The sequence below is a fragment of the Brucella ciceri genome, assembly GCF_041930145.1.
Taxonomy (GTDB): Bacteria; Pseudomonadota; Alphaproteobacteria; order Rhizobiales; family Rhizobiaceae; genus Brucella; species Brucella intermedia.
This window is the reverse complement of the sequence record NZ_JBHEEV010000010.1, coordinates 1-56,346: the sequence shown is the minus strand read 5'-3', so window position 1 is coordinate 56,346 and position 56,346 is coordinate 1. Positions and strand designations below refer to the sequence as shown.

The window sequence follows — 56,346 nt, the reverse complement described above, 5'->3', positions numbered from 1 at the left end:
TGCGCGCCGTCATGGCCGAGATTGCTGGTGCCCTCAATCATCCCATGCCGATATAACGGCTATCGTATTAGTAAGCGTGGGGTTCGAAGCCGATTCCGAGTAGATTCTGCAACAGGACGGTCAGGAACAGCGAACCGAAGAAGATGCAGGCGAAGAACGGTGCTGCATAGGCATGCGGGCGCTGCAGCGCGATGAAAGTCAGCCGGTAGCTCAGCACGACGGATATGCCGAACATGATGAAGGCGAACAATGTCGCCACGTCGGTGCGTCCTGGGAAGAAAAGTTGCAGCAGCGTGATCGGCGCGAAGATCCACGAAATCAGCGCGCTGCCCCAATTGGTGGCAATCACGAATGCAGCATACCGCTTGGCGATGCCGATGCGCTTGGCGATAAGCCCGATGACGACGAGCGGGACGATCCATGCCGCTATGTCGACGAAGGCGGCGCGGGTGACGATGGCGAAGCGCAGGCCCGCCTCCTCGCGTCCTGCCGTCAGGTTCGCTGCATAAGCGACCCAGCCTGCGAACATCGGCGGCAGCGCAATGGCTATCGCATAGAAGGACGACCAGAAGCCCTCGGCGGAAATGTCGAGATGATCCAGTCCGTCCTTGCGCCCGAGCATCATTTTCCAGACGCCCCAGAAATATCTGAAAATATCGTCCAGGCTTGGCATGAGATTCCCAATTTTTCGCATAATCCGGGCGGACACGTCATGCGACTGTCCGGGGCTATGCTCTACCCAAAGAAATCGGCAATGAAGCGTTCATAAATCTGTGTCAGGCCTTCGAGGTCGGCAAGGGCCACGCGCTCGTCGACCATGTGCATGGTCTGCCCCACGAGGCCGAACTCGACCACCGGGCAGTAATCCTTGATGAAACGCGCATCGGACGTGCCGCCGGAAGTCGATAGTTCCGGGCGCTTGCCGGTGACGGCCTCCACCGATGCGGTCAGCGTGCCGATCAGCTTTTCGTCGCGGGTCAGGAACACATGGCTCGGATGCTCGCGCCAGGTCAGCTCATAATTGATCGGCGTTTCACGGCCCGGGCGCAGGCGATTGTCGCGGGCGGCCTTTTCGAGGCGCGCCACGATTTCCGCTTGCAGGCTCTCCGCGGTCCATGTGTCGTTGAAGCGGATGTTGAACGAGGCGGTTGCCTTGTTCGCAATGACATTGGTGGCCGTGTTGCCCACATCGATGGTGGTGACTTCCAGATTGCTGGCCTGGAAATCGGCAGTGCCTGCGTCGAAAGCCGGGTAAAGCAGGCTGTCGACCAGCGTTGTGATGCCGCGCACCGGATTTTCGGCCAGATGCGGATAGGCCGCATGACCTTGCACGCCGTGGACGGTGATGGTGCCTGACAGCGACCCGCGCCGCCCGATCTTGATCATGTCGCCGAGCGCATTGGGATTGGTCGGCTCGCCGACGATTGATGCATCCCAGCTTTCGCCGCGCTGCTTGGCCCAGTCGAGGAGCTTGACCGTGCCATTGATGGCCGGGCCTTCCTCGTCGCCGGTGATGAGGAAGGAAACGCTGCCCTTGAGGCTTCCGTGCTTTTCGATGTGGCGGGCAACGGCTGCGACGAAGCAGGCGACGCCGCCCTTCATGTCCACCGCGCCGCGACCGTACATCACGCCGTCTTCGATGGCGGCGGAGAAGGGCGGGTGTTTCCAGTCGCCTTCATTGCCGGGCGGCACGACGTCGGTATGGCCCGCGAACATCAGGTGCGGGCCGTTGCCCGACTTGCGCGCATAGAGGTTTTCGATGTCGGGCGTGCCTTCATCGCGGAAGACGGGCCGCTCCACCGAAAACCCCATCGGCTTCAGCATCGCTTCCAGTGCCGTCAGCGCGCCGCCTTCGGCGGGCGTCACGGATGGGCAGCGGATGAGGGCGGCGAGGTTTTCGGCGGGATTGACGGCTAAGCTCATGTGATCGGGACTTTTTGAAAAGGGAATCGTCTGATGGCGAGATTATCGCGCATCCCGAAAAGTGCGAAGCGGTTTTCGGACCAGGATGCGCGAGAAAACAAAGTGGCATCCCGAAAAGTGCGAAGCGGTTTTCGGACCAGGATGCGCGAGAAAACAAAGTCGCATCCCGAAAAGTGCGAAGCGGTTTTCGGATCAAGATGCGTGTGAAGGGCGGCGGTTGTGCATGGGGGATGTTTCGCCTTTCACTTGTTTTTCTCAACCGGTTTCAATTTGGGAACGAAATTTCCTTGACCGGAGGGCCCCTGTCATCGTTAGTTAAAAATAAGTTGATAACGAGACCCGCAAAGGGCCGGTCAACGGGGACTCTTTTAAAAATGGGAAACTGCGCATGCGTTTTGTCACTTCTGCGATAGCAGGCATGATGGTGCTCTTCGGGGCGGCGGCGATACCGGCCAAGGCCGCGCAATGGAGTGAAGCAGGCGGGCTTACAAGCATTCCTTACGGGCACAAGGATTATTGTGATCGCAACAAGCGCGATTGCGGCGCGCATCGCGTCCTGCCGCCGATGAAGCTGACCCCGCAGCGCATGAAGCTGCTGCAATCGGTCAGCAGCTCCGTCAATCACCGTATCAAGCCGGTCTCCGATCAGGAGAATTACGGCAAGCGCGACTACTGGACGCTTCCCGTCAACGGCAAGGGCGATTGCGAAGACTATGTGCTGATGAAGCGGGCGCAGCTCATGGCGCGGGGCATCAGTCCCTCATTGCTGCTCATCACCATGGTGCAGGGCAGCGAGCCGCATGTCATCCTGACTGCCCGCACGGATCACGGCGATTATATCCTCGACAATCTGCGCGACGAGGTGCTGCCCGTCGAGAAGACGTCCTACCGCTATATCAAGATGCAGTCGCCAGCCAATTCCGGCCAGTGGGTTTCCATCGCCGGGCGGTCGGTCGCCGTCGCGAACAACTGACCGGGCGTACGGCGTTCAACGCCGAACGCTGCGAGGCCGTTTGAATATCATCAAGCCGCATTTCGATGCGGCTTTTTGTTTTCACGGGTTGCGCGATCAAGGGGGTGAAGCGTGAAAATCGTCCCATTGTTCACTCTCATTGGACAATATATCCGGACAGACTGTTCGCGCTTCTTGAACAAAGACACCTTTGTAACAGTCGTGTGATTGCTGGTATATCAATTAATTTATTGTTTTTATTTGATTTTTCAAATCAGTTTGGCTCAAATTCAAAAAATTGGACGCACAAATGTGTGATCAAGAAAACATTTTCGTGACTGGAACTTTTGCTCACTGTCACCCATTTCAGCTGCATCGGAACGACGAACAAACGCCGCTCCACTTTCCAAGGAGATAGGAAAATGAAGAAGATTGTTCTTGCTGCCGCTGCTCTTGCTCTTACCGCCGGTGCCGCCTTCGCAGAAAACCCGCATGTTGGCGAACCTGCCGATCTTTATGCAAACGACCGCACCCCGGTCGCTGCCCAGAAGCTCGACTACACGGCTCCTGCCTCGATCAACAAGGCAACGGTCTATCAGGATGGTTCGGCTCACCGCTTCGGTGATGCATCGCCTTCCTCTTACCAGAACTAAGAGTCCTTCCGGACTTTTGGTCTTTCCGGTCCTGACGGGCCGGGCATGAATACCCACATTGCATGTCATCCCGAAGGTGTCGGGGCATTTCCTCCCAGATGTGCCTGACACCGTAGGGCGGGCCACGAAGGCCCAGCCAACCGGCGGATTGCCATTAGACAACCGCCAGATAACCGCCAGTTACCTACCAAGTAACCGAATGTCCCCCCTGAGCCCGAACACGAGCCCGAAATTGAGGTTCGACCGGTGAAAGCCGATGTCGGGGACGCTATGGAAAAGGAATAGAGATATGAAAAAGTTTGCTCTTGCCGCCCTTGCTGTCGCTCTCAGCGCCGGTGCCGCCTATGCCGAAAACCCGTTTGTCGGCCAGCCTGCTGAAATGGCTGCCCAGGACAAGGCCTTCGTGCTTCCCGGCGAAACCCCGGTCGCTTCGACCCGCAGCAACATCGACTATACGGCTCCGGCTGCCATTCGCCAGTCTGCGCCGGTCAGCCAGGATGGTTCGGCTCACCGCTTCGGCGACGCTTCCCCGTCCAGCTACCAGAACTAATCGGTTCTGATAGTTGAGACTCCCGGTCGTCCTGCGTGGCTCTGCGTTCGTCCCCCTCACGCATCAGCCATGCAGGGCAACCGGAAAGCTTTAAAACTATCTCCCCGGAGGATGGCGTCAGTGTCTCCCCGGACTGCCCGGATCAGAGGCATTGCGCCATCCGAAGGGGCGACCAGTTATGAAAAAGGCGACGCCAGCGGCGTCGCCTTTTTCCTTGATATGCCTGCGTCTCAAAGCGCATCCCGAAAAGCGTGGACCGATTTCGGCGATCCACCAAACAGACGCGTTCTAGTCCCGCAGCAATTCGTTGATCGAGGTCTTGGAGCGGGTCTTTTCATCGACGCGCTTGACGATGACGGCGCAATAGAGGCTCGGGCCCCAGTTTTCGCCGGGAACGTTCTTGCCCGGCATGGTGCCGGCGACGACGACGGAATAGGGCGGCACTTCGCCGTAGAAGACTTCGCCCGTCGCGCGGTCCACGATCTTGGTGGATTTGCCGATGAAGACGCCCATGCCGAGCACGGAACCTTCACGCACGATGCAGCCTTCAACGACTTCCGAGCGGGCGCCGATGAAACAATTGTCCTCGATGATGGTTGGGCCGGCCTGCATCGGCTCCAGCACGCCGCCGATACCGACGCCGCCGGAAAGATGAACATTCTTGCCGATCTGTGCGCAGGAACCGACCGTCGCCCAGGTGTCGACCATCGTTCCTTCATCGACATAGGCGCCGAGATTGACGAAGGACGGCATCAGGATAGCATTCGGCGCGATATAGGCCGAGTGGCGCACGACGCAGTTCGGCACGGCGCGGAAGCCCGCCTTTTCGAATTCATTGGCTGTCCATCCGTCGAACTTGGAGGGAACCTTGTCCCACCATGACGACTGGCCGGGGCCGCCCTTGATGACTTCCATCGGGTTGAGGCGGAAAGAGAGCAGAACCGCTTTCTTCAGCCATTGGTTGACATGCCAGTTGCCGTCCGCCTGTTTTTCTGCGACACGGGCTTCACCGCGGTCGAGCAGAATGAGCGATTGTTCGACGGCATCGCGCACTTCGCCGCGCGTTGCCGTATTGATGCCGTCGCGCTCGTCGAAAGCCTTGTCGATTGTCTTCTCAAGGGAGGCGAGGTCTGGCTTGGTCATAAGGTGCGGTCTCCATGAATGGGGCGGCGGAAGGCAGGCGGGAAAGGTCCAGCCCGTTTGCTGGGAAATTGATTAAGCGATGGCGCCATATGGGTCAATCGCGTTCGTGATCCGATTGCGGCGCCACGTTTGAGACAGATTAAGCAATTAGCGCCAGAATGAATGTTCAATTCTTTGCATGGCGGAATGAAGGAGCAGGTGAGTAGCATGAACCCGATGGAGAAGTCCGGCTGGACGCCGTTCCCCAATTCAGAGGAAGCTGTCAAGCAGGCGCGAACCGTACCGCAGACGCCGCAGACCGAAGCTTCGGCCTATCGCCTTGCATTCACGGACGACGAGTTCATGACCCGGCGCGACCTGCGCCCGGTGCGTCTGCAGCTGGAATTGCTGAAGCCGGAAATGATTCTGGCCGACCGGGGCATCAAGTCCACCGTGGTCATGTTCGGCGGCGCGCGCATTCCCGAACCCGGCGGCGAGGCCTGGGCGGCCAAGAACGAGGTCCAGAAGAAGAACCTCGAAGCCAACGCGCAATATTACGAGGAAGCGCGCAAATTCGCGCGGCTTTGCTCGGAATATTCCGCCACCACCTATTATCGCGAGTTCATCGTGGTGACGGGCGGCGGCCCGGGCGTCATGGAAGCGGGCAATCGCGGTGCCGCCGATGTCGGCGCGCCGACCATCGGGCTCAACATCGTGCTGCCACATGAACAGGCGCCAAACGCCTATGTCACGCCCGACCTCTGCTTCAATTTCCATTATTTCGCGATCCGCAAGATGCACTTCCTCATGCGCGCCAAGGCGATCTGCGTCTTCCCCGGCGGTTTCGGCACGATGGACGAGCTTTTCGAGGCGATGACGCTGATCCAGACCAACCGGATGGAGCGCCTGCCGCTGATCCTGTTCGGCAAGGAGTTTTGGACCAAGGCGATCAATATCGAGTTTCTGGCCGAGCAGGGCACGATTTCGCCCGCCGATATCGAACTGCTCAATTTCGTGGAAACCGCCGACGAAGCCTGGGGGCAGATCAGGGATTTCTACAAGCTCTGATCGTCCCGGATATTCTGTGCGATGCGCTCGGCCAGAGCGGTTCCGGTTAAAACGGAGTCATTGGGACCGCTCTGTCTCTTTGTTTGTACGCGCATCTATTCGGGCGTTTCTTTTTGCAGCTCATCTTCTGCTCGATAGGGACGAGGACGGTGAACGAGCGTCACCAGCACCACCGAGATGATCATCAGCAGATACCACGAGCCGAGCTTGCTCATCGATACGAACTCCCAGCCGTCGCGCTGGTTGGGGTAAAGCCAGGCCCTCGACCAAGTGCCGATGTTTTCGGCGATCCAGATGAAGAGCGAGGTCAGCAGGAAGGCGATCAGCAGCGGCATCTTGTGCCGGAAGCGGAAGACGCGGTAATGCATGGAGGTACGCCAGAAAAGCGCGAAGGTCGCGGCAAACAGCAGCCAGCGCATGTCCTGGATAAAGTGGTGGGCGAAGAAATTGATGTAGATCGCCGCAGCCAGAACTACGGTCATCCAGAGCGGTGGATAGTGGTTCAGCCTGATATCGAAAATGCGGTTGATGCGGGCCATATAGGAGCCGACAGCCGCATACATGAAGCCGGAAAAGAGCGGCACGCCGCCGATGCGGAAGAAGTTTTCCTCCGGATAGACCCATGAACCGGCATGGGTCTTGAACACCTCCATCGCAGTCCCGACCACATGGAAGATGAGGATGACCTTGGCTTCCTCCCACGCTTCCAGCTTGAAGACCAGCATGGCGAGCTGGATCGCAAGCGCGGCGAGGAACAGGAAATCATAGCGGGTAACGAACCCCGCTCCGCCATCCGGCCAGAACCAGCGGGTGATGATGATGAGCGCCAGCATGGCGCCGCCGAAAAGGCAGGCCCATGCCTGTTTCAGCCCGAAAACCAGAAATTCGATCAGGGCGTCGGAGACGGGATGGCGGGGCAGGGCATCGAGAACACGATGCGCTGCCGCGTCCAGCCATTTTTCAAGGCCGGTGAAATGCCTATCTTGGCGCAACAATTTCTTCCAGAAACCGGGTCAGGTTGTCGGTCACATAGTCCACCTGATCGGTGAACTCGGGATCGCTTTCCCATATTTCGGAAAAAGTAGGCTCAAAATTATTCGGCACGACCAGCACGGTTTTCATGCCAAGCGCTTTGGGGACGACCAGATTGCGCGCCAGATCCTCGAACATCACGGCCTTGCCCGCATCGATGCCGAAGGAGCCGAGGAAACGGTCATAGGTGACCCGTTCCGGTTTCGGCGTCAGCCCTGCCGCCACGATGTCGAAGATATCGTCGAAATCATCGAGGATTCCGAGCTGGCGCGCCGCGCGTTCGGCATGGCCGCGATCCCCATTGGTGAAGATGAAGCGACGGCCCGGCAGCGCCTTGATGGCCTCGCCCAGAGCCGGATCGGGCTTCAGCCACGTATAGTCGATATCATGAACCTTTTGCAGAAAGTCGTCCGGGTCGATCTGATGGCACTCCATCAGGCCTTTCAGCGTGGTGCCGTATTCCAGATAGAACTGCTTTTGAATCTTGCGCGCCTCGTCGCGCGGCAGGTTGAGCAGCGCCTCGACATAGCTCGTCATCTTCACGTCGATCTGCGAAAACAGATTGGCGGCGTGCGGGTAGAGCGTATTGTCGAGGTCGAACACCCAGTCCGTGACGTGGGCGAAGGCAGCTCTGTCCGGAATATCGGTCATGGTTTTTTCCTTACGGCACGATCAACGCGCATCTTACCCGAAAACCGTTTCACACTTTTCGGGATGCGCTCGACGGCACGATCAACGTGCTTCTTTTTTAAGGCACGATCAGCGTGCCGGCACCGTGCTCGGTGAAAAGCTCAAGCAGCACGGAATGCGGGGTCTTGCCGTTAAGGATGACGACGCCTTCCACGCCGCGGCGGATGGCGTCGATGCAGGTTTCCACCTTGGGGATCATGCCGCCGGAAATCGTGCCGTCCTTGATGAGCGCCTGCGCATCGGCAACCGACAGTTCCTTGATGAGGTTCTTGTCCTTGTCCAGCACGCCCGGCACATCGGTCAGGAACAGGAGGCGCGTTGCGGCCAGCGCACCGGCAATCGCGCCCGCAAAAGTGTCGGCATTGATGTTGTAGGTGTGGCCGTCGCGGCCCGGCGCCACCGGCGCAATGACCGGGATCATCTCGGAGCGGGCCAGAAGGTCGAGCAGGGTGCGGTCCACTTCCGCCGGTTCGCCGACGAAGCCAAGGTCCAGCACTTTCTCGATATTGGAATCCGGGTCGATGACGGTCTTGTGCGCCTTCCGCGCAAAGACCATGTTGCCGTCCTTGCCGCAAAGCCCGATGGCCCATTCGCCTTCGGCATTGATGAGCGCGACGATCTCCTTGTTGATGGAACCGGCCAGAACCATTTCCACGATCTCGACGGTCTTTTCATCGGTGACGCGCAGGCCGCCTTCGAAGCGGGATTCGATGCCGAGCTTGGTCAGCATGGCCTGAATCTGCGGGCCGCCGCCATGTACGACGATCGGGTTTACACCCGACTGCTTCAAAAGCGCGATATCCCGTGCGAAAGCCTTGCCCAGCTCCGGATTGCCCATGGCGTGGCCGCCATATTTCACGACGACATGCTTGTTCTCGTAGCGCTGCATATAGGGCAGGGCTGCGGACAGGAGTTGCGCTTGCATTTCGGGATTTTCAAGTGTCGTCATCGCGGGCTCCATGGCAGGCGACAGGGCAGGGAGAAACAGGTTTTTCTAGACTGGTTTTGTGGCAATTGGAATCGGCTGCAGCGTATTTTTCGCTTCACCCTTCGCGATTATTTGAATTTGCAGCCGGAAACCTGTCGAATAGAAAGCCTGACGGGATTTTTCGAGCCGAATGATTTTTTGAGCCGAATGATTTTATGAGAACGTTTTCATGCGCAAGATTTTCCTTACCGCCTTCGCATTCCTGATTGGTGCAACCGCGTCCCATGCCGCGCCCCCGCAAACCACCGAGACGATCATCCTTGTCCGCCATGGCGAGAAGCCGGAAGGCGGCATGGGGCAGTTGAGCTGCCGGGGCCTTAACCGTTCCCTGAAACTGCCCGCCGTCATTGCAAAGGATTTTGGCAAGCCGGACGCCATTTTCGCGCCAGATCCCGCAAAGGAGAAGATGGATGGCGGCGTTTCCTACGCCTATATCCGCCCGCTGGCGACGGTGGAGCCGACGGCGATCCGCTTCGGAATGCCGGTCGATACGCGCTTCGGTTATGGCGAGATCGAAAAGCTGCAAGCCGCACTTGAACAGCCGCAATATGCCAGTGCCACGATACTGATCGGCTGGGAGCACAAGCAGCTCTACAAGCTGGCCCGGAATCTTCTGCAGGAGAATGGCGGAGATAAAGCTGCGGTGCCCAAATGGCGTGGCGATGATTTCGACAGCATCTATGTGCTGCATATCCAGCGCAGCGAGGGGCATTCAAGCGCCCGTTTCGAGCGCCTCAATGAAGGGCTGGACGGGCAGCCTGCAAGCTGCCCGCTTTAAAGGATTTACGGGGCGTTAAAAGAGGGAATATGGGCTCTTTTTATTGTTGATGTTTAACAAATTACATTATAAATGTTGGCTACGCATACCTGAAATATGTATAGTCTCCGATTATTTTTCTGCCGTCATTCTTGTATACGGTGTAATTTATATAATAGTACGACAAAGACCTTCTTTGAATATCATTCGATATTATTGCATAAGTGTCTATTTTTATTTTAGAGCTCCCGTCTATTGTCCAGTCCGACGCAGCTAGTTCGTATGATTTGCTAGATCCGTAGTCGTTGTTTGTGTTCAATACAATATAATCGTCACTAGACATATCAATGTACGGAGGTATGCTTATATATAAAGAATAGTTTCCTAAATATGCTTTTGATGTAGTTGAGTTAGAAAGAAGCTGAGAAAGATCTTTATTTAGTATTTCTACGGGTAATCCACTAATTATATTTGGTATGTCGATCTCGGTGGTCGTGGATTTGTACAGCGCGCCCCCATCATTTGCACCGGTATTTATGGTATACCATAGGGCGATTTTTTTACCGGCGTGAGGAAAAAGATCCTTTGATGGGATAAGTATGCTCTTGTATGAATTCTGAGGGGACACTGAAGAGTTGCGATAATTGATCCGGGTTTGGTGTACATATTCACCGTCGCCAACAACAGCATATAAATAAAGTATATCATTTTCGGTCAATTCCTCGACATATTGCAGGACAACAGCGGAAGAAACCGGGGGAAGGTTCTGCGGAGGCTCCGTCATGTATGTCAGGCCTGACGATAAGTGCGGTGGCGTCAAGTCGAGCGTTATATCCGAAAAGAACTTGAGGCCTGATTCCTCCGATATGTTCGATACCGAAGGGTAGCCTTCAACGCTTCCTGTCGGCACGGCATAGGAAATCGGAATTGTGGCGCCCGGCCTCATGTCCTGACCTGCGAGTTGTTCCTTTTTTAATAAGAAGATAATGCTGGTCCCGACATCGTTCTCTGAGACTTCATATGATTCAGAGGTGGAAATGCCGACGTTCAAATATACACGGTCTCCCTTTCTCATGTTTTGATATGGTGGTATGGTAACAAGAACGACAAAATCTTCTTCCTCAACCCCTATTTTCTCAGGAGAAAGTGTTGGGCTCTTTAAATTTTGATTAGGTGTCGCGTTCCTGGTCAAAGAGTCATCGGACCGATAAATTGACGGCGTTACGTGAATCTTTTTCATTATGATCCCTCTTTAAAAATGCGTTATTTAATTTTAGATAATTTATACTGAGGTTGTTTAGAATTAACTTTCGAAAATTCTGAATAAGCGCCATCAACGCTCTCATTACGACCTCTGCCCCCAACATCCCTTAGGGCAGAGCGTTCTAAATCCATGTAGGAATAAACTCGAAAGTCATCGGGGCACTAGCGATCGGGGTTCACGGAAGAGACTTTGAGATACGATACCTGCGATATATTCGATATGGCAGGATAACCTTCGACACTTTCCACCGGCACGATATATGAAACTGGAATTGTGGTGTTTGGTTTCATATCCTGGTCGGAGAATTCTTCCCTCTTTAGCAAGTGGGTAATATTGTTCCCGACATCGTTTTCTGTAACTTCGTAAGGCTCGGAGGTAAAGAGGCCGACATCCAGATATATATGATCTCCGGCTTTCATGTTTGGGTATGGCGGGACGGTAACTGCAACGACAGCATCTTCATCTTCCACTTCTATTGTATCAGGAGATAGTGTCGGGCTTTTTAGATTTACATTAGGCTTCGTATTCATGTTTTACCTTCCAAAAAGAAGTATTCCATCTTGTTTCTTTTGCGTATAAGAATGCTATATCTGTTTTATACGTATTTCTTTTGATTTGTATTTCTCTCTGAAGAGAGTGGTATTCTTGATGGGAGCCATCAATGGCTTTCGCTATTGCCTCTGCCCCAAATATTCCGTGAGCCAAGGCGTTCAAGATACCGTGTGAAGACAAGGGATCGAAGGTCATCGCGGCGTCACCGATTGCCGTCCATCCCTCTCCCCCTGTCGTTGTTAGGATCGATCCGCTGGCATCAATGCCCCGCGGGCGCTCCCAAGTCTGATCGAAACTGCAATACCGTTTCAGATGCAGCGCATCCCGCATCGCTTCAGCGAACATGGCCGGGCTCCGAAGCAGGAAACGGGCATGTTCGGCGCTGGTCTGCATGGCTGCAACCCGTCGCCCGTCCGGCAGGGCAGCAGTGTACCACCATCCTTCGGAAACTGCTTCCACAAGGGTGCGGGATTCCCTGGACCGGTTTTTCCCCCAGCTGTAAACCGCAACAAGGGGACTATCCTTTATGCGTCTTATTCCAAGACTGCGGGATAGGATGCTATGGCGTCCGCTGGCATCGATCAGCCATCGAGTACGAAACGTCGCCTGGGCAAGTTGAACGGACCACAGTTCTGGGTCCGCTCGGTTGATGCGCCGGATGTGACCGGAGAAAAAAGTTGCACCGGCGGCCTGAGCGGCTTGTTGCAGGCATTTGTCGAATGCAACCCGGTCGATATGCCAGCCGTTCCCGTATGAACTGAAAAGAAAATCATTCGAAACGAGTTCCCGGGATCCCCAAGCCGACAGGTCCCCGGGGTTTTCAAGTGGATGGCTATGCTGCACCCATTCGAAAAGGCCTTTTCTTTTCAGCAGATGGATTGCCTGGCCGGGCAGGCTTTCACCGATCCGGTATAGTGACCTGCTCGGCGGCCGATCCACCACCAGTACGTGGAGACCGGCTTTTGCGAGCGTGAAGGCAGCGGCAGAACCCGCCGTACCGCCTCCGATCACGAGGCAGTCGTATATCATTCCGCGATATGCTCAACATAGATATTGTGTGGGACATTTTCCAAATCGGTGGGCCCTTCTTTTAGAAGAACAATGCCCAATTTATCGAAGTTATGTATCATATATTGCATCTGCTGTTCCGCCTCGCCCGGTTCGCGGCTGTCGGAATTGGAGGATAAGGACCGCCACCACTTTCTCCGATTTTCAAAGGCCGCAATTCGGTCGGCGGGGCTCTGGGGGCCGATCACTGTCAAGTAATCCTGAAATGTCAGCACATGGTTTGGCACGCGGGCCGGCCAGTACGCGGGCGTGTACTCGCCGTAGTTGGCAGGATTCTGTGCGTCGTAGCCTGCCCGACAGCGGGCGGTATCTCCATGCCAAGGAAGCGCCATCCAGCGGGTCAGGCCACCGGGGGGTTGGGCACCCAGTCCTCTGTCCGGCGTATGCGCGGCCATGTACTCAAATTGTTCGTGTTGCTCGGGCACGTCAATTTCATCTGCATTTGCCTCTCTTATCCTGAAAGGGCCCCGATAAATACTGGCTTGGCGGACTGGCCATGTCAGCTCGCAACCAGGGTGGAATGCGTCGGCAAGACAGAAGTGAAGGGCGGCTTTGTCCAGCATCGCAGGCTGGTCATTGATCGGTACATCGTCAAAGGATGCATGAATCGGAGACGGAGATCCGGTTACAAAATCGCCATCAGCCCATTTCTTGAGCCAGGAATAGCGAATATAGGAAAGGGAGAAGACGTCTTGCGGATTATTGACATTCAATAGATGTTGAGTTGCATCATCCTCGATCTCGCCAAAGGAGTCGCCATAAAGCAATGGCCATTGGTGCGGATCGCATTTGTCCTCATACGGGCTGTGAAACTTGCTGAATATTTCCTGCCGCTTTTCCTTATGGGGATCTAATCCGGAAGTTTTGGGCGTCTTAAGCTTGTCAATGAGGTTCTGGTCCGTGAAATCATATTCTTTTCCCGGTCCGAAAAGTTCATGAAAGCCCTTGTTCACCCAAGACAAGTTGGAGAGCCGCTGCAAGCATGGAAGTATGTGCTCCATGAAAGAAACTTCCTTGGGCATCGGCAACATGCCAGCCTCTGTATGCACCTCTTCGAGTAGTTCATAAAGTGTCCTGAAACCTATAATGTCAGGAGCGTAATTGGGCGGTGCGCTAAACACCCACGCAGAGTCCGCATCATAGGTCTTGCCGTTAATTGTCACCTCGGCATGCACGGGGCCGTCTGCGATGTCGTCGTACCAGCCTACAGCATTGTTGAAGTAACCTTCGTTACCATCAAGAACAGGATTGTTCGGATATGGTGAATCCGCCAGTCCCTTACCTCCCAGGACCAGAAGCCGGCCTTCGCTGTCTGTCCGCAATTCTCCCAAACTCACTTCTTCCGTCAGGAACTTTCCTGTCATCGGCGCAGATCGTTGGGATTTGCCGGTAATGGTCATCGGTTCGGGAGTGATCGCAAGGGAAGCCCTGTCCTCGACTTTCGGATTCCTGACGCCGGAGGGTTTGTGCTCCTCCGAGGCGAAAAACGCCGTGTCCCAGGCATGGTCGGCGGTGAACCATTGCGCCTTCCTGTTGGCCAGGGTTACCTTCCATGTGACGTTGACGCCGTTGCCGGGCAGGATTTCCTTGACGACGTCTCCTTTGGCATTGAAACCATATAGCCTGAAGCGGGCAGCCTGCCGCTTTATCCTGCCGCTTTCATCCCGTATTTTCTTGAGGGGCATGGGAGGAGGCGTATCGGTTTCCGGACCGATATACATATCGGTATAGTCGTCCTCGCCGCGAATCCACGAGCCATCCTTAAGCTCACTGTTGCCAACCCGTGCGACGCCGATGCCAGGATGAATGGCCACGCGGACGATTTCCGTATCCGGCTGTACATTGGAACTCACGTCTGACCACGGGGTGTCATGCTCCGGCGCATCATAGGCAGCATCGTTGAATGCCGGGGGGCGGGGGCTAACGGGTTCACCAACGGATTGCCCGTTCAGGTCACGCCTGCTTTTGGCGGCGATTTCATAGGAGATTCTTCGTGCCAGCGCGATCTCTCCATAAGGAACGTTGTCCGGCAGGGTGCGCCAAGGATTGAAGGCAAGAGATTCGATGTAGTCATCCTGGCCTCGTTGGGCCATATCCTGCTGCAGAATTTCCAGCGTGCCGATCTTATAGATATTCTTGCTGTCATTCGTTTTGAAAGGCTCCGTCTCAGGACCATCCGGATTATTCGGATCCATCCAGTTATCAGAGGCGTTTTCCACAGATTGGTAAGGTGAGGTGTGGAGGTGGATATAAAAATCGAAAATATAAGGAGCCGTTTTTAGATTATCGATCAGATCCGCCCGCAAGAATCCGGGATCGGTTTTGTCCTTGGTGGGCAATGTTGTCTGATTGGCGCGGGGAGAGAGAATGTATTTGCAATAACTTGTAAAGCCATTGCTTTCCGGAATGCCCAGGATGAAAGGCACACAACTCCAGTAAGTCTCGGTCAGGGCGCTCGAAGGATCCGAAGCTATCATGCCATTGATGATTTCGTTGAGCGCCTCGTTTTCCGGTCTATTTCGGAAATCCTTCAGGGTGCCGCTGGCTTTTGCTGCCATATATCCGGCCATCTGCTTCGCATCGCTGGCGAAGAATACCTGGTAGTTCTGGAGCGGAAAATCGACGGTAGTACGCTGACTGGGGCTGTCCTGCGATGGAGGATAGTCGAGCACATTCAATCCAGGAACATTGAATAGTTTTATACTGCATCCAATGGTGCTGTTTCGGTCGCTTTCGCCGAAATTGATGTCACTTCCAAACCGAACCCATGCGTCATATTGGGCTTCCTGTGCGAAAAGACCTTTCTTGAGAAGCGCAACATGCTGATCGTTTGGATCAAGCGCGTCATGCGAGATCGTAAACTTCGCACAAACTCCCCCATGAGTCTTTATGAAAGCTCCGCGCCTGCCGGGGGTTTGACCATTTTGAAAATTTTTATATTGTTTATTATAAATAAATCCATCTACAATGGTCTTCATATCCGCCGTGAGGTCGTTATCCATTGTATATGTTTGATTTTTGTAGTCGTATTTATAGCGAGCCATAGATTCAAACCCTTATTACGATGAATCATGGCAATATATTTGTTTCAAATATTCCTTTGGAGCTGTCGATACTGACAGCATCTCTATGGGAGTGCGTTATTGCGAAAGACGGCGCTGCTCTGACGGTGCGTAGATTTCTACTCCTTCGTCACGAGCGCGATTGCCGCTCGCAGTTCGTCGAGACCCACACCCTTTTCCGACGAGGTGGCGATGATCCCGGGGAAGCAGGCCGCGCGCTTGTAGGTGAGCTTGTGCGTTTCTTCCAGCAGGCGCGGCACGCCAGCAGGCTTGATCTTGTCGATCTTGGTAAGCACGATCTGGTAGGAAACCGCCGCCTTGTCGAGAAGGTCGAGCACTTCCGCATCGTTCTTCTTGATGCCATGGCGGGCGTCGATCAGCACATAGACGCGCTTCAGCGTGGTGCGTCCGCGCAGGTAATCGAACACAAGGCGCGTCCAGGCATCGACCTGCGCTTTCGGCGCTTCGGCGAAACCGTAACCCGGCATGTCGACCAGGGCCAGCGGCGGCAGGTCGCCATTCTCGCCGGAATAGCCGTCCGGCACGAAATAGTTCAGTTCCTGCGTGCGGCCCGGCGTGTTGGATGTGCGCGCAAGGCCCTTCTTGTTGACGAGCGCATTGATCAGCGACGACTTGCCGACATTGGAGCGGCCCGCAAAGGCGATCTCCACCGGGCCTTCCGGCGGCAGGAATTTCATCGACGGTACGCCACGAATGAAAATCCATGATTTCTTGAAAAGCAGGCGTCCTTCCTCGACAAGTGCCGCCTGGGCTTCCCGGACTGCATCCGCCGCTGCCTGAGCGGCCCTGATCGCCGCCTGCTTCTTATCCTGCTCGCTCAATGGTTCTGTCCCGGTCGGTGTGTTCTCTTGCGTACACGCATCAATGTTATGGGCCGCATTGTCAACATGAGGGTACAAAAACCCCGCCGAAGCGGGGTTCTTTCAAGTCTATTTCTTCGCCTCTTTCGGCTTTCGCTTGAAGAGGCTCTTGAGATTGTCGAAGAGCTCGATCTTCACGCCCTGGCGCTTCATGATGATGCCCTGCTGGGTGATGGAGAGCAGGTTGTTCCATGCCCAGTAGATCACCAGACCAGCCGGGAACGAAGCCAGCATGAAGGTGAAGATCACCGGCATCCAGGTGAAGATGGCAGCCTGCGTCGGGTCCGGAGGCGTCGGGTTCATGCGCATCTGCAGGAACATGGTGATGCCCATCAGAAGCGGCCAGACGCCGATCATCAGGAAGTGCGGCACGGCGAAAGGCAGCAGGCCGAACAGGTTGAAGAGCGAGGTCGGATCGGGCGCTGCAAGGTCCTGGATCCAGCCGAAGAACGGCGCGTGGCGCATTTCGATGGTGACATAGAGCACCTTGTAAAGCGCGAAGAACACCGGAATCTGCACCAGCACCGGCCAGCAACCGGCCAGAGGATTGATCTTCTCTTCCTTGTAGAGCTTCATCATCTCCTGCTGCTGCCGCATCTTGTCATCCGCATATTTCTCGCGGATTTCAGTGAGCTTCGGCTGCACCAGCTTCATGCGTGCCATCGACTTGTACGACTTGTTGGCAAGCGGGAAGAACAGGCCCTTCAGCAGAACGGTGACGACCAGAATGGCGACGCCGAAATTGCCGGAGAACTTGTAGATCCAGTCGATGAGATAGAACATCGGCTTAGTGATGAAGTAGAACCAGCCCCAGTCGATCAGCAGTTCAAACTGCTTGATGCCAAGCGTTTCCTCGTAGTTCTTGATGAGGGAAACCACTTTCGCGCCTGCGAAGACATGGTTCTTCACCGTCTGGGTCTGGCCCGGCGCAATGGTCATCGGCGCACCGAGGAAATCGGCCTGATAGCGCGGACGGTCATTGGTGAAATGCGAGAAACGGCCAGTGAACTTTTCGTCCTGCGGCGGAATGAGCGTCGCCGCCCAGTACTTGTCGGTGATGCCGAGCCAGCCGCCCTGGACATCCTTGAACGAGATGTCCTTGTTGTCCTCGATCTTGGAATATTTGATTTCCTGCAGGCCGTCCTGACCCATGACGCCGATCAGGCCCTCATGCAGCACATAGGTGGCGCTGGCATGTTCGGGCTGGTTGAAGCGGGTCACGCGGCCATAGGAGGCAAGCGAGATCGGCGCACCGGAATTGTTCACGATCGTATCCTCGACCGAGAACATGTAGGATTCGTCGACCGAGATGATGCGCTTGAAGGTGATGTTCTTCTCGTTGGTATAGGTCAGCGTAACGGGCGTCGTCTGCGTCAGCCTGTTGTTGCCTTCCACGGTCCAGACCGTGTTCGGTCCGGGAACGGGACCGGTGGTCTCGTTGCCGGTGAAGCCCAGTTCGACGAAATAGCCCTGCTGCAGCGGCGACGGCGCGAGCAGTTCGATGTTCGGCGAATTGTTGTCGACGGTCTCGTGATAGTTCTTCAGGAAGATGTCGTCGAGGCGGGCGCCGGTCAGGTTGATCGAACCGCGCAGCGAAGGCGTGTCGATTTCGATGCGCTGCGTCTGGGCAACGGCTGCCTCGCGGGTCAGCGTGCCGCCGCCGGCTGCGACATCGCTGTGACCGGGAACGTTCCCGGAGGCGGCGGGCATCTGCGGCGTGTCGCCGTTCTGACCACCTTGCGCCTGCTGCTGCGTCGCCTGTTGTTTTTGCTGCTGCTGCTCCTCAATGCGTGCCTGCTCCCGCTGGGCTTCCGATTTCGGACCCAGATAAAACACTTGCCACAGCGTCAGCACGAGGATGGACAGGGCAATGGTGATGAAGAAATTACGATTATTTTCCATTGACGGGTCCTGATTCCGGTCTTTCCGTTCGGCGTTTCCCATCGCCCCGCCGTTCACCCTTCGCCTTGATGCGGCGGGAGAGTTCTTCGGTCAGTCGCGAAAAGGGCGCAGTGAGGGCTTGCTCGCGCGCTACGATCACATAGTCGGTCGAAGGCGCCATGTCACGCCCTGCGTGACAACGAACCGCTTCTCTGAGCCTGCGGCGGATGCGGTTTCTTATCACGGCGTTGCCGTTCTTCTTCGTTACGGTGAAACCTGCACGGGGTTTGTCGCCGATCCTGGCGGCTTGCGATTCCTCTTCGGTCCGTTCCCGGACTTCAAGAAGAAACAGTGGACCACGTCGCTTTTCACCATTCCTCAAAGCCAAAAACTCCGCTCTCTTGCGAAGGCGGAGTATTTGTTTCGGCTTGTTCATTTCTTTAGTCACCGCGCGACAGCGCGGGAAAAGATTAAGCGGAAAGCCGCTTACGGCCGCGCGAACGGCGAGCGGCGAGAACCTTGCGGCCGCCGGTGGTTGCCATGCGTGCACGGAAACCGTGACGACGCTTGCGGACGATCTTGGATGGCTGGTAAGTGCGCTTCATTTATTTAATACCGCGGTGTGCGGCCCTTCTTGATTCTGTTTTTCCGTTGAACATGACCTTGTCCGAAACCGTTATTCACTTTCGGGGTCATGCTCTATTGAACAGGAGCTGGTTCTTTCCCTTGCGATGGACAGCACAAAACCATCCGTAAAACCGCGCGGGCGAACGTGACGCGGCTTATAGGGTGAGGGCGGGAAAGAGTCAATGCCGTCATCATGGGCCGTCATCATGGGCTGTCATCATGGGCTGTCATCATGGGCTGTCATGGGCTGTCATCGGCCGCCATCGCCATATGATCACAGCTGCGCTTCAATCGCCGCCTTGTCGATGACCGAACAGACCCGTCTTATCAGCGTATTCTCGAACTCGTAGAAAACATTTTCGGCGAACCGCACCCGCCTGCCGTTGACCGGCAACCCGAACAGCATCCCCTTTGGCGTGCAGTCGAATTGCAGGCGGCTGGCGATGCGGGGCGGCTCGCTGACAAGAAACTCTATGTTGAAGCGCAGGTCGGGGATGGCCTCGAAATCCTGTTCCAGCATCCTGCGATAGCCATCAAGGCCCAATGCCCTGCCATTGTGCACAGCCTCTTCATGCACATAAAGTCCGAGGTCGTCCCAGTCCTGCCGGTTCAGGCATGCGATATAGTCGCGGTAAATCTCGGCGAGCGGTTGCGCCATGCTTTCCTCCTCCTGGAGAGCGGTTCGGTCAAAACGAGCTTGCCGGAGCCGCGCCGGCTATTTCGTCGCATTATACTGCGCATCGCAGCCGGATAGAAACCAGTCGAATGAACGGATTTCCCCGCGTGGGCGCTCCACGCTTTTGCGGGAAATGCTGTTTTCACTGAAATAGCATCATTCAGGCTGGCATTGGCATTGCCAAAGCGGATCAGGGCTTTAATAAGGATACGCAACATTTTCACATGCGGGCCATGCCCGCGGAAGAGCAGTATCGAGAGGAGTCCACCATGAGCATCCGTCGCATCGGAGTCGGCCCGCGCATGAGCCAGGCCGTCATTCACGGCAACACCGTTTATCTCGCCGGTCAGGTGGGAAATCCTGGCGCCAGCGTCACAGACCAGACCAAGGCCGTTCTGGCCGAGGTGGACCGTCTTCTCAAGGAAGCGGGCTCCGACAAGACCAAGATCCTTCAGGCCATCATCTGGCTCGCCGACATGAAGGACTTTGCCGAAATGAACGCCGTCTGGGATGCATGGGTCGATCCGGCTCACACGCCTGCACGCGCCACCGGCGAGGCAGCGCTGGCAACGCCTGACTACAAGGTCGAGATCATCATCACCGCCGCGGTGTAATCTGGCCCATAAAAGATTACCCCGTCGAAGTTACGGCTTCGGCGGGGTTTTCATGAGCGGTTCCCGTCGGCAGTGCCGACCAAACCCTTCGCACTTTTGCCGGAAATGCCCTATTCGCGTATGCGCTCCGAAAAGCCGTCGCGTCCGCCTGCCAGCGCCCTTGCATCGATCGATGCGCGCTGGCGCAGTTCCTCCAGCGTGCCGCCATTCTCCAGCCAGCCGTGATCGTACAGATAGCCGGGCAGGAAGCCTGACAGAAGAATGCGGTAATCGAAGGGGAAGTTCGGGTCCAGCACCCGCGCCATGTGGAAGATGATCGTGGTGCAGTTCGCGGTCAGCGTATTGTAGAATTTCGGCTGCTCGGCCAGTTGATTGCCCAGCGTGACATAGGAGAGGAAGAGTTCGCGCGCGCCTGCGGGCGGCAGATTGACGCGATAGCGATAGACATTTTCCTTGCGGACATTGGTGCGCAGATAAATGATATCGCGTTCTTCCGCCGCGATCATCGCCAGCTCGAACTGGCGGAAGAACCCGGCAATGGCGGAAAAGACCTCGTGATGCTCGCGGCGGATTTCGCCTGAAAACACCACATGACGGCCATCCTCGAAGCCGAACGACAGAAGTGTGTGGGCGATAGCCGGGCTCGACCAGTAGGAAAGAAAGACGTCGACCGATGTGATCTTGCTGAGGTCGTAGGTTTCTTCCTTCCAGTTGGGCGTGAAATCCTCCGTCGTCCGCCAGATGAAATCGCGGACATTGGAAAGGGTGACGAGATCGCCATTGACCTGCCCGGTCACCGTGCGGGCAACATCGGGCGCCCAGATGCGGTTGAGGGACGGGCGCACCGTGGACCAGGCCGCCAGCATCGCCAGCGCAAGAAGGCAGAAGAAGAGCCGCCTGCGCCAGCAGCTGTAATGTCTTTCGCCTATAATCACCGCAAGGGCGATCAGAAGCCAGATGGCGATGACGGAGCCGCGCATGGCATCGCCGAAGGGCAGCTGGAACCACATGGCGAAGCTGGCCCAGATCGCAAAGACAAGGGTGAATAGAATGAAGACGAATTTGCCTGCGATGCGGACGGGAGCCGATTTCAGGAGAGAAGACATATGCATTCCGTATTCGTCAGTTGCCGCCGCCGGGAACTATTCCGTGTGCGGAAATCGCGGCGATACTGACATGATTTGCATCGTCATGTCATGGGGGTAAGTGTGGGAACACGAAATTTAGATTCTATATTAGAATTCTTGCAAAAAGGCTCTCGCTGGCGGCTTATTTCTTTGCCGCGATTGCTTCGCCGCGCGGGCGGGAAACAGGCTTGCGGTTGCGGGCGTGCGGACGCACCAGACGCCACAGCAGCAGCGCGCCGACGATCCCGGCATAGATGACCGGTTCGGCAGGCCAGCTTTTCACCGACATGATGAAATGGATCGCGCCGCCCGCGATTGCCAGATAGACCAGCTTGTGCAGGCTGTTCCAGCGCCGCCCGAGCTTGCGGATCGACCAGTTGTTGGAGGTAAGCGCCAGCGGCACCAGCAGAACAAGGCTGATCATGCCGATGGTGATGAAGGGCCGCCGCACGATATCGGTGACGATGGCGGAAATATTCAGGCCCTGATCCAGCAGCATGTAGGTGGCGAAGTGCATCAGCGCATAATAGAAGGCGAGGAGACCGAGCGCCCGGCGGTAGCGCAGCAGCGCAATGCCGGTCAGGTCGCGGATCGGCGTGACCATGAGGGTGAGAATGAGGAAGCGCAGCGCCCACAGGCCGAGCGTGTGTTCAAAGGTCTTGACCGGATCGGCGCCGAGATTGCCGCTTGCGCCCAGATAGAAGGTCCAGACAGCCGGGACGAGACCGACCGCGTAAAGCAGCCAGATTTTCCATTCACCGGGCCGGATTGTTTTCTTCCGCTCTGTCCGGGTCGCTGCCGCCATGTCAGTAATTCACCTTCAGGTCCATGCCCGCATAAAGCGATGCGACTTCCTCGCCATAGCCGTTGAACGGCAATGTCGGGCGTCGGCCCGAGCCCAGAAAGCCGCCTTCGCCGATGCGCCGCTCGGTCGCCTGGCTCCAGCGCGGATGGTCGACCTCCGGGTTCACATTGGCGTAGAAACCATATTCGTTGGCGGCCTGCTGCTGCCACGAGGTTGGCGGCTGCTTTTCGACGAAGCTGATTTTGGTGATCGCCTTGATCCCCTTGAAGCCGTATTTCCACGGCACGACCAGCCGGATCGGCGCGCCGTTCGCATTGGGCAATGTCTCGCCGTAAAGGCCGACCGAGAGGATGGTCAGCGGATGCATGGCCTCGTCAAGGCGCAGGCCCTCGATATAGGGCCAGTCGAGAACCTGAAAGAGGCCGGTCTGGCCCGGCATTTCCTCCGGTCGCACGAGGCCGGTAAAGGCGATGTATTTGGCCGAACCGAGCGGCTCCACCTGCGCCAGCAGGCTTGCGAGCGGAAATCCGATCCACGGAATGACCATCGACCACGCCTCGACGCAGCGCATCCGATAGATGCGCTCTTCAAGCGGCATCCGGGCAATCAGATCCTGAATGTCGAATTCCTTCGGCTGCTTGACGAGGCCGTCGACGGTGAGCTTCCAGGGCAGCGGCTTGTAATTGCCGGAATTGGCGGAAGGGTCGCTCTTGTCCGTGCCGAACTCGTAGAAATTATTGTAGGTCGTGACGGCATCCTGCGGCGTCAGCTTCTCGTCCACCTTATAGGCGGAAGCCTTGGCCTTCAGCGGTTCGGCAAAAGCCGAAGAGGCAATGCCAGCGGCGGCGAGGGCGCCGGCGCCAACCATGAACGAGCGGCGGTTGAGATAGAGGCTTTTGGGCGTCACCGCATCATAAGTGAGGCGGGCGGATGAAAAACGCCCCGGTTTGAAGCTGCTCATTGTCGTTCCCACTTCCAAAATAATTGACCCTCAAGTTGCAGACATGATTCCACGTAAAGGCGTCAAAAGCATGGATAATCTGCGGCCAGTGCGGTGGTCACGCATTGTTGAAGCCGCGTGAATGCGTAACAGAATGTAACACGATGTAACTTTTCGTGCATTCTGCCATATTCTCGCTAAAACTCTGCTGTTAACCGCATTACATTAGCGCAACCGAACGAGCGACTTCGGACTAAATTCGCTATCGCCGGCAGGGGTGGGGACGCACCCGGGAAGAGCTGCCTTCAAACCTTCGTTAACGTCTCATTGGCTATGTTGAGATCATGGTAAAGAAGATGTTTATGGCCGCTTTGGCGGCAGCTGCATTCACGGTGGCGGCTGGCTCGGCTCTGGCTGAGGGACAGCCCGTTTCGACCAACGGTCAGGGCAAGGCCCTGAGCGCCATCGCCGCATCGATGAAAGAAGAGCAGGGCGCTCCCAAGCTGGGTGAAGGGGTGACAATGCGCGAGAAGAAGATGGATACGGAAACGACGCCGGAACAGAATTTTTCGCGCAGCAGGCAGTTCATCCATCGCTTCTACAAGCCGGAAAACGCCTCCAGTGAACTGGTGATCCTGCTGCACGGTTCGGGCGGAAATGAAACCAGCCTCGTGCCGATGGCATCCAAAATCTGGCCGCGGGCCACGCTGCTCGGCATTCGTGGCCGCGTGATGCAGGATGGCGGCACGCGCTGGTACAAGCGCATCACGCCCGTAAAGTTCGACCAGAAGGATATCAAGCTCGAAGCCAATGCCTTCGTGACCTTCCTCACGCGACTGGCCGACGACAAGGAACTCGACCTCACCCACGCAACCTTCGTGGGCTATTCGAACGGCGCCAATCTTCTGGCGGCGACGATGATGCTCCACCCCGATCTGGTGAAGCGGGCTGTCCTCATGCGTTCGATGCCGGTTCTGGACAATGCGCCCGCCGCCAATCTGAGCAAGGCGCGCGTTCTGACCATCACGGGCGAGGATGACAAGCTTTATTCGCCCTTTGCGCCAGCGCTTTCAGCGCTTCTGCGCTCCGGCGGCGCGCGCGTCGACGCCCGCACCATCGATGCGGATCATATGCTGGGCGAAAAGGATGTCGCGGCCATCAGCCAATGGGTCGCGTCGCTCGGACCGGATGGCGCACCGGCGGTCTCGATGAAAAGGCAGTAAGGCAATAAGGCAATAGGGCAGTATGTTAAGGGAGTAGGGGAATAAGGGAGTAGGGGAGTATGTTTTTAGGTTGCGGACGATCGCAACGCACATAGCCTTCTCTGCCCTACTGCCCTACTGCCCTAATCGGCTATCGAAACCACGCCGCAATCCCCGGCCTCCGAGCCGAAGACGAGGCGGTGGCCCTGTTCATCCCAGCCCATGCTGGTGATTGCGCCCTTGCCGGGGCGGCGCAGGAGGACTTCCTTGCTGTCGGCGAAACGTGCGATCAGGATCATGCCGTCATTATAGCCAATGGCCGCAATGTCCTCGACCGGGTGGCAGGCAACCGATGTCACCATGCTGTCGCCGCGAAGGCCAAGCTCCAGGGGAGCCTTGCCCATCGGGCCGTCCTTGCCCGCAAAAGGCCAGACGATTGCCGCGGGCGCGCCGGAAGTGGCGAGCCACTTGGCCTTGGCGCTCCAAGACCAGTCCTTCACCTTGGCCGGATAGCCGGTCATGCGCATGTGCTTGGTATCTTCGAGACGCCAGCCATGCAGCGCATTTTCCTGCATCGAGGTGATGAGGAAGCGGCCATCGGGCGAGAAGATCACCCCGATATGCGCGCCTTTCCATTCCAGTTCGACGGGCTTTGCCGCCGTGCCGGTCCAGATCAGCGTTGCGCCGTTATAGCGTGCAATCGCCAGCCGCTGGCCCTTCGGCGCAAAGGCGATGGCTTCGACGCTGCGTTCCTGCGCAAATTCCTGCACCTTGCCGTCGGACGTGCGCACCCACGCAGTGCGGCCAGACGCAAAACCGACAGTTCCGCCGGGGCCTGCTGCGACAGCGGTCATCCATTTGCGCGGAACCTTTGCAAGTTCGCTCACCGTTCCATCGACGTCGGTGCGGCACACGCGACCGTCTTCGCCGCCGGTGATGAGCGATTTTCCATCAACGGAAACGGTCGCGCTCAACAGCCCGTCATGGGCGGCAAAGGTCCTGCTTCCATTGTTAAGCTGATGGATCGCGCCATCGGCCATGGCGAAGAAGGGAATGCCGCCGACAAAGCGCGCATAAAGACAATGACCTTCAAGGTCGAGCGGAGCTACTGTAGGCATCGGCTTCCGGTATTGTTTATTGATGAGGGCATTTCCAGCAAAGCTTTGGAGCGGTTACTGGAAATGCGCAAGAGGAAACAGGGGGCGCTCCCGGTTCAGTCCGAACCGGAGGCTTATTTCGCCTGGCTATTCTCGAAACCGGCCTTCAGGGCGGCGGGGTCGAGTTCGCGTCCGATGAAGACGAGGCGGCTTTCCCGCTTTTCGTCTTCCTTCCAGGCGCGCTGGTGATCGCCTTCGATGATCATGTGCACGCCCTGCACCACATAGCGGTCCGGGTCGTCCTTGAAAGCGATGATGCCCTTGAGGCGCAGGATGTTCGGTCCCTGCGTCTGGGTGATGTTCTGTATCCACGGGAAGAATTTCGCCGGGTCGATTTCACCTGCCCTCAGCGATACCGACTTCACCGTCACATCATGGATCGGCGAGGCGTGATCGTGGTGGTGATGATGGTCATGATCGCAATCAGGGCCGCACACATGGTCGTGGTCGTGGTGATGATCATGGTCGTGATCATGCGCATGGTGATGGTGTCCATGGTGGTCATGATCATGGTGATCGTGATCGCAATCCGGTCCGCATACGTGGTCGGGATGGTCGTGGTCGAGGAAGTGCGGATCGTTGTCCAGAACGCGCTTGAGGTCGAAGGCGCCGCGATCCAGCACGCGGTCGAGCGGGATGGAGGCGCGCTCGGTGCGGTGGATGATGGCGTGCGGGTTGATGGCGCGCACGGTCGCCTCGATGGCGGCCAGTTCCTGCGGCGTGACAAGGTCGGTCTTGTTGATGAGCACCACGTCGGCAAAGGCGATCTGGTCTTCCGCCTCGCGGCTGTCCTTCAGACGCAGCGGCAGGTGCTTGGCATCGACAAGGGCGACAACCGCGTCGAGGCCGGTCTTGGCGCGCACATCGTCATCCATGAAGAAGGTCTGCGCGACCGGAACCGGGTCGGCAAGGCCGGTGGTCTCCACGATGATGGCGTCGAAACGGCCCGGGCGGCGCATCAGGCCTTCCACCACGCGGATCAGGTCGCCGCGCACGGTGCAGCAGATGCAGCCATTGTTCATTTCGTAGATTTCTTCGTCCGACTCGACGATCAGGTCGTTGTCGATGCCGATCTCGCCGAATTCATTGACGATGACGGCATAACGCTTGCCGTGGTTCTCGGTCAGGATGCGGTTGAGAAGGGTGGTCTTGCCCGAACCCAGATAACCCGTCAGAACGGTCACGGGGATGCGGCCAGCTTCAGTGGTCGTCTTGGTTTCAGACGGAGCTTCGGTTTGGGCTTCAGCCTGGCTCATGGTCATGCCTCTTGAAGTTGTGGCCTTGTGAAGTCGGGGTCGAGGGCAGCCAGCGCGAAGCGGCACGGCACCGAAACCCCGGATAGGACAATTCATATAAGGGAAGGGCGGCGTGAATGCCATATGCAATGCTATAATATTACATTCTCGTCGTTCACGATGATGGCAGTGGCTTTTCCCGAAGCTTGCCGTATGCGGACGTCAGATCTCACCCCTCTAAAGAAGTTTCCGATAGAAGATCACCCGCTCCGTTTCATCAAAACCCAGCGCCGTGTGAAAGCTCTGGCTGTCCCGGTTTTCGAGCAGAACGTCGGAGGCAAATTCGGTGCAGCCTTTTTCCCGGCCCCAGTTTGCGATTGCCTCGCAAAGCAAGCGCGCGGTGCCACGCTGGCGATATTCAGGAGAGACGTAGATTCCCTCGAGGAACAGGACAGGCGATGTCCCGCAGCCGTTGACATAGTCGCGCCGCAACGCTGCCTCCGCGAAGCCTGCGATCTGACCGCCAGCGCTTTCCGCGATGAATGTTACGGCATCAGGGTCCTCCTGATCGAGCGTCTCGTAAATCTCCTGCAGATGCTGCTCAAGGCTGGTGTCGGGCCAGAGCGCATGGCGCAATTGCGCCCATGCCTCGGCATGTTCCCTTCGTGCGACGAGCGTGCCCATCCCGATATATCCGGGCTCAGCTCGCCTGACTGGCGAGACGTTGCGATTTGAACCGGGCAAGATCGAACCTGTCGACATCGCGCAGCAGGTCGATGAAACCGGCGACCGCGTTGGCGATCAGCTTTTCCCCGGCTTCCGCCGTTGCGGCGGCGGCGTTGCCGGCAACGCCTTCCGGGTTGAGATCGTGCATCTTCCAGCCGAAGGCATGCGGGCCGTAAGCGCGCAGGAACCTGAACTCCTCGGCATAGCGTGACTGGGCATTGGAGAAATTGCGCGCCTTCGACATGTCCACCAGATCGGGGCGCAGGGCCAGCATCACCGATGTCTCGATGAAGCCGCCGTGAATGTCGAGCGCCTTTTCCTCCGGCGTGATCAGGCCTTCCGGCAGGCCGAAGCGGGTCCAGCTCGTGGCAACGGCAAGCATGTCGAGCCGTGTGCGCAGCTCCGTCGCGACAATCGTCATCAGGGGCGAATTTCCGCCATGCGCGTTCAGCATGACCAGTTTGCGGATGCCGCCCGCATGAAGATTTTCACCGATGCCGATCCACTGGTTCACGGCCTCGGCATAGGCGAGGCTCTGGGTTCCTTCCGTGTCCATGTGCTCAATGGAATAGCCGACCGGCTGGGCGGGCAGGAAATTGACGTTGAGTTCGGCGGGCAGCGCATCGCTGACGCGCGCGACAATGCCTTCGGCGATGATCGTATCCGTTTCAAACGGCAGGTGAGGTCCATGCTGTTCGTGAGCGCCAAGGGGCAGGACGACAATCATGTCGCTGTTTTGCTCGCGCAGATCGGTCATGTTTTCCTCGCTTTATTCTTTTCTTCGAGCCTGAGACCCTAACGCTCGTTAGCCATGACAGCAACCGGGCCTTGTTGTTTCATAAGTCGGACAATATTTTACGATATATGAATGGACGGGACTATCGATCAGGCGACAGGAAATAGTTTATTTTGAACAGGCACCTCGTCCGAAACCGTTTCGCTTTTCGGGGATGTGCTCCAAAGAAACAAGGGCGAGGTGGCGATGAGCAAGGACAATAAGGCGGTTGTACTTTACCGGCTGCAATCCGTGGCGAGGCTGTCGCGGACGGTGCTGGCCACGCGGCTTCTGGAGCAGGGGCTCTATGCGGGGCAGGATGCGGTCATGCTGCAACTGGCGGCCGAGGACGGGCTGACGCCCGGCGTTCTGGCGCAGCGCCTGGGTGTGCGTCCGCCCACCATCACCAAAACCATTGCGCGCCTGCAAAGCCAGGGTTTCGTCGCCAAGCGCGCCTCGGAAACCGATCAGCGCCAGTCGCATATCTATCTCACGCAGGCTGGTCTGGAGACCATCAAGGCAATCGAGAAGTCCATTCGCAAGACCGAGAAGGACATGCTGAAAGGCCTCGACAAGAAGGATCGCAAGACCTTCCTCAAGATGCTGAGCCGGATGGAGAGCAATCTTGCGCTTCGTGGCGTCGTGCGCCTTGCGGAAGAACCGGAAACGGAAGTGCTGGAAGAGGACGAGGTGGAATAAGTCCGCCCTTTCGCCGGCTCTAACTATTTGTTTTGACGCGCATCTTGGCGGGAAACCGTGAAACACTTTTCAGGTTGCGTGCTATCGAAAATGCTTCCAATTCAAGGATGGCAATGGCATAACCGTTCGCAGGACGAACGGTCGCGTCCTGCCTTGTCAGGTTGCGGCTGCGTCTCCGACTGCGGCACGGACCAATTTGGGGAGGCGACTTGGCCCAGAAAATAAAGCTATCGACCATCGCTGACGCGCTTGGTGTTTCGACAGCCACAGTTTCGCTCGCTTTGCGCGACAGCCCCCTCGTTGCCGACCAGACCCGCGAGAAGATCAAGGAACATGCCCGCGCCATCGGTTATATCTATAACCGTCGCGCTGCGAGCCTGCGCACCTCGCGTTCCGGCATTGTCGGCGTCGTGGTGCATGACATCATGAACCCGTTCTTCGCGGAAATCCTCAAATCCATCGAAACGGAACTGGACCGGTCGCGGCAGACCTTCATCCTGTCCAATCACTACGACCAGCTGGAAAAGCAGCGCACCTTCATGGATACGCTTTTGCAGCTCGGTGCGGACGGGGTCATCATGTCGCCCGCCATCGGCACCCCGCCGGAAGATATCCAGCTTGCCGAAGATAACGGCCTGCCGGTCGTGCTGATCGCGCGCAGCGTCGAGGGCGTTCACGCGCCGGTGTTCCGGGGCGACGACGCCTATGGCATCGGTCTTGCCACCAATCACCTGATTTCGCTGGGGCACACGCGCATCGCCATGATCGGCGGTACCGACCAGACCTCGACGGGCCGCGACCGCTATCGCGGCTATGTGCAGGCCATGGAAAAGGCCGGGCTTGAGGTTCGTCCCGACTGGCGCATCGCCGGGCCGCGCACGAAACAGGGCGGCTTTGAGGTCGCGCCGCAATTTCTGGCGCTGAAGGACAAGCCGACGGCGGCGGTCTGCTGGAACGACCTGACGGCCATCGGCCTGATGAACGGCATTGCCCGCGCCGGGCTGGTGCCGGGCGAGGACATTTCCGTGACCGGCTATGACGATCTGGAGGAAGCGGCCATTGCGACGCCAGCGCTGACGACCGTCTGGAACGGCCAGCGCGAGGTGGGGCGCCGTGCGGCGCGCGCGCTGCTCGACCAGTTGAACGGCGTCGAGGTGTCCTCGATGCAGGAACTCATCAAGCCGGAACTGCATATCCGGCAATCGACGTCCAAGCCGAAACACGGCTGATTTCCCCCGCACCGGCTGTCTTCCAGGGGTCGGTTTTCTTTACGCATTATCCTAAGCAAAACCGCTGCGCACTTTTGCTGGAAATGCTCTACGCATGAGGAATGCCATGACAAAACGCGACGCGACAATTCTGGTGCTCGGCAATTTCGACGACTATGCCGTGCAGAGGCTTTCGGGCGAGTTCAATGTTCAGCGTATCGCGCGCGGCGACACGGCGCTTCTCGATGCCGCCTGGGCGAGCGACGTGAAGGGCATCGCCAGCATGTCGTCCGTCGATGCGGCGCTGATCGACGCCTTGCCCAATCTCGAGATCATCGGCAATTTCGGCGTCGGCTACGACGCGGTGGATGCGAAACATGCCGGTGCGAACAATGTCATGGTCACCAACACGCCGGATGTGCTGACCGAGGAAGTGGCGGATACGACCATCGGCCTCCTGATCGACACGGTGCGCGAATTGTCGAAGTCGCAGGAATTCCTGCGCGCCGGCAACTGGGTGAAGGAAGGCCGCTATCCACTGTCCCGGCTTTCGCTGCGGGGACGCAAGGTCGGCATTTTCGGCCTTGGCCGCATCGGCAAGGCGGTCGCCCGCCGCATTGAGGCATTCGGCCTGCCGATTGCCTATCACAATCGCCGCAAGTCGCCGGATGTCACTTACGAATATCATCCGAGCCTTAAGGAACTGGCCGAAGCCGTCGACACGCTCATTCTGGTTGCGCCGGGCGGCGCGGAAACGGCGAAGGCCGTCAATGCGGACGTGCTGAAGGCGCTCGGACCGGAAGGCGTGCTCGTCAATATCGGACGCGGTTCGGTGGTGGATGAAGACGCGCTTGCCGAAGCGCTGCAGAACGGAACGATTGCCGCTGCCGGTCTCGACGTCTTTGCAAACGAGCCGCATGTTCCACAAGCCTTGCTCGATGCGCCGAACACGGTCCTCCTGCCGCATATCGGCTCCGCCTCGGTCCGGACCCGCCGCGACATGGCTAATCTGGTGATCGACAATCTCATCGCGTGGTTCGACACTGGTGAGGCGCTGACGCCCGTGCCGGAGACGGGGCACGTTAAGGCAGTAAGGCAATAGGGCAGTAAGGCAGTATGTTAAGGGAATAGGGGAATAAGGGAATAGGGGAGTATGTCTGGCTTGCGGACGACCGCGACGCACATATCCTTCTCTGCCCTACTGCCCTACTGCCCTACTGCCCTATTCCCCTAATCTGCGTCGGCGCACTGCATCGCCGAACGCCTCGAAGATCTTGCGGGAAGGGGCATCGGAATGCACCCAGTATTCCGGGTGCCACTGGACGCCGACGACAAATCCCTTCGCATTCTTCACCGAGACGGCTTCGATGGTTCCGTCTTCCGCAACGGCTTCGACCTCAAGCTGCGGCGCAAGCCTGTCGATCGCCTGCCGGTGGACGGAGTTCACCCGCACGCTGTCTTCCTTCAGGATTTCCGCGAGGCATGAGTTCGGGTTGAGCTTGATCGGATGCTGGATGGCGAAACGCTCGGCCTGGCTTTCCGATTCCGGCGCGCGGTGGTCCATCCGGCCTTCCAGCTCCTGGATTTCGGTGGCGAGCGTGCCGCCCAGCGCGACGTTCAGTTCCTGTATGCCGCGGCAGATGGCCAGAACCGGAACGCCCTTTTCAATGGCGGCGCGGATCAGCGGCAGCGATGTCGCGTCGCGGGCATTGTCATAAGGCTCAAAGGCCGGATTCGGCTCCACGCCGTAGAGGGCAGGGTGAACGTTCGATTTGGAACCGGTGACGAGAAGGCCGTCCACCGCATCCAGAATGGCGTCGAGGTCCATCCGGTCGCCGAAGCTTGGCACCAGAAGCGGGGTCACACCCGCAACATCGATGGCGGCTGCCAGATATTGTTCCGGCGCGGCGTGCCAGGTGTAGTTTTCAAATGGCTTCACATCGGTCGGTACGGCGACGAGAGGGCGAGAAGTCTTGGGCATAATGTTCGTTTCCACCATTCGGAATATGAAGCGGTTTTGCGTGAGGTAATGCCTAGAAACAAGGATAAAGGGCAATCCCAGCGATCCAGTTCGAACTGGAAATGCCCTGTTTGCTCTGTTCCTTACTTCTCCGCAATCGGGTGCGCAATCACGAACAGGTGTCGTCCTGCGGCCCTGCGGTCGGTCTTTTGATTGTGCCTTCTGTGTATTGTGTTGATTTGGACTGATTTTTACGGTCGAAGATGGTTCAAATGCTGCTTCCGATAATCTAGGAATGAATAAAGACGGATTGGCAGTTGAGGGGATGAATGACTGACGATCAGCTTTTCTCCGTCAGGGGCAAGGTCATTGTCGTGACGGGTGGTTCTTCAGGGTTGGGCCTCAGGATGGTCCATGTGCTGGCAGGGCACGGTGCGCATGTGATTTCGATCTCGCGCACCCATGCAGGGGAAAGCATTTGCCCCTCGGGCGGCGAAGTGCTGGAAATCACGGCGGATGTGACCCATCCGGATGAAATCGTCCGTGCTTTCGATGAAGCGGAAGCGCGTTTCGGACCGATAACGGCGCTTTTCAACAATGCCGGCGTTGCGCATATGGCGCGCGCGCTCGATACGACGCGCGACATGCTCGAACATATTTTCGAGGTGAATGTCGCCGGTGCCTTTTTCGTGGCGCAGGAAGCGGCGCGCCGCATGATCCGGCATGGCGAGGGCGGCTCCATCGTCAACACGACCAGCATTCTGGGCGAGCGTCCGCAGAAGGGCGCTGCCGCTTATTCCATGTCCAAGGCCTGCGTGACGCAGATGACGCGGGCGCTGGCGCTGGAATGGGCCGCGCACGATATTCGCGTCAACGCGATTTCGCCGGGCTGGTTTCCAACGCGAATCAATGAAGAACAGTTGCAGGGACCGGCAGGGGGCTACTTCAAAGGGCGAAACCCGATGCGGCGCCTTGGCGAACCGCAGGATCTGGACGGGGTTGTGCTGATGCTGGCCTCCGACGCCAGCCGCTATATGACCGGTTCGATCATCACCGTCGACGGGGGGCACCAACTCTGACAGAGTTGGAAGCTTCTTGCGGTTATTTCCCGCCGCTGGACCTTGGATGGCAGGATTTTTCTCTAAAAGGCGGGACTCTGGCGGCAGAATATCCATCGTGACTAATCTGGATTAATTCTCCGCAACGCGGCAACTAACCTGCGCTGTTCTCCAATTATGGCTGTTTCAGTAATATTAGGACAACTAAAACAATACATGCCTCTGGTTGTAATTGCCGGACGGGGGTTGTGCGTCTATGGTTTTCCTTAAAAAACATCTGAATACATCTTATGGTGGTCGGCATGACAGCTTGTGGTTTAATATCCCGAAAGATATTTTTAAGTCATTGGTGCGATATTGCTGCCCCATACAAGGGATTAAATGCATCGAATGTGGCAAAGCCGTAAACCTGAGATACCTGCAGATGTGCGGCTATCTTTTCTCAGAGCGCTGTATGGTAATCGTACGACGCTCTGGTTCGGCTTGCTCGCGCACGTTGTAGCCTGTGTCGTCATCTATGTGAAAACCGACGACTGGCGCTATCTGATGTTTGCCGGCGTCTTCGCGATCGTGGCGGTTGGCCGCATCTTCGACATGCACAAGTTCGATCAGGCAAGGCAGCAGCCGCTTTCCCATGCCGATCTCGACCGGTGGGAGACGCGCTATCTGATCGGCGCATCCGCCGTGTGCCTGACGCTCGGCATGTTATGTTTCTTCTCAAGCTTCGTGCTGCGGGATTCGTTTGCCGAACTTGCCAGCCTGACCGTGCTGCTTGCCTCGGTCGTTTCCATCGTGGGCCGCAACTATGCCTCGGCAAAGGCCGTCATTCTGATGTCGGCCTGCACGCTCCTTCCCGTTCTGGCCGGGCTCATTCTGGCGGGGACGCCGTTTCACGTCATCATCGGCCTGCTGCTGATCCCGTATTTCCTGTCCAACATCCAGATGGCCAACGGGTTGCGCGAATTTCTCTTCGCGGCGGTCATGGGCAAGCGCCGCCTGTCCATCGTGGCCGGGCGTTTCGATGCGGCGCTCAACAACATGCCGCAGGGCCTTTTGATGTTCGACAGCCAGCAGCGCATCGCCGTCATCAACAACAAGGCCAAGGCGATGCTGCAGATTGCCGAGCATACCAAGCTGCATGGCCGCAAGCTCGATGTCCTTCTGCGCTATTGCGCCAAGAAGGGGCTGTTTCCGCAGACCGACCTGAAAAGCGTGCATGTGCGCATGCAGGACCTCCTGATCGGCAGGCGCGCCCGCGACATTTTCCAGCTTTCAAACCAGCGCTATATCGAATGCATCGGCAACCAGACCCTCAATGAAGGGGCGGTCCTGATGTTCGAGGATGTGACGCAGCGCGTGGAAGCGGAAGCGCGCATCCAGCATATGGCGCGCTATGACGGCCTGACCGGCCTGCCGAACCGCAATTATTTCGAGACCATGGTGCGGTCGCTGCGTCCCCATCAGAAGAAGGGCACGCAGGTTGCGCTCATCGTCATCGACATCAACCATTTCAAGCATGTCAACGACACGCTGGGGCATCATACGGGCGATGTGCTGTTGCGCCTGTTCGCCGAAAGGCTGAACTCGCTCGATCCGCAGCGCTTCGTTGCATCGCGCTTCGGCGGCGACGAGTTCGTGGTGTTTGTCTTCAACCTGCGCGGCGAGGCCGATATTGCCGGGGTGATGGACCACATCATGGCGGTGGCGACCGGGGTTTACGATCTCGACGGCGATCAGGTCCAGATCGATATCAGCGCGGGCGTGGCGATCGAGAATGTCGAAAGGTCCGATGTCGGCAGCATGCATATCAATGCCGACCTGGCGCTTTACGAAGCCAAGAGCACGGAAGAAAAATCCTGGTCGGTCTTCGTCGATGCGATGGACACCAAATATCGCGGACGCCAGAAACTCAAGGCGGATCTGCGGCTCGCCATCAATCACGGCGAGATCAAGGTCGTCTACCAGCCCATCGTCAGCGCGCAGTCCCTGCGCGTTGTCGCATGTGAGGCGCTGGCGCGGTGGGAGCATCCGGAGCTTGGCTTCGTGCCGCCTGCCGAATTCATTCCGCTTGCCGAGGAAATGGGCATCATCACCGACATAACCCGCTTCATGCTGGAGCAGGCCTGTGCCGACTGCCTGTCATGGGGCGACCGCATCGGCGTTTCCGTCAACCTGTCGGCCATCGACCTGAAAAGCAACGACATTGCCCGCGATATCGCCAATGCCTTGCAGAAATCCGGGCTTCCGGCGCATCGGCTTGAGGTGGAAGTGACGGAAAGCGCCATCATTTCGGACCGCAACAAGACATCGATGGTGTTGCAACGGCTCAAGAATGCCGGGATCAATATCGCGCTCGACGATTTCGGAACTGGTTATTCCAGCCTCAGCTATCTCAATACATTGCCCCTGACCAAGGTGAAGGTCGACCGGTCCTTCGTGCGCGACATCACCACCGACCGGCGGTCGCTGATGCTGCTTCGCGGTGTCACCCAGCTTTCGCATGAGCTGGGGCTCGGCGTGACGGTGGAGGGTGTCGAAACCGAGGAACAGCTTGCGCTCATCCGCGTGGCGGCGGGCGCCGATCTCGTCCAGGGCTATCTGCTCGGCATGCCGGTGCCGGTGGAGGCAATCAGCGCCATGACCGCGAAGGCCGCAGCGCGCCGCGATGGTGGGCGAACCGTCGCCTGAGCGGGCTTGCCTATTGCCGCCTTTCAGGCGGAATACTCCAGAAAACAGGAAATGAAGCGGCTGCGATTCCACCTGATCGTTCGGGCTGAAACGCCCCGCCAGATCGCCTCGCCAGTCGCCCCACTTGAACCGTTCGGGCGCGTGCCTCCAGTTGAGGGCTTCGCTGCAAAAGCGCTTTACCCGGTATTCTCCGCAGTGCATTGCAGCGGTTCATTTATAGTACACATAAATCTGAATAAATATGAATAATAGGGATATTTTTCCGGGGAACTATCATGCTCATAATAGAGAGGAGGAGTGAATATAAGTATTCATTCATGTGCTTATAGAAAAGATATTCGGCTCGATCTTGTTGTTTGAGGGGAGGCTAATGAAACGATTGTATCACTATACTTTATACGTTCTGGTCGCATTGGTTGTTGTGGCCGGTGTCGGCACGGCGGTCTTCTTGAAGAAAATCCATGAAACCTGGGCCGTCTATCAATATGCCCAGATGTTCAAGGGGCCGGAGATTTTTGAAAATTTCCGCAATGTCTACAAGCGTTATCCGTCCGTGCGCATTCCGCATGAAGGCGAGGTCAGCCCACTTGCCAAGGCGGACCAGCCCCTGCCGGAAACTTTCGTCTACAAGGGCGAAACCCGCAAGATTTCCGACTGGCTGGAGCGTGGCGGCACCACCGGCCTCATCGTCCTCAAGGATGGCGTCATCGTCCACGAGCAATATGACCACGGCAACAGTCAGGCCACCCAGTCCATCGCATTTTCCGTTTCAAAATCAGTCGTTTCCTTCCTTATCGGCAATGCCGTCCGGGATGGCCTGATCGATATCGGCCAGCCGGTCGACCGCTATGCGCCGGTGCTGGCCGAAGGCGGCTACAAGGGTGTGACGGTCAAGAACGTGCTGCAGATGGCATCCGGCATAGGGTTCAACGAGAACTATGGCGATCTCAATTCCGATATTGTCCGCTATGCCGTGGAGCTTCTGACCGGCTCGATCACGAATTTCACCGCGCATCTGAAAAGCGTGCGTCCGCAAGGAACGCTTAGCCAGTACGTTTCGTCGGATACGCAGGCGCTCGGGCTGGTTCTGGAAGGCGCGACGGGCATTCCCTTGCAGGATTACATGAAGGACAGGCTCTGGTCGAAGCTTGGCGCCGAAGCCGATGCCTTCTGGATCGTGGACCCGACCGGGGAGGCTGCCGCAGCAGGCGGGATGAATGCCGTGCTGCGCGATTATGCGCGGTTCGGGCTGCTCTATCTCAACGAAGGCCGCAACTTCAAGGGCGAGCAACTTGTGCCCGCGCAATGGGTGCATGATTCGGTGACGCCGGATGCGCCCTATCTGATGCCCGGCCGCGAGGATGCGTTCGGCAAGATTCCGTTCGGCTATGGCTATCAGTGGTGGACGCCGGTTGACTGGCAGGGCGATTTCAGCGCTGCCGGCATCTATGGGCAGTTCATCTATGTCAATCCCGCCAGGCGGGTGGTGATTGCCAAGACTTCTGCCCATGCCAGTTACAATGTCGACGGGCAGGATATGAAAGACGAAACCATGCATGCGTTTCAGGCGATCGCCAACGCACTTTGAAGAGCCTTTTTCAAATTAAGGCAGAACGCTGAAATGGCCCGTAATCGGGCCATTTTGCACTTTTCGTCGGATATTCCTGCGTAAAAGCCCACCTCAATTGTGGCGAACGAACGTTCATTGTGCGGCGACAAAAAGGCAGCCCACAAAGTTATATCTTTACATGCTGATAAAGGCGCATATTCTGCACACTGATTTGCGGGGTGCGGAAAAATCGATTGCATGACGAATACAGCTGTTACAGGCGATAAACCGCCATTGTCCAATTTTGCGCGGCAGCTGTTGCAGTTTCTCGACCGGGTGGAATATCGCCGTATCGTACATGCGGAGGACCTCGAGGAAATCGGCCGCCTGCGCTATCGTTCCTACCGCACGCGCAATGTGATGCACGAGGCGGAAGTGCCGTCCATCGTCGATGATATCGACCGTGACAGCCATGCTTTCGTCTATGGCGTGCATGTGGATGGGCAACTGGTCAGCACGCTGCGCATCCATCACATCACGCCCGATCATCGTCGCGGCACGAGCTATGCGCTTTTCCCGGATATCCTCGATCCGCTGCTCAACAGCGGCATGCATTTTGTCGATCCGACCCGCTTTGCGGCTGATCCGGAACTGTTGAGCGAATATCCCGCCATTCCCTATATCACCTTGCGCATCGCGGCGATGGCGTCGGAATTTTTCGCGGCGGATCAATGCCTTGCCTCGGTGAAGCCCGAGCATATGGCCTTTTACAAGCGCATTTTCGGCACTTCGGTCATGGCCGATGCCCGCGAGCATGAAGGCTATGGAATCAGGGTGGGGCTGGGTGCTGCACCCATCCGCAATATCCGCGATGCGGTGGCCGTGCGCTTTCCATTCTTCAAATCGCAGCCGCATGAGCGCCGCGCCATGTTTGCCGACATGCGGGACAGTTCCGTGCCGCTGACAATCCTGCCGACGGCGAAATATACCGGGCTCGGCATATAGGAATCTGAAAACATCGCCGGAGCTTAAACAATTAAATATAGCCAGAAGGGCAGTTTCGCTTTACGAAGATTGCGGAACCGCTTCTGCGGAGAGAGGGTAGCTGCGACGAAAAGCCTTGCGGTCAATGCATCGGTTTGTTCGCTCGCACATTGAAGATTGCAGGCATTTCCGCTTAACATGACGGTGTATGGGCGGAAATTTTAAAGCGTGTTGCGCTTTAATCTTGTTTTCACGCATGTCTTTGTCCCGAAACCGGTTCCCACTATTGGGAGACATGCTTTAAATGGGTGGAACTAAAATGGCAGAACATCATACGACGGCTCCGGCTGAACTTGGCGCACCGATGGACTATTCCGAGCATGAGAAAACTTATGCCGGTTTCACGGGCCTGGTTAAATGGAGCACGGTGGCGCTTATCGCCCTTATGATTGCCATGGCGTTCGGCTTTTTTGCTGGTGGTTTCTTCTCCGCGACCGTTCTTTTCATCCTAGTCTGTGTCGCTGCCTGGTTCATTCTTTCGTGACCACTGCCGCCGGATTTCAGCTTCCGGCGCAGTATCGTTGAACTGAAGCGCGAACCGGGGTCAACCCGCACGATTTGATCGAATGCCTTGGCATGGAATACCGTGCCGAGGTTTTATGCATGTCTATAGTTCAGGTTATTTGAACGGGCTTCGCCCCGGAAGCTCGTAACTGTGCATGACCGGAATCAATCCCGGAAGAACGCCACGAAAGGGAAACCAGCTTGGCCCAGACGTTATTTATCCCGAAAGAAAGCGACCCCAATGAAAGCCGTGTCGCGGCGTCGGCGGAGACGGTGAAGAAGTTCATCGCGCTCGGTTTCGATGTCGTGGTGGAAAAAGGCGCGGGCGAGAAATCGCGCATTCCCGATGCCGAGTTTACCGCAGCCGGTGCCCGGATCGGCACGGTGGCGGATGCCAGAACGGCGGATGTCGTCCTGAAAGTGCGCCGTCCATCCGATGCGGAACTGAAGGGGTATAAATCGGGCGCGGCGCTCTTCGCCATGCTCGATCCTTACGGCCATGAAGATGCCGTTGCGGCGCTTGCCAGAGCTGGCATTTCTGCCTTCACGATGGAATTCATGCCGCGCATCACCCGTGCGCAGGTGATGGACGTATTGTCTTCGCAGGCCAATCTCGCCGGTTATCAGGCGGTGATTGACGCGGCGGAAACCTATGACCGCGCCATGCCGATGATGATGACGGCGGCTGGCACCGTGCCTGCCGCCAAGGTGTTCGTGATGGGGGCAGGGGTTGCCGGTCTTCAGGCCATTGCAACGGCCCGTCGCCTTGGCGCCGTCGTGACCGCCACCGATGTTCGCCCGGCTGCGAAGGAACAGGTCGCCTCGCTTGGCGCGAAGTTCATCGCGGTCGAGGACGAGGAGTTCAAGGCAGCGGAAACCGCTGGCGGCTATGCCAAGGAAATGTCGAAGGAATATCAGGCGAAACAGGCGGCACTTGTTGCCGACCACATCGCCAAGCAGGATATCGTCATCACCACGGCGCTCATTCCGGGCCGTCCGGCGCCGCGGCTGGTATCGAAGGAAATGGTCGCTTCGATGCGCCCCGGCTCGGTGCTTGTCGATCTCGCGGTCGAGCGCGGCGGCAATGTCGAAGGCGCCGTCGCTGGCCAGATTGCGGATGTGAACGGCGTCAAGATCGTCGGCCATCTCAACGTTCCGGGCCGCATTGCGGCAAGCGCCTCGCAGCTTTACGCGCGCAACCTGATCGCCTTCGTCGAAACGCTGGTCGACAAGGAAACGAAGCTTCTGAAAATCGATCCGGAAGAAGAGCTGGTGAAGGCGACGCTTCTCACCCATCAGGGCAAAATCCTCCATCCGGCTTTTGCCAAGGCTGAGGCAGCACCTGCCGCAACCACGCCAGTTGTTGCAAAGCCGGCTGCAAAACCGAAAGCCGCACCGAAGCCCAGGGCTGCAAAGGCAGAAGTCGTTGGCGATGCTGCGAAACCTGCAGCCCCGAAAACGGCGAAGGAAACGGCGAAGAAAGCGCCTGCAAAAGCACCGAAGGCTGCTGCAAAGTCTTCTTCATCCCCCAAGTCTCCAGTTGATGGAGGAGAGGCATAATGGCCGAAACTAGTCTCGATAAAGCTCTTGAGAGCCTGAACCAGGCCGCAGACGCCGTGCGTCAGGCGGCGGAAAATGCGGGCGGTCTGGGCGATGCGGCGGCTGCTGCCGCGCATGCCGCATCGGGCGGCGCAATCGATCCGTTCGTGTTTCGCTTCGCGATCTTCATCCTGTCGATTTTCGTCGGCTATTACGTCGTCTGGTCAGTCACGCCCGCGCTGCACACGCCTTTGATGGCTGTTACCAACGCCATTTCATCGGTGATCGTGGTGGGTGCGCTTCTGGCCGTCGGCCTGTCGCTTTCCGGCTGGGCAACCGGCTTCGGTTTCATCGCGCTGATCCTTGCCAGCGTCAACATCTTCGGCGGCTTTCTGGTCACCCAGCGCATGCTCGCCATGTACAAGAAAAAAGAAAAGTGAGGCTGAACGAACATGAGCGTTAATCTCGCAGCCTTCCTTTATCTCGTCTCCGGCGTGCTGTTCATTCTGGCGCTGCGCGGCCTGTCGCATCCGACAACCAGCCGTCAGGGCAATATGTACGGCATGATCGGCATGGGGATTTCCATCCTCACCACATTGTTGCTGGCGCGTCCGAGCTTCGGCGGTCTGGTCCTGATCGTCATCGGCATCGCCATTGGCGGCGGCATCGGTGCGGTCATCGCGCGCCGCATCGCCATGACGGCCATGCCGCAGCTTGTTGCCGCCTTTCACTCGCTGATCGGTCTTGCCGCTGTTCTGGTGGCCGCTGCCGCGCTTTATTCGCCGCATTCGTTCGGGATTGGCGAAGTGGGCCAGATCCACGGTCAGGCGCTTGTGGAAATGTCGCTTGGCGTCGCCATCGGCGCGATCACCTTCACCGGCTCGATCATCGCCTTTTTGAAGCTCGATGGACGCATGTCGGGCAAGCCGATCATGCTGCCGGGACGCCATGTCATCAATGCGGCTCTGGCCGTGGCGATCGTGCTTTTGATCGTCGTGCTCACCAACACGGAAAGCCATTTCGTGTTCTGGCTGATCGTGCTGCTGGCGCTTGCCTTCGGCGTGCTCATCATCATTCCGATTGGCGGTGCGGACATGCCGGTTGTCGTGTCCATGCTCAATTCCTATTCGGGCTGGGCTGCGGCAGGCATCGGCTTCACGCTCGGCAATCTGGCGCTGATCATCACCGGCGCGCTGGTCGGCTCGTCCGGTGCGATCCTCAGCTACATCATGTGTAAGGGCATGAACCGCTCGTTCATTTCGGTCATTCTCGGCGGCTTTGGCGGCGATACATCCGCTGCCAGCGGCGGCGAGGTGGAGCAGCGTCCGGTCAAGCAGGGTTCTGCCGACGATGCGGCCTTCATCATGAAGAATGCTTCGAAAGTCATCATCGTGCCGGGTTATGGCATGGCGGTGGCACAGGCCCAGCACGCGCTGCGCGAAATGGCCGACAAGCTCAAGGCCGAAGGCGTGGAAGTCAAATATGCCATCCATCCGGTCGCGGGCCGTATGCCAGGGCATATGAACGTGCTTCTGGCCGAAGCCAACGTGCCTTACGATGAAGTGTTCGAGCTGGAAGACATCAATTCGGAATTCGCGCAGGCCGATGTGGCCTTCGTGATCGGTGCGAATGACGTCACCAATCCGGCGGCGAAGACCGATCCGAAGTCACCGATCTTCGGCATGCCGATCCTCGATGTCGACAAGGCTGGCACGGTCCTGTTCATCAAGCGCGGCATGGGTTCGGGCTATGCAGGCGTGGAAAACGAGCTGTTCTTCCGCGACAACACCATGATGCTCTTTGCCGACGCGAAGAAGATGGTGGAGAGCATTGTGAAGGCGCTCGATCATTAGGGAAGGCAATAGGGGAGTAGGGGAGTAGGGGAATAGGGCAGTAGGGCAGTAGGGCAGTATGTTTGACTTGCAAATATACTGTCCGTATCTCCCTTACTCCCTTACTCCCTTACTCCCTTAACATACTGCCTTATTGCCCTACTGCCTTACTGCCCTAACATGGCATCCTGCAATGCCCGCAGTTCGGCGATCTTCGAGCCGGGCTTCGGGGCCGCATTGGCATAGGTGATGAGTTCGCCCTTGCGGATCGGCGCGAGGACCGTGCCGTTCTGCAGCAGGCCGCAGGGGATGGCTTTGGCCGCGCGGGCCTCCGGTGTCGTCATGATCCATGAGCGGTAGCAATATTGCCCGATGGCATCCAGATGATCGCCGGGCCGCAAGTCCTTCTTGGCGACGGCGCACACTTCCGCCACAGGTTTCGGCAGCGGCACCATGTCGGTCTTGCCGTGCAGCACGACCCGGGCAACCGTCAGCGGCACTTCCAGCGAGGTGAGGTGGAAAGGACGGTGGAAGGTGAAATAGGGGCCTTTGCCCATTTTCAGGTCTTCCAGGCGTTCCACAAGGCGGGGATGTTCCATCTTGGCGATGACGAAGACGCCAGGCGACACGCCGCGTCCGATGGAATAATCGACCACGCCGGTTTTGTTCAGAACGCCGCCGTCCTCCTTCGGGATCAGGGTGCGGTTCAACTCGTCGATTGCTGCCCTGGGGCCGTGCATGCCTGCAATATCCGGCACAAGGCCGGTGGCGTTGGCAATCGCCGCCATTTCGACCATCGTCTTGGAGCCGTCGACAAATTCCACCAGCAGGCGGACATTCATGTTCCGGCGGTCGGCCTCTTCCTGATAGTCGTCGGGGATCGCATCGAAATTGAGCGGATTGTTCTTGCCCTTGCCGGCGGCAACGACCTTGTGGCCCATGGCGGAAACGAATTCGATCAGCTCCATGCAGGATGAAGGCTCGTCGCCTGCGCCCAGCGAATAGATCACGCCCTGCCTGTCGGCCTCGGCCTTGAGGTAAGGGCCGATGGTGACATCGGCTTCCACATTCATCATGACGAGGTGCTTGCCGTTGCGGATGGCCTTGATGCCGGTCTCCGCACCCACTTCCGGAATGCCGGTCGCATCGATGATGACATCGAGCAGCGGGTTGGAAAGGATCAGGTCATTGTCGTCGGTGACGGCGATCTTGCCCGCTTCGATGGCGCGGGTCATTGCGGACTGGGTGGCGGTTTCCTGCGCGTTGTCCTCGTCGCCATAGGCGGTGCGGACAGCCTTGAAGGTGTTGGGCAGCCTGCGGGCGGAAAGCGCGCCGACTTCGATGCCCTGCATCCGCGCCACCTGGGTTACGATGTCGGTGCCCATTTCGCCAGCGCCGATAAGACCGATGCGGATCGGCTTGCCGGTTTCAGCCCGCGCTGCGAGATCGCGCGCCAGTCCAACCAGTGCCACATTTGTCGTCATGAAAATCTCCGCAAAATCTCGAAACCCAGCAAGCGAGGTAATTTTGTCACGCTTGTGTTGATATAGGTGCGTAATAGACGAACAGTCTCTATATCAACACTGACGGACGCGCACCTCCAAACTGCGCGACAAAATATGCATGTCACTGGAGCCAAAATGAGCAGCGTTTCCCCCTTCGATCTCGTGATCTTCGATTGCGACGGCGTGCTTGTCGATAGCGAGCCGCTTTCCTGCCTTGCATTCGAGCAGGTCTATGCCGATCACGGCATGAAGCTGCCGGAAGGGACGGTCGCGAAAGGCATCGGCATGAAGCAGGCCGATATCATGAAGATGATCGAGGATATGACCGGGCACCGCCTGCCGGAGGAGGCGACGAACCTGTTCTGGCCCGCGACGAAAATCCTGTTTGCGGAAAGTCTGCAGCCGACCGTGGGTATCGCGGACTTCCTGCGCGAACTGCCGCAGAAGCGCTGCGTGGCTTCATCGTCGCAGCCGGAGCGCATTGCGTTCAGCCTGGAAAAGACCGGCATCAGCCAGTATTTCGGCGATGCTGTCTATTCGTCCAGCATGGTCAAGCGCGGCAAGCCGGCGCCGGACCTGTTCCTGTTTGCTGCGACCAAGATGGGCGTCGACCCCGCGCGTTGCGTGGTGATCGAGGATTCGCCTTTCGGCGTGGAAGGCGCCATTGCGGCAGGCATGACGGCATTCGGTTATACGGGCGGCGGGCACACCTATGAGGGCCATGCAGAAAAACTGGCGGGCAAGGGCGCGCATCAGGTTTTCTCGCATTGGGATGATATTGCACGGGAAATTCTGGTTGCCGCCTAAGTGTCTGATCCAAAAGTCGCCATGCCAGACTGCAAATGGCAATTTCTGCGCTTCCGGTGCTCATGTACATTTAAGTACATTGCGCTCCGGTTCTCGAAATCACCATTTTCGCCATGGCCTGCCACTTTTTGATTCAGACACCAGGCTTTATTGGTTAAACACAAGGCAAATCACATCAGCAGGAATAGCCAGCGAATGAAAGACGCAATCACGCTCGACCAGTTGCGCGAGGCAATCGGCACGGAAATCGGATGTTCGGAGTGGCGCGAAGTCACGCAGGAAATGATCAACCAGTTCGCGGATGCGACCGATGATCACCAGTTCATCCATGTCGATCCGGAACGCGCCGCGAAGGAAACGCCTTTTGGCGGCACCATCGCGCATGGCTTCCTGACGCTGTCGCTGCTTTCGACGCTGGCCTATGAGGCGCTGCCGATGCTGGAAGGCGCAACGATGGGCATCAATTACGGCTTCGACAAGCTGCGCTTCCTGTCGCCGGTCAAGACGGGCTCCCGCGTGCGCGCCCGTTTCAAACTGGCGGATGCGGATATCCGTCCGTCGGGCCGCGTGGTCAATCACTATGATGTGACGCTCGAAATCGAAAACTCGCTGAAGCCCGCGCTGACGGCGACCTGGCTGACGATTGCCGTGGTGGAGCCGCCCGAAGGCTAACAATCGGGGTTCAAGCCGCTTCGCGATACGAAACCGGAAGCCGTCCTTCTTCATCGAGAGGGGCGGCTTTTCCCTTATGCCCGGTCATCAGTTCGCGGAAGAAGAACGGGCCGTGCAGGAACATGCCGAAATCGTAGAAATTCTTCTTCTCCGCCCCGCGCATATAAAGAAGGTGCATCAGGAAGAAATTACCCTTCGAGCGCTTGTAGCGGTTTTCGCTATGCACATGCTTGAAGCGGATGCGGTTGATGAGCGGCGGATTGGCGGTCTTCAGCTTCAGTACCTTTGCCGGGTCCGAACCGTAGAAGTGGATGATATCGGTCAGCACCTGGAATTCCGACCACAGGACGGGGCTTTCCTCGATCACCACGCGCACATCTTCGCGCAGGGATTTTGCCTTGGGATGCAGCGCGATCATCATCAGGCACGAGCCGATGGCCAGCATCGAAACCGGCTGTTTTTTCAGAAGGTCGGGGCGTTCGCGCTGGAGATCGGCGAGCGCTTCCACCGCCGGAACCGTGCCGAGGCTATGCGCGACAATGACGACTTCATCGGCATTGCTGGCCTCGATCTTCCGTTTCAGGGCTTCGGCAAAAGCCTTGCGCCGCTGGTTGAGCTTCTCGTTGCGGCCATGGATACGATCATAGGCCGCAGACCAGTCGTCGAGCAGATAGGACATGAAAAACCGGTCGCCGGGCTTGCGCACCAGCAAGGTGGCGATGAAGACGGCCAGCGGTGTCGACCAGAAAAGATGCAGGGCCGAGAGACCCGCCGCCAGCGGTGCAAGGGCGATCAGCGCGGCGACGGCCAGAATCGCCAGCGACAGCAGAAACGGCCACAGGAAAAACAGGACGAAGCGCCAGCTCGTCGTCAGATAGCGCAACAGCGTTCCGGTGAAGAGGATGTTCAGGAAGGCGTGAAAGCCGGTCAGTATGCGCTTCGGCGTCGAGCGCGCGGCGTAATCGTCGAAAATATCGGCAGTGCCGAACTGGCAGAACTCGGTTTCTGTTTGCCAGCCATTACCCGTGGTTAAGGCGGTCGTCGTGCCGCAATCGTCAGGTTCATCCACCATGGGCGGAAGCCTGGTCCTGGCGTTCCACAGGCGGTCGAAATCCTTCAATGCCTGCGCATGGCGCACGCGGACGGCCTTGGGATGCAGGCCTTCATAGCCTGTGAACTGGATAACGAGTCGCTTGCGGAGGGGCATAAGGAGAATCGGATATAATAAGAGGAGGCATTATCGGTTTGCTGGCAAAGTGCTATGGGGTGCCATTAAGGCCGATTTATGCGAGAAACCCGTGCGGCTTAGCCTATTCGCACGGTCGCGGCCATAGTAAATCGTGCGCAAGCCGGTATTTCGCGCAAGCCGGTGGGCAAAGTTGCATCTTGATGTGGACAGGCGAGGCTCTTTCTGATAATAGCCACGACCAATTTGCAGCGTATCCGTTGCGAAGCTTGGGAGCCTTTGGGCGTTGATCGGCCGGTCAGACCGGCTGAAATCGTTAAAAGACCCCCTAACGGCCTCAGGCTTAACCGAAATTCTAACCGATACGGGAATACACGTGCAGGTACTCGTCCGCGATAATAATGTTGATCAGGCTCTCCGCGCTCTCAAGAAAAAGATGCAGCGCGAAGGTATCTTCCGCGAAATGAAGATGCGCGGCCACTATGAAAAGCCGTCCGAAAAGCGCGCCCGCGAAAAGGCAGAAGCCGTTCGTCGCGCACGCAAGCTGGCCCGCAAGCGCGCTCAGCGTGAAGGCCTCGTCGGCGGCCGCGCCGGCGCTCGTTGATCGACCTTGAAATCAGGCGCTGTTGAACAGCGCCTTTTCTGCTTTCCGGTGTCGGCTTTCGCCCGCGCCGGATTTTGCATGTTTTGACTTCAGTTTGCGTGTTCGTTTCCGATGTGAAACGAAGGGTCGACATGACCACGGCAGACATATTTTCTTTATCCCGCTTCCATTTTTAATGCAGCGTTACGAAAAGTTTCTGGACTTATCGGGCATCATTATGTGTAAAAACAAATAATTAGGATATCCGCCTGTGCGGCGCGCCATCCAGAGATAAAACAAGCGCAAGACAATGCCGCCTTTTTGCTGTTTTTATCTGCTGCTTGGGGCCAGTATAGTACCGTAACAGGCAGAATAGTCCGGCAGGAGCAAGCCCTTGCGGGCAGGCTGGCCACGGGATGGAGAAGAAGCAACAGGGTCCTGGCACCCGATGCGAGCTGAAAGGAATGCAGTCGTTGCCCACGCGCTTGAAGATGATGCAATCGTCTGGAACGAAAGTTTCGGGAATTGAGGCATTGGGTGGAACAGGCCGGAACGGCCTTCTCATTGCCACCGCACTTCTGGCTTTAACCATTGCGGGCTGCCAAAGCTCCACCACCGCGCTCAGCACGGTGGACAAGGCGCAAGGGTCGAGCGAGAACATCAGTTCGCTGACGAGCGTGATCCAGAGCAATCCACGCGATCCGGAAGGCTATAATGTGCGCGGGTCCGCCTATGGCAAGTCCGGCCGCTACAAGGAAGCGCTGCGCGACTTCGACCAGGCAATTGCGCTCAACCCGAATTTCTATCAGGCCTATGCCAACCGCGCGCTGGTCTATCGCTATATGGGCGACAGCACCAGGGCCGCGCAGGATTACAGCAAGGCTATCCAGCTCAATCCGCAATATGACGCCGCCTATATCGGGCGCGGCAATGTCTATCGTCAGGCAGGCCGTCTCGATCAGGCGCTGAGCGACTTCAATCAGGCCATCGCCCTGCAGACGACCGACGGTCGCGCCTATCACAATCGCGGCCTGATCTATCAGGCGAAAGGCCAGCACAAGCAGGCCATCGAGGATTTCTCAAAGGCTGTCTCGCTGAATTCGACCGCGCCGGAGCCTTATAATGGCCGCGGCATTTCCTATGTGGCGCTCGGCGATTACGACAACGCCTTCGACGATTTCAACACCGCCATCACGCTCGACCAGAACGTGGCGGAAAGCTGGGCCAATCAGGCGCTTGTCTATGAGCATAACGGCGACAAGGCCAAGGCTGCCAATTCCTATTCACGCGCCGTGCAGCTTGACCCGAAATACCAGCCTGCAAAGGATGGTCTCGCTCGCACGCGCGGATAACCTTTAGAGCCTGTTCCAAAAGTCGCCTTGTGTGGCTGCAAATGGCAATTTATCTGCGTTCCGGTGCTCACGCACGTTGAGTACGCTCCGCTCCGGTACTCGAAAATCACCATTTTCGCGCGCACATGCCGCCTTTTTGATTCACGCTCTCATATAGCGAAGTATTGAAGATTGATGGCGGCGCTTTTCAAATTGGGAAGCGCCGCTTTTCTTTATAATTGGCCGCGATATATTGCATCTCATGTCGCTCTTCGATCACATCGGTTTCAAAGCCCGCAACGTCAACCGGAGCCTTTCGTTTTACGAAAGCTGCATGCCCGAACTTGGCCTTGAGGTCATTGCCCGTTCCGGCAGCGGCTTCTTCGTCAGCGGGGGAGAGCGGGCGCCGGTTCCGTTTCTGTGGATCCACGGCAGTGCCGATGGGGTAGCCGACGGCGAGGACAAGCCCGGCGACCGCCTGCACCTGATGTTTACCGCCGGAAGCCGCGAGGCCGTGGAGGCGTTTCATCAGGCAGCACTCGAGGCAGGCGGCAGGGATAGCGGCGGCCCCGCCTATCAGGGACCGGAAGAGATGGGCTATTATGCAGCGCTGGTCTTCGACCCCGACGGAAACACGCTCGAAGCGGGTTTCCGTGAGAGGAAGAGATAGGGCTCAGGCCCGCAGGTTGCGCTTGTCGAGACGGCTTACCAGCCGGTCGCCGATCCACTGGATGCCGCAAACCATGATGATGAGGATGATCACGACCGCGATCATGATCTGCGTCTCGAAGCGCTGATAGCCGTAGCGGATGGCAAGGTCGCCAAGACCGCCCGCGCCGATGGCGCCCGCCATTGCCGATGCACCGACGAGCGTGATGATCGTCACCGTGAAGCCCGCGACGATGCCGGGCAGGGCTTCGGGCACCAGCACTTCGCGCACGATGGTCCAGCGGTTTGCGCCCATGGAGCGGGCGGCTTCGATGAGGCCATGATCGACTTCACGCAGCGACACTTCCGCAATGCGCGCATAATAGGGGATCGCGGCGATGGACAGCGGCACGATGGAGGCCCATGTGCCGATGGACGTGCCGACGATGAAGCGCGTGACGGGGATGAGCGCCACCAGCAGAATGATGAACGGAACCGAGCGGAAACCGTTGATGATGGCGCCGAGGATCGTGTTGACCGTCAGGTTCTGGGCAAGGCCGCCACGCTCCGTCAGGATCATGATGAGCGCGAGCGGAAGGCCGACGACGAGCGAAATCAGGCTCGAAAAGCCGGTCATGATGATGGTCTCCCAGAAGGAGCGCCAGAGAAGATCAAGCATCGCCTGAGACATAGCCGAGTACCTCCGTGGCGTCTGCATGGGTGTCGAGATAGGTGATGGCGGCGTCAAGCTTCGCCTTTTCCTGCGCGGGCAAGCCGATGAAGAGCGTGCCGACCGGCTCGCCCTGGATCGTGTCCATGCCGCCATGGATCAGTTGCGGCGCTATCTGGGTGGCGGCTGCGATGTCATTGAAGAACGCGCCTTTTGCGGCCGCGCCTGATAGTCTGACTTTCAGCACGGCAAGATTGCCCGAATTTTGCAGCCGGTCGCGCCAGACGACAGGCAGTTCCGGCGTCAGCACCTGCAACATGCTTTGCGTCACAGGCGATTGCGGATTGGCGAAGACTTTCCAGACCGGGCCTTCCTCGGCGATCATGCCGTGGTCGAGCACGATCACGCGGTCGGCAATGCGGCGGATGACTTCCATCTCATGCGTGATGAGCAGGATGGTAAGGCCGAGCTTGGTGTTGATGTCTTTCAGCAGGGCCAGAATGGACTGTGTGGTTTCCGGGTCGAGCGCGGATGTCGCCTCGTCGGAAAGCAGCACGGCGGGTTCGGCGGCAAGCGCACGCGCGATGCCGACGCGCTGTTTCTGGCCGCCGGAAAGCTGGGCCGGATAATGCGTCGCCTTGTCGGAAAGGCCGACCAGTTCCAGAAGTTCGGCCACGCGCCGGGCGCGTTCGGCTTTCGGCTTGCCCGCGATCTTCAGCGGCAAGGCGATGTTTTCGGCAACCGTCTTGGCGGAAAGCAGGTTGAAATGCTGGAACACCATGCCGATGCGGCGGCGCACCGGGCGCAGCGCATCTTCGCCAAGGCCGGTGATTTCACGGCCTTCGATCAGGATCGAACCGGTATCCGGCTTTTCAAGGCCGTTGACGCAGCGGATCAGCGTGGACTTGCCCGCGCCGCTGCGGCCGATGATGCCGAGGATTTCGCCGCGTGAGACCGAAAGCGAAACGCCGTTGATGGCTGCCGTTTCGCCGAACATTCGGCGCACGTCTTTCATCTCGACGATGGGCGCTGATGTGGCGGGTGGCTTTTCAATGGTCACGGTCGTTTCTTCTATGTCTGGATAGGCCGCTGCGAACAGCGGCCTGGTTCATTCGATAAGGCTTCCGTGTCTGTTTCAAAATTCGCCATACCGGGTTGCAAATGGCGTCTTTCTGCGCTTCCGGTGCTCATGTACTCTCAAGTACACTCCGCTCCGGTTTTCGAAAACCACCATTTTCGCCACGGCCCGGCGCTTTTTGATTCAGACACTCAAGGAAGGATGATGCCTGGCTCAAGCCATCAGCTTTTGCTGTGGCGATGCTTTAGGGCAATTTTTGTCCGCGCGTCAACAAAAGCCGCGCCGGAAACGGTTCCGGCGCGGGTTTTCCAACTCCTGGATGATCAGTTCCAGGCCGGGATGCCGGTGCCCTTGTAGGCGCGGTCGAGTTCGGCCTTCACGGCGTCGTTCTGGAACGAAGCCACGAGGTTCTTCACCCATTCGGCGTTTTCATCTTCGGTACGCACCGCGATGAAGTTGTTGTACGGGTTGTTTTCCTTCGATTCCCAGCCGATTGCCTCTTCCTTCTTGAGACCGGCCTTTGCGGCCCAGTCGTTGTTCACGATGGCTGCATCGAGGTCGTCGATGGAACGGCCGACGACACCGGCGTCGAGTTCCTTGATCTCAAGCTTCTTCGGGTTTTCAACGATATCGATCGGGGTTGCCAGAATGCCTGCATCCGGCTTCAGCTTGATGAGGCCCTTTTCTTCCAGCACGCGCAGCGCGCGGCCTTCGTTCGACGGATCGTTCGGCACGCCGACGACAGCGCCTTCCTTCAGATCATCAAGGCTCTTGTGCTTGCGGGAATAGATGCCGATCGGCCAGACGGCGGTATAGCCGGCAACGGAAATCTTGTAGCCGTGCTGCTTGATCTGCTCGTCCAGATAAGGCTTGTGCTGGAAGGCGTTGGCGTCGATTTCCTTGCGTTCCAGAGCTTCGTTCGGCTGGTTGTAGTCGTTGAAGGTCACGCGCTCGATGTTGAGGCCGTGCTTCTTGCCTTCTTCGGCGACGACTTTCCAGACGTCTTCGTCTTCACCGCCCATGATGCCGACCTTGATGGTCTTGTCTTCCGCGTGGCTCGGGGCCGACGCGAAGCCGACGGTCAGTGCAGCTGCGGTGAAGAGAAGGGCTTTCAGACCGGCGCGGCGGGTCAGGTTATAGCGGGAAAGGACTGACGACATTTTGTTTTCCTTGTTCAAAGACTTTGGAGAGCCGGTCCCGGAAAGCGATCTTTTGAGATGATCTTTCTCCCCCTGCCCACCTTGTTGCCGATAATTCCCTTTTGTCGGGCAATAAACAAGGAAAATTATTTCAGAATTTGCCGAAGCGATAATGCCGAAATTGCGTTCACGAGACGGTGAGCGGATTGCCATTTCCGCTCTTCCGGCTTGCTTATCGATTGTCAGCAATAATCATCTGCGCGGCTTTCTCGGCGATCATGAGAGTGGGCGAGTTGGTGTTGCCGGACGTGATGGTCGGCATGACCGAAGCGTCGGCAACGCGCAGGCCCGCAATGCCGTTGAAGCGCAGGCGCGGATCGACGATTGCTTCCGCGTCCTGTCCCATGCGGCAGGTACCGACGGGGTGGAAGATCGTCGTGCCGATATCGCCCGCCGCCTTTTCAAGCTGTTCCTGCGTTTCGTAGGCGGGGCCGGGCTTGAATTCCTCGGGATGGAATTTCTGCAAGGGCGGCTGCGCCACGATATGGCGGGTGAGGCGGATGGCGTCGGCGGCGACACGGCGGTCGCTCTCGGTGGCGAGATAATTCGGCCTGATCGCCGGTTGTGTCCGATGGTCCGGCGACTTTATGTGGATCGAGCCGCGGCTGTCGGGGCGCAGATTGCACACGCTTGCCGTAAAGGCGGGGAAGGGGTGCACGGCCTCGCCGAACTTTTCGAGGCTGAGCGGCTGCACGTGATATTGCAGATTGGCGGTCTCGTAGGACGGGTCGGAGCGGGTGAATACACCAAGCTGGCTTGGCGCCATGGACATGGGGCCGGAGCGGCGCAGGAAATATTCAAGCCCGATCATGGCCTTGCCAACCAGCTTGCTTGCCTTCTCGTTCAGCGTCGGGATGCCGGTGACCTTGTAGGCGCAGCGCAATTGCAGGTGATCCTGCAGGTTTTCGCCGAGCTGCCTGCGCTCCAGCTTGACCGGGATGCCTGCCTGCTGCAGCACATCACCGCGCCCGATGCCCGACAATTCAAGGATTTGCGGCGATCCGACCGCACCGGCGGCGAGAATGACTTCGCGCTGTGCCTTCACTGTCCGGGTCGTTCCGTTCTGGTCGAAGGTGACGCCGGTGGCGCGCAAGTCCTCGATTTCGATGCGGCGGACATGCGCGCCGGTTTCAACGGTGAGGTTCTTGCGATCCAGCGCCGGGCGCAGAAAGGCCTTGGCGGTGTTCCAGCGGATGCCGCGCTTCTGGTTGACCTTGAAATAGGAGACGCCTTCATTGTCGCCGCGATTGAAATCGTCGGTGGCGGGGATGCCCGCAGAGACTGCCGCGTCGCGGAAGGCATCGAGGATATCCCAGTGCAGGCGGGCGCTCTCGACACGCCATTCGCCGCCCGCGCCATGCAGCTCGCTTGCACCGGCGAAATAGTCTTCCGATTTCCTGAAGAGCGGCAGGACATCGTCCCAGCCCCAGCCGTCGCATCCGGCCTGACGCCAAAGGTCGTAGTCGCGGGCCTGGCCGCGCATATAGATCATGCCGTTGATGGACGAGCAGCCGCCCAGCACCTTGCCGCGCGGATAGCCGAGCGAACGGCCGTTCAGTCCCACTTCGGCTTCCGTGGTGAAGCACCAGTCGGTGCGCGGATTGCCGATGCAATAGAGATAGCCGACGGGGATGTGAATCCAGGCATAATTGTCCTTTCCGCCCGCCTCAAGCAGCAGCACGGAACGGTTCTGGTCTGCGGAAAGCCGGTTCGCGAGGGCGCAACCTGCCGTGCCCGCGCCAACCACGATGTAATCGTAGGTGTCGGTCATGATCTCATATCCAGTAAAAGGTGGGGGCCGCCGGACGCGCGGGCGGCCCCTCAGTGTCGGTTATCCGAAAAGCCTCTTTCCCAGGCGCGATGCGTAGAACTCGCCTACGATTCCCTTACGGAAGAGGAGGACGCATGCCATGAAGATGACGCCGGTTACGATCGTGACGGGGAAGTCGGATGTTGCGAGATAGTTCTGGAGGGCGACGACGAAGGCGGCGCCGACGATGGGGCCGATGAGCGTGCCAATGCCGCCCAGAAGCGTCATCAGGATCACTTCGCCCGACATCTGCCAGCCGACATCGGTCAGCGTTGCAAACTGGAAGACGAGCGCCTTCAGGCCGCCGGCAAGGCCTGCAAGGGCTGCCGACATGACGAAGGCTGCAAGCTTGTAGCGGTTGACGGAATAGCCCAGCGAGATGGCGCGGTTTTCGTTTTCGCGCACGGATTTCAGGATCATGCCGAAGGGCGAGTTGATGATGCGCCAGATGACGAACACGCCCAGCACGAACACCGCCAGCACAAAATAATACATGGTCATCGGCTGGTTGAGGTCGATGATGCCGAAGAGATAGCCGCGCGGCACGCCCTGCAATCCGTCCTCGCCATGGGTGAAGGATGCTTGCAGGCAGAAGAAGAAGAACATCTGCGCCAGCGCCAGCGTGATCATCGTCGAATAGATGCCCTGACGGCGGATGGCGAGATAGCCGATGACGAGGCCAAGGGCTGCGGCGGCAAGGACGCCGAGCACGAGGCCAAGCTCCGGCGTGACGCCCCAGACCTTGACCGTATGGGCGGTGATATAGGCCGCGCCGCCGAAGAAGGCGGCATGGCCGAAGGACAGGATGCCGGTGTAGCCGAGAAGAAGATTGAAGGCGGAAGCGAACAGCGCGAAGCACAGCATCTTCATCAGGAAGATCGGATACACCATGAAGGGTGCGGCCAGCAGCCCGACAAGGGCAATGCCGAGGATGACGGCCGAGAGGCTGTTGACGGCAGGCGCCTTGCTGTCGCGCGAGGCCGTATTTGCCTTGAGAGCGGTATCAGCCATGTCAGGCCTCCTTCCCGAACAGTCCGGCGGGGCGCACCAGAAGAACGATGGCCATGATGACGAAGATGACGATGCTGGAAGCTTCGGGATAGAAGACCTTGGTGAGACCTTCCGCCAGCCCCAGCACATAGCCGGTGATGATGGCGCCGAGGATCGATCCCATGCCGCCGACCACCACCACGGCAAAGACCACGATGATGATGTTGGAGCCCATCAGCGGGCTGACCTGATAGATCGGCGCGGCCATGATGCCCGCAAGTCCGGCAAGGGCGGCACCGAGCGCATAGGTGAAAGTCAGAAGCAGCGGCACATTGATGCCGAAGGCTTTCACCAGCGTCGGGTTTTCCGTCGCGGCGCGCAGATAGGCGCCCAGCTTGGTCTTTTCGATCAGGAGCCATGTGCCAAGGCAGACGATGAGCGAGGCGACGACCACCCAGGCGCGATAGTTCGGCAGGAACATGAAGCCCAGATTATGTCCGCCCGCAAGCGACGGCGGCACCGCATAGGGCTGGCCCGCCGCGCCATAATAATAGCGGAACGTGCCTTCGATCACGAGCGCCAGGCCGAAGGTGAAGAGCAGGCCATAGAGCGGGTCGAGATTATAGAGCCGCGACAGCGCCACGCGCTCCACGATCGCGCCGCCCAGCCCGACGATGAGCGGGGCGAGGATCAGCGCCGGCCAGTAGCCGATGCCGAGCCAGCTCAACAGCAGATAGCCGACAAAGGCGCCCAGCATATATTGCGCGCCATGGGCGAAGTTGATGATGCGCAGGAGGCCGAAGATGATGGCAAGGCCGAGGCTCAGCATCGCATAGAAGGAGCCGTTGATGAGGCCGACCAGCAACTGCCCGAGAAGTGCCTGCAAGGGTATTCCAAAAATCATTGTCATTCAGACCCCCAATGCATGCGTGAGTTCTGCCATGCGGGCGGGCAGTTCGGCGGTGGGGAAGTTGTCCGTCACCACGCCATGATCCATGAGGTAGAAGCGGTCGGCGACCTTGGCGGCAAAGCGGAAGTTCTGCTCGACCAGAAGCACGGTCATGCCGCGTTTCTTCAGTTCCACCAGCACATCGCCGATGCGCTGCACGATGACGGGCGCAAGCCCCTCGGTCGGCTCGTCGAGGAGCAGCACCTTGACGCCGGTGCGCAGGATGCGCGCAATCGCCAGCATCTGCTGCTCACCGCCCGACAGCTTGGTGCCGGGGCTGTTGCGGCGCTCATGCAGGTTGGGAAAGAGTTCGTAGATCTCGTCGAGCGACATGGCGCTCTGGCCGTCCCTGGCGACGACCGGCGGCAGAAGCAGGTTTTCGTGCACGTTCAAGGTGGCGAAGATGCCGCGTTCTTCCGGAACGAAGCCCAGACCCGCATAGGCGATGCGGTGCAACGGCACGCGCATGATGTCCTTGCCGTCGAGCGTGATGGTGCCGGTGCGCTTGCG

The 56,346-nt window shown here is 58.0% G+C and carries 56 protein-coding genes (1 of these 56 only partly in view); 24 read left to right on the top strand and 32 right to left on the bottom strand.

Annotated elements, in window-relative coordinates:
• Positions 1-56 carry the 3' portion of a LysR family transcriptional regulator gene (locus JNC63_RS17900; RefSeq protein WP_063881532.1) on the top strand. The gene continues 805 nt to the left of window position 1, outside the view, so the window shows 56 of its 861 coding nt (coding positions 806-861); its start codon lies beyond the left edge, outside the window; its stop codon occupies positions 54-56.
• An 11-nt stretch (positions 57-67) separates the two neighbouring features.
• On the opposite strand, the gene JNC63_RS17895 is transcribed toward JNC63_RS17900, so the two are convergent.
• On the bottom strand, positions 68-673 hold the full coding sequence (locus JNC63_RS17895) for a hypothetical protein (protein ID WP_021587105.1): 606 nt from the start codon (positions 671-673) through the stop codon (positions 68-70).
• Between the two features lie 62 nt (positions 674-735).
• Positions 736-1,923: a succinyl-diaminopimelate desuccinylase gene (gene dapE, locus JNC63_RS17890; RefSeq protein WP_063881531.1), complete on the bottom strand. Its 1,188-nt coding sequence runs from the start codon at positions 1,921-1,923 to the stop codon at positions 736-738.
• Positions 1,924-2,344: 421 nt separating this feature from the next.
• Between dapE and JNC63_RS17885 the strand changes: the two genes are divergently transcribed.
• The 3 genes from JNC63_RS17885 (at position 2,345) to JNC63_RS17875 (ending at position 4,078) form a co-directional block, all read left to right on the top strand.
• The gene (locus tag JNC63_RS17885) at positions 2,345-2,896 is read left to right on the top strand and encodes a transglutaminase-like cysteine peptidase (protein ID WP_006472292.1); all 552 of its coding nucleotides are present in this window, start codon (positions 2,345-2,347) and stop codon (positions 2,894-2,896) included.
• Between the two features lie 401 nt (positions 2,897-3,297).
• Complete coding sequence (locus JNC63_RS17880) at positions 3,298-3,528, top strand: hypothetical protein (protein ID WP_006472293.1); 231 nt, start codon at positions 3,298-3,300, stop codon at positions 3,526-3,528.
• Between the two features lie 289 nt (positions 3,529-3,817).
• Positions 3,818-4,078 carry a hypothetical protein gene (locus JNC63_RS17875; RefSeq protein ID WP_006467574.1) on the top strand — a complete coding sequence of 87 codons (261 nt, stop codon included), beginning with the start codon at positions 3,818-3,820 and terminating at the stop codon, positions 4,076-4,078.
• Between the two features lie 288 nt (positions 4,079-4,366).
• Here the strand turns inward: JNC63_RS17875 and dapD are convergent, their stop codons facing one another.
• Complete coding sequence (gene dapD / locus JNC63_RS17870; protein ID WP_006467573.1) at positions 4,367-5,221, bottom strand: 2,3,4,5-tetrahydropyridine-2,6-dicarboxylate N-succinyltransferase; 855 nt, start codon at positions 5,219-5,221, stop codon at positions 4,367-4,369.
• Between the two features lie 207 nt (positions 5,222-5,428).
• Between dapD and JNC63_RS17865 the strand changes: the two genes are divergently transcribed.
• Complete coding sequence (locus JNC63_RS17865; RefSeq protein ID WP_031346854.1) at positions 5,429-6,268, top strand: LOG family protein; 840 nt, start codon at positions 5,429-5,431, stop codon at positions 6,266-6,268.
• A 95-nt stretch (positions 6,269-6,363) separates the two neighbouring features.
• Here JNC63_RS17865 and JNC63_RS17860 read toward each other — a convergent pair whose 3' ends face one another.
• The 3 genes from JNC63_RS17860 to argB all read right to left on the bottom strand — a co-directional run bounded on the left by JNC63_RS17860 (position 6,364) and on the right by argB (position 8,939).
• Entirely contained in the window at positions 6,364-7,260 is an 897-nt protein-coding gene (locus JNC63_RS17860; protein ID WP_063881530.1) for a DUF817 domain-containing protein, read from the bottom strand.
• Complete coding sequence (locus JNC63_RS17855; RefSeq protein WP_025090810.1) at positions 7,247-7,951, bottom strand: pyrimidine 5'-nucleotidase; 705 nt, start codon at positions 7,949-7,951, stop codon at positions 7,247-7,249. Before JNC63_RS17855 ends, JNC63_RS17860 begins: the two co-directional genes overlap by 14 nt.
• A 97-nt stretch (positions 7,952-8,048) precedes the next feature.
• Positions 8,049-8,939, bottom strand: a complete 891-nt coding sequence (gene argB / locus JNC63_RS17850; RefSeq protein WP_006472297.1) for an acetylglutamate kinase — start codon at positions 8,937-8,939, stop codon at positions 8,049-8,051.
• A 208-nt stretch (positions 8,940-9,147) separates the two neighbouring features.
• Here argB and JNC63_RS17845 point away from each other — a divergent pair, with 208 nt between their 5' ends.
• Positions 9,148-9,756 carry a hypothetical protein gene (locus JNC63_RS17845; protein ID WP_063881529.1) on the top strand — a complete coding sequence of 203 codons (609 nt, stop codon included), beginning with the start codon at positions 9,148-9,150 and terminating at the stop codon, positions 9,754-9,756.
• A 79-nt stretch (positions 9,757-9,835) separates the two neighbouring features.
• On the opposite strand, the gene JNC63_RS17840 is transcribed toward JNC63_RS17845, so the two are convergent.
• From JNC63_RS17840 to JNC63_RS17800, 9 genes are all read right to left on the bottom strand, one after another.
• Positions 9,836-10,975: a hypothetical protein gene (locus tag JNC63_RS17840; RefSeq protein ID WP_138725359.1), complete on the bottom strand. Its 1,140-nt coding sequence runs from the start codon at positions 10,973-10,975 to the stop codon at positions 9,836-9,838.
• A gap of 185 nt (positions 10,976-11,160) precedes the next feature.
• On the bottom strand, positions 11,161-11,529 hold the full coding sequence (locus tag JNC63_RS17835; protein WP_113387999.1) for a hypothetical protein: 369 nt from the start codon (positions 11,527-11,529) through the stop codon (positions 11,161-11,163).
• Complete coding sequence (locus JNC63_RS17830) at positions 11,513-12,580, bottom strand: NAD(P)/FAD-dependent oxidoreductase (RefSeq protein ID WP_063881526.1); 1,068 nt, start codon at positions 12,578-12,580, stop codon at positions 11,513-11,515. The genes JNC63_RS17835 and JNC63_RS17830 overlap by 17 nt, the downstream gene beginning before the upstream one ends.
• Positions 12,577-15,663: a LodA/GoxA family CTQ-dependent oxidase gene (locus JNC63_RS17825; protein ID WP_075042314.1), complete on the bottom strand. Its 3,087-nt coding sequence runs from the start codon at positions 15,661-15,663 to the stop codon at positions 12,577-12,579. The genes JNC63_RS17830 and JNC63_RS17825 overlap by 4 nt, the downstream gene beginning before the upstream one ends.
• Positions 15,664-15,800: 137 nt before the next feature.
• Positions 15,801-16,568 carry a ribosome biogenesis GTP-binding protein YihA/YsxC gene (gene yihA / locus JNC63_RS17820; protein WP_374846608.1) on the bottom strand — a complete coding sequence of 256 codons (768 nt, stop codon included), beginning with the start codon at positions 16,566-16,568 and terminating at the stop codon, positions 15,801-15,803.
• Positions 16,569-16,631: 63 nt separating this feature from the next.
• Entirely contained in the window at positions 16,632-18,464 is a 1,833-nt protein-coding gene (gene yidC, locus JNC63_RS17815) for a membrane protein insertase YidC (protein WP_063881524.1), read from the bottom strand.
• On the bottom strand, positions 18,454-18,879 hold the full coding sequence (gene rnpA, locus JNC63_RS17810; protein WP_036565519.1) for a ribonuclease P protein component: 426 nt from the start codon (positions 18,877-18,879) through the stop codon (positions 18,454-18,456). Before rnpA ends, yidC begins: the two co-directional genes overlap by 11 nt.
• A gap of 34 nt (positions 18,880-18,913) precedes the next feature.
• Entirely contained in the window at positions 18,914-19,048 is a 135-nt protein-coding gene (rpmH, locus tag JNC63_RS17805) for a 50S ribosomal protein L34 (protein ID WP_006467565.1), read from the bottom strand.
• 296 nt (positions 19,049-19,344) lie between these two features.
• Entirely contained in the window at positions 19,345-19,728 is a 384-nt protein-coding gene (locus JNC63_RS17800; protein ID WP_063881523.1) for an ester cyclase, read from the bottom strand.
• Positions 19,729-20,015: 287 nt separating this feature from the next.
• On the opposite strand from JNC63_RS17800, the gene JNC63_RS17795 reads away from it, so the two are divergent.
• Positions 20,016-20,360, top strand: a complete 345-nt coding sequence (locus tag JNC63_RS17795) for a RidA family protein (protein WP_006472300.1) — start codon at positions 20,016-20,018, stop codon at positions 20,358-20,360.
• 110 nt (positions 20,361-20,470) lie between these two features.
• Here the strand turns inward: JNC63_RS17795 and JNC63_RS17790 are convergent, their stop codons facing one another.
• The 3 genes from JNC63_RS17790 to msrP form a co-directional block, all read right to left on the bottom strand.
• Positions 20,471-21,472: an Lnb N-terminal periplasmic domain-containing protein gene (locus JNC63_RS17790; RefSeq protein ID WP_063881522.1), complete on the bottom strand. Its 1,002-nt coding sequence runs from the start codon at positions 21,470-21,472 to the stop codon at positions 20,471-20,473.
• A gap of 157 nt (positions 21,473-21,629) precedes the next feature.
• A complete protein-coding gene (gene msrQ, locus JNC63_RS17785; protein WP_063881521.1) occupies positions 21,630-22,292 on the bottom strand; it encodes a protein-methionine-sulfoxide reductase heme-binding subunit MsrQ in 663 nt (220 codons plus the stop codon).
• A 1-nt stretch (position 22,293) separates the two neighbouring features.
• Positions 22,294-23,253, bottom strand: coding sequence for a protein-methionine-sulfoxide reductase catalytic subunit MsrP (msrP, locus tag JNC63_RS17780; RefSeq protein ID WP_063881520.1), 960 nt, complete (start codon positions 23,251-23,253; stop codon positions 22,294-22,296).
• A 323-nt stretch (positions 23,254-23,576) separates the two neighbouring features.
• On the opposite strand from msrP, the gene JNC63_RS17775 reads away from it, so the two are divergent.
• The gene (locus JNC63_RS17775) at positions 23,577-24,455 is read left to right on the top strand and encodes an alpha/beta hydrolase (protein WP_006467559.1); all 879 of its coding nucleotides are present in this window, start codon (positions 23,577-23,579) and stop codon (positions 24,453-24,455) included.
• A gap of 122 nt (positions 24,456-24,577) precedes the next feature.
• Here JNC63_RS17775 and JNC63_RS17770 read toward each other — a convergent pair whose 3' ends face one another.
• The 4 genes from JNC63_RS17770 to JNC63_RS17755 form a co-directional block, all read right to left on the bottom strand.
• Entirely contained in the window at positions 24,578-25,552 is a 975-nt protein-coding gene (locus JNC63_RS17770) for a WD40 repeat domain-containing protein (RefSeq protein WP_063881519.1), read from the bottom strand.
• 113 nt (positions 25,553-25,665) lie between these two features.
• Positions 25,666-26,847, bottom strand: a complete 1,182-nt coding sequence (locus JNC63_RS17765) for a CobW family GTP-binding protein (RefSeq protein ID WP_031346844.1) — start codon at positions 26,845-26,847, stop codon at positions 25,666-25,668.
• Between the two features lie 216 nt (positions 26,848-27,063).
• The gene (aac(6'), locus tag JNC63_RS17760) at positions 27,064-27,510 is read right to left on the bottom strand and encodes an aminoglycoside 6'-N-acetyltransferase (RefSeq protein WP_063881518.1); all 447 of its coding nucleotides are present in this window, start codon (positions 27,508-27,510) and stop codon (positions 27,064-27,066) included.
• 16 nt (positions 27,511-27,526) lie between these two features.
• On the bottom strand, positions 27,527-28,309 hold the full coding sequence (locus tag JNC63_RS17755; RefSeq protein ID WP_063881517.1) for a creatininase family protein: 783 nt from the start codon (positions 28,307-28,309) through the stop codon (positions 27,527-27,529).
• A gap of 225 nt (positions 28,310-28,534) precedes the next feature.
• Between JNC63_RS17755 and JNC63_RS17750 the strand changes: the two genes are divergently transcribed.
• The 3 genes from JNC63_RS17750 (at position 28,535) to JNC63_RS17740 (ending at position 31,336) form a co-directional block, all read left to right on the top strand.
• Positions 28,535-29,026: a MarR family winged helix-turn-helix transcriptional regulator gene (locus tag JNC63_RS17750; protein ID WP_063881516.1), complete on the top strand. Its 492-nt coding sequence runs from the start codon at positions 28,535-28,537 to the stop codon at positions 29,024-29,026.
• A gap of 209 nt (positions 29,027-29,235) precedes the next feature.
• A complete protein-coding gene (locus JNC63_RS17745) occupies positions 29,236-30,255 on the top strand; it encodes a LacI family DNA-binding transcriptional regulator (RefSeq protein ID WP_006471199.1) in 1,020 nt (339 codons plus the stop codon).
• A gap of 106 nt (positions 30,256-30,361) precedes the next feature.
• A complete protein-coding gene (locus JNC63_RS17740; RefSeq protein ID WP_063881575.1) occupies positions 30,362-31,336 on the top strand; it encodes a 2-hydroxyacid dehydrogenase in 975 nt (324 codons plus the stop codon).
• Positions 31,337-31,456: 120 nt separating this feature from the next.
• Here JNC63_RS17740 and JNC63_RS17735 read toward each other — a convergent pair whose 3' ends face one another.
• Complete coding sequence (locus JNC63_RS17735) at positions 31,457-32,215, bottom strand: gamma-glutamyl-gamma-aminobutyrate hydrolase family protein (RefSeq protein WP_006471196.1); 759 nt, start codon at positions 32,213-32,215, stop codon at positions 31,457-31,459.
• A gap of 308 nt (positions 32,216-32,523) precedes the next feature.
• Between JNC63_RS17735 and JNC63_RS17730 the strand changes: the two genes are divergently transcribed.
• The 8 genes from JNC63_RS17730 (at position 32,524) to JNC63_RS17695 (ending at position 42,429) form a co-directional block, all read left to right on the top strand.
• Positions 32,524-33,273, top strand: a complete 750-nt coding sequence (locus JNC63_RS17730) for an SDR family NAD(P)-dependent oxidoreductase (protein ID WP_374846600.1) — start codon at positions 32,524-32,526, stop codon at positions 33,271-33,273.
• Positions 33,274-33,642: 369 nt separating this feature from the next.
• Positions 33,643-35,940, top strand: coding sequence for a putative bifunctional diguanylate cyclase/phosphodiesterase (locus JNC63_RS17725; RefSeq protein WP_063881514.1), 2,298 nt, complete (start codon positions 33,643-33,645; stop codon positions 35,938-35,940).
• Positions 35,941-36,310: 370 nt separating this feature from the next.
• Positions 36,311-37,528 (top strand): serine hydrolase domain-containing protein, encoded by a 1,218-nt coding sequence (locus JNC63_RS17720; RefSeq protein ID WP_063881513.1) that lies wholly within the window; start codon positions 36,311-36,313, stop codon positions 37,526-37,528.
• A 219-nt stretch (positions 37,529-37,747) separates the two neighbouring features.
• Positions 37,748-38,494 (top strand): N-acyl amino acid synthase FeeM domain-containing protein, encoded by a 747-nt coding sequence (locus JNC63_RS17715; RefSeq protein ID WP_006467548.1) that lies wholly within the window; start codon positions 37,748-37,750, stop codon positions 38,492-38,494.
• A 298-nt stretch (positions 38,495-38,792) separates the two neighbouring features.
• Positions 38,793-39,017: an aa3-type cytochrome c oxidase subunit IV gene (locus JNC63_RS17710; RefSeq protein ID WP_006471190.1), complete on the top strand. Its 225-nt coding sequence runs from the start codon at positions 38,793-38,795 to the stop codon at positions 39,015-39,017.
• A 221-nt stretch (positions 39,018-39,238) separates the two neighbouring features.
• Complete coding sequence (locus JNC63_RS17705) at positions 39,239-40,597, top strand: Re/Si-specific NAD(P)(+) transhydrogenase subunit alpha (RefSeq protein WP_063881512.1); 1,359 nt, start codon at positions 39,239-39,241, stop codon at positions 40,595-40,597.
• Positions 40,597-41,016, top strand: a complete 420-nt coding sequence (locus JNC63_RS17700; protein WP_021587083.1) for a proton-translocating transhydrogenase family protein — start codon at positions 40,597-40,599, stop codon at positions 41,014-41,016. Before JNC63_RS17705 ends, JNC63_RS17700 begins: the two co-directional genes overlap by 1 nt.
• Before the next feature lie 12 nt (positions 41,017-41,028).
• A complete protein-coding gene (locus JNC63_RS17695; RefSeq protein ID WP_021587082.1) occupies positions 41,029-42,429 on the top strand; it encodes an NAD(P)(+) transhydrogenase (Re/Si-specific) subunit beta in 1,401 nt (466 codons plus the stop codon).
• 146 nt (positions 42,430-42,575) lie between these two features.
• Here the strand turns inward: JNC63_RS17695 and JNC63_RS17690 are convergent, their stop codons facing one another.
• Entirely contained in the window at positions 42,576-43,892 is a 1,317-nt protein-coding gene (locus JNC63_RS17690) for a 1-deoxy-D-ribulose 5-phosphate reductoisomerase (protein ID WP_063881511.1), read from the bottom strand.
• Between the two features lie 156 nt (positions 43,893-44,048).
• Here JNC63_RS17690 and JNC63_RS17685 point away from each other — a divergent pair, with 156 nt between their 5' ends.
• The gene (locus tag JNC63_RS17685; RefSeq protein ID WP_063881510.1) at positions 44,049-44,720 is read left to right on the top strand and encodes an HAD family hydrolase; all 672 of its coding nucleotides are present in this window, start codon (positions 44,049-44,051) and stop codon (positions 44,718-44,720) included.
• 195 nt (positions 44,721-44,915) lie between these two features.
• Complete coding sequence (locus tag JNC63_RS17680; RefSeq protein WP_006471187.1) at positions 44,916-45,392, top strand: MaoC family dehydratase; 477 nt, start codon at positions 44,916-44,918, stop codon at positions 45,390-45,392.
• A 10-nt stretch (positions 45,393-45,402) separates the two neighbouring features.
• Here JNC63_RS17680 and JNC63_RS17675 read toward each other — a convergent pair whose 3' ends face one another.
• Positions 45,403-46,599 (bottom strand): hypothetical protein, encoded by a 1,197-nt coding sequence (locus JNC63_RS17675; RefSeq protein WP_063881509.1) that lies wholly within the window; start codon positions 46,597-46,599, stop codon positions 45,403-45,405.
• A gap of 355 nt (positions 46,600-46,954) precedes the next feature.
• Here JNC63_RS17675 and rpsU point away from each other — a divergent pair, with 355 nt between their 5' ends.
• The 3 genes from rpsU (at position 46,955) to JNC63_RS17660 (ending at position 49,162) form a co-directional block, all read left to right on the top strand.
• Positions 46,955-47,182, top strand: coding sequence for a 30S ribosomal protein S21 (rpsU, locus tag JNC63_RS17670; RefSeq protein WP_006471186.1), 228 nt, complete (start codon positions 46,955-46,957; stop codon positions 47,180-47,182).
• A 443-nt stretch (positions 47,183-47,625) separates the two neighbouring features.
• Positions 47,626-48,513: a tetratricopeptide repeat protein gene (locus JNC63_RS17665; protein WP_006467536.1), complete on the top strand. Its 888-nt coding sequence runs from the start codon at positions 47,626-47,628 to the stop codon at positions 48,511-48,513.
• Positions 48,514-48,754: 241 nt separating this feature from the next.
• Positions 48,755-49,162, top strand: coding sequence for a VOC family protein (locus tag JNC63_RS17660; RefSeq protein ID WP_025090834.1), 408 nt, complete (start codon positions 48,755-48,757; stop codon positions 49,160-49,162).
• A 3-nt stretch (positions 49,163-49,165) separates the two neighbouring features.
• Here the strand turns inward: JNC63_RS17660 and JNC63_RS17655 are convergent, their stop codons facing one another.
• The 7 genes from JNC63_RS17655 to JNC63_RS17625 form a co-directional block, all read right to left on the bottom strand.
• Complete coding sequence (locus JNC63_RS17655) at positions 49,166-49,831, bottom strand: methionine ABC transporter permease (RefSeq protein ID WP_006471185.1); 666 nt, start codon at positions 49,829-49,831, stop codon at positions 49,166-49,168.
• Positions 49,812-50,870: a methionine ABC transporter ATP-binding protein gene (locus JNC63_RS17650; RefSeq protein ID WP_025090835.1), complete on the bottom strand. Its 1,059-nt coding sequence runs from the start codon at positions 50,868-50,870 to the stop codon at positions 49,812-49,814. Before JNC63_RS17650 ends, JNC63_RS17655 begins: the two co-directional genes overlap by 20 nt.
• 341 nt (positions 50,871-51,211) lie before the next feature.
• A complete protein-coding gene (locus JNC63_RS17645) occupies positions 51,212-52,048 on the bottom strand; it encodes a MetQ/NlpA family ABC transporter substrate-binding protein (protein ID WP_063881574.1) in 837 nt (278 codons plus the stop codon).
• A 211-nt stretch (positions 52,049-52,259) separates the two neighbouring features.
• Entirely contained in the window at positions 52,260-53,858 is a 1,599-nt protein-coding gene (locus JNC63_RS17640; protein ID WP_063881508.1) for a GMC family oxidoreductase, read from the bottom strand.
• 60 nt (positions 53,859-53,918) lie between these two features.
• Entirely contained in the window at positions 53,919-54,908 is a 990-nt protein-coding gene (locus JNC63_RS17635) for a branched-chain amino acid ABC transporter permease (RefSeq protein ID WP_100663680.1), read from the bottom strand.
• A gap of 1 nt (position 54,909) precedes the next feature.
• The gene (locus tag JNC63_RS17630) at positions 54,910-55,797 is read right to left on the bottom strand and encodes a branched-chain amino acid ABC transporter permease (protein ID WP_006467529.1); all 888 of its coding nucleotides are present in this window, start codon (positions 55,795-55,797) and stop codon (positions 54,910-54,912) included.
• Positions 55,798-56,346: ABC transporter ATP-binding protein (locus tag JNC63_RS17625; protein WP_374846595.1), on the bottom strand; the 549-nt coding region annotated here is incomplete at its 5' end.

Bases quoted from the DNA above. Each gene is read 5' to 3' on its own strand.
- JNC63_RS17895 (WP_021587105.1), bottom strand. From the start codon at position 673: ATGCCAAGCCTGGACGATATTTTCAGATATTTCTGGGGCGTCTGGAAA.
- dapE (WP_063881531.1), bottom strand. From the start codon at position 1,923: ATGAGCTTAGCCGTCAATCCCGCCGAAAACCTCGCCGCCCTCATCCGC.
- JNC63_RS17885 (WP_006472292.1), top strand. From the start codon at position 2,345: ATGGTGCTCTTCGGGGCGGCGGCGATACCGGCCAAGGCCGCGCAATGG.
- JNC63_RS17880 (WP_006472293.1), top strand. From the start codon at position 3,298: ATGAAGAAGATTGTTCTTGCTGCCGCTGCTCTTGCTCTTACCGCCGGT.
- JNC63_RS17875 (WP_006467574.1), top strand. From the start codon at position 3,818: ATGAAAAAGTTTGCTCTTGCCGCCCTTGCTGTCGCTCTCAGCGCCGGT.
- dapD (WP_006467573.1), bottom strand. From the start codon at position 5,221: ATGACCAAGCCAGACCTCGCCTCCCTTGAGAAGACAATCGACAAGGCT.
- JNC63_RS17865 (WP_031346854.1), top strand. From the start codon at position 5,429: ATGAACCCGATGGAGAAGTCCGGCTGGACGCCGTTCCCCAATTCAGAG.
- JNC63_RS17855 (WP_025090810.1), bottom strand. From the start codon at position 7,951: ATGACCGATATTCCGGACAGAGCTGCCTTCGCCCACGTCACGGACTGG.
- argB (WP_006472297.1), bottom strand. From the start codon at position 8,939: ATGACGACACTTGAAAATCCCGAAATGCAAGCGCAACTCCTGTCCGCA.
- JNC63_RS17845 (WP_063881529.1), top strand. From the start codon at position 9,148: ATGCGCAAGATTTTCCTTACCGCCTTCGCATTCCTGATTGGTGCAACC.
- JNC63_RS17840 (WP_138725359.1), bottom strand. From the start codon at position 10,975: ATGAAAAAGATTCACGTAACGCCGTCAATTTATCGGTCCGATGACTCT.
- JNC63_RS17835 (WP_113387999.1), bottom strand. From the start codon at position 11,529: ATGAATACGAAGCCTAATGTAAATCTAAAAAGCCCGACACTATCTCCT.
- JNC63_RS17830 (WP_063881526.1), bottom strand. From the start codon at position 12,580: ATGATATACGACTGCCTCGTGATCGGAGGCGGTACGGCGGGTTCTGCC.
- JNC63_RS17825 (WP_075042314.1), bottom strand. From the start codon at position 15,663: ATGGCTCGCTATAAATACGACTACAAAAATCAAACATATACAATGGAT.
- yidC (WP_063881524.1), bottom strand. From the start codon at position 18,464: ATGGAAAATAATCGTAATTTCTTCATCACCATTGCCCTGTCCATCCTC.
- rnpA (WP_036565519.1), bottom strand. From the start codon at position 18,879: ATGAACAAGCCGAAACAAATACTCCGCCTTCGCAAGAGAGCGGAGTTT.
- rpmH (WP_006467565.1), bottom strand. From the start codon at position 19,048: ATGAAGCGCACTTACCAGCCATCCAAGATCGTCCGCAAGCGTCGTCAC.
- JNC63_RS17800 (WP_063881523.1), bottom strand. From the start codon at position 19,728: ATGGCGCAACCGCTCGCCGAGATTTACCGCGACTATATCGCATGCCTG.
- JNC63_RS17795 (WP_006472300.1), top strand. From the start codon at position 20,016: ATGAGCATCCGTCGCATCGGAGTCGGCCCGCGCATGAGCCAGGCCGTC.
- JNC63_RS17790 (WP_063881522.1), bottom strand. From the start codon at position 21,472: ATGCATATGTCTTCTCTCCTGAAATCGGCTCCCGTCCGCATCGCAGGC.
- msrQ (WP_063881521.1), bottom strand. From the start codon at position 22,292: ATGGCGGCAGCGACCCGGACAGAGCGGAAGAAAACAATCCGGCCCGGT.
- msrP (WP_063881520.1), bottom strand. From the start codon at position 23,253: ATGAGCAGCTTCAAACCGGGGCGTTTTTCATCCGCCCGCCTCACTTAT.
- JNC63_RS17775 (WP_006467559.1), top strand. From the start codon at position 23,577: ATGGTAAAGAAGATGTTTATGGCCGCTTTGGCGGCAGCTGCATTCACG.
- JNC63_RS17770 (WP_063881519.1), bottom strand. From the start codon at position 25,552: ATGCCTACAGTAGCTCCGCTCGACCTTGAAGGTCATTGTCTTTATGCG.
- JNC63_RS17765 (WP_031346844.1), bottom strand. From the start codon at position 26,847: ATGAGCCAGGCTGAAGCCCAAACCGAAGCTCCGTCTGAAACCAAGACG.
- JNC63_RS17755 (WP_063881517.1), bottom strand. From the start codon at position 28,309: ATGACCGATCTGCGCGAGCAAAACAGCGACATGATTGTCGTCCTGCCC.
- JNC63_RS17750 (WP_063881516.1), top strand. From the start codon at position 28,535: ATGAGCAAGGACAATAAGGCGGTTGTACTTTACCGGCTGCAATCCGTG.
- JNC63_RS17740 (WP_063881575.1), top strand. From the start codon at position 30,362: ATGACAAAACGCGACGCGACAATTCTGGTGCTCGGCAATTTCGACGAC.
- JNC63_RS17735 (WP_006471196.1), bottom strand. From the start codon at position 32,215: ATGCCCAAGACTTCTCGCCCTCTCGTCGCCGTACCGACCGATGTGAAG.
- JNC63_RS17730 (WP_374846600.1), top strand. From the start codon at position 32,524: ATGACTGACGATCAGCTTTTCTCCGTCAGGGGCAAGGTCATTGTCGTG.
- JNC63_RS17725 (WP_063881514.1), top strand. From the start codon at position 33,643: ATGTGGCAAAGCCGTAAACCTGAGATACCTGCAGATGTGCGGCTATCT.
- JNC63_RS17720 (WP_063881513.1), top strand. From the start codon at position 36,311: ATGAAACGATTGTATCACTATACTTTATACGTTCTGGTCGCATTGGTT.
- JNC63_RS17715 (WP_006467548.1), top strand. From the start codon at position 37,748: ATGACGAATACAGCTGTTACAGGCGATAAACCGCCATTGTCCAATTTT.
- JNC63_RS17710 (WP_006471190.1), top strand. From the start codon at position 38,793: ATGGCAGAACATCATACGACGGCTCCGGCTGAACTTGGCGCACCGATG.
- JNC63_RS17700 (WP_021587083.1), top strand. From the start codon at position 40,597: ATGGCCGAAACTAGTCTCGATAAAGCTCTTGAGAGCCTGAACCAGGCC.
- JNC63_RS17695 (WP_021587082.1), top strand. From the start codon at position 41,029: ATGAGCGTTAATCTCGCAGCCTTCCTTTATCTCGTCTCCGGCGTGCTG.
- JNC63_RS17690 (WP_063881511.1), bottom strand. From the start codon at position 43,892: ATGACGACAAATGTGGCACTGGTTGGACTGGCGCGCGATCTCGCAGCG.
- JNC63_RS17685 (WP_063881510.1), top strand. From the start codon at position 44,049: ATGAGCAGCGTTTCCCCCTTCGATCTCGTGATCTTCGATTGCGACGGC.
- JNC63_RS17680 (WP_006471187.1), top strand. From the start codon at position 44,916: ATGAAAGACGCAATCACGCTCGACCAGTTGCGCGAGGCAATCGGCACG.
- JNC63_RS17675 (WP_063881509.1), bottom strand. From the start codon at position 46,599: ATGCCCCTCCGCAAGCGACTCGTTATCCAGTTCACAGGCTATGAAGGC.
- JNC63_RS17665 (WP_006467536.1), top strand. From the start codon at position 47,626: ATGCAGTCGTTGCCCACGCGCTTGAAGATGATGCAATCGTCTGGAACG.
- JNC63_RS17660 (WP_025090834.1), top strand. From the start codon at position 48,755: ATGTCGCTCTTCGATCACATCGGTTTCAAAGCCCGCAACGTCAACCGG.
- JNC63_RS17655 (WP_006471185.1), bottom strand. From the start codon at position 49,831: ATGTCTCAGGCGATGCTTGATCTTCTCTGGCGCTCCTTCTGGGAGACC.
- JNC63_RS17645 (WP_063881574.1), bottom strand. From the start codon at position 52,048: ATGTCGTCAGTCCTTTCCCGCTATAACCTGACCCGCCGCGCCGGTCTG.
- JNC63_RS17640 (WP_063881508.1), bottom strand. From the start codon at position 53,858: ATGACCGACACCTACGATTACATCGTGGTTGGCGCGGGCACGGCAGGT.
- JNC63_RS17635 (WP_100663680.1), bottom strand. From the start codon at position 54,908: ATGGCTGATACCGCTCTCAAGGCAAATACGGCCTCGCGCGACAGCAAG.
- JNC63_RS17630 (WP_006467529.1), bottom strand. From the start codon at position 55,797: ATGACAATGATTTTTGGAATACCCTTGCAGGCACTTCTCGGGCAGTTG.